Consider the following 57,671-nt stretch of genomic DNA (forward strand, 5'->3'; position numbering starts at 1 on the left):
CCGTAACTCAAAGGATGAAATTCGGTTTCAAAGGATGATCGAAGAGGTAGAGGACTACGCAATTATATTACTCGATACGGAAGGAAATATCCGTAATTGGAATAGGGGGGCCGAAAAAATCAAAGGCTTCAAAGAAGATGAAATTATCGGAAGAAACTTCAGTATATTCTATCCTGCGCAGGACAGAGAAGACGGCCTCCCATTTAAGCTGATAGCCGAGGCCAAGGACAATGGAAGGGCTTCGCATGAGGGATGGAGATTAAGAAGAGACGGCAGCACCTTTTGGGCATACGTAGTGATCACTGCACTGCACGATGAGTTGGGAGAAATAATAGGCTTTACCAAAGTTACCCGTGACCTTACTGAGAGAAGGTTAGCAGAAGAGCAAAAAGAGCGGGATGCTAGGAACATTGAGTTCAAAAATAAACAACTGGAAGAATTTGCGTATGTGACCTCCCATGATTTACAGGAACCGATCCGTAAGATACGCTCATTTCTAGATTTGGCAAGACAGGATCTGAATGATAAGGAGAGCCTTGAGTTTTACATGGAAAAAATTGATAGAAGTGCTGATAAAATGATCCAGCTGATAAAGGATATATTGACATTTTCAAAGCTTTCCCATGAACAGCAACCAGAATATTCCATAGTTGATCTCAACCAGATAATTCTTGATGTACTATCTGAATATGAGATACAGATAGTGGAAAAAGCTGTGGAGTTTCAGGTTGATAAGCTGCCGATAATTATGGGGATACCTTTTCAGATCCATCAAGTTTTTAGTAATCTGATCAGTAATTCAATTAAATTCAATCAAACTGTTCCAAAAATTAAAATTGCTTATAAGGATGAGTGGACTTCATCATCCGGTCAGTATAGAAATGGCTTCTTAATTACCGTTTCAGACAACGGAATAGGATTTGATCAAAAATATGCAGACAGGGCTTTCGAACCTTTTAAGCGGCTGAATGTTGGATTCAGCGGAACCGGTATTGGACTCGCTCTCTGCAAGAAAATCATGGAAAACCACAAGGGTACCATTACCGTCAATAGCGAAAAGGGAAAAGGCACGACGTTTACTTTGTATTTTTCGAATTTTGAAGAATTAAATACGACTTTGTAATTTTAGGTAATCCTACAACTGCTCACCTGATTGTATTGAAAAAACAAGATCTAAGTCTTTTGAATGTTATTGTTTTAAGATCATTAATTTAACATCCAATGCTTTTTCTAGACAATCCAAAAGAAAATTGTTAAAGATTAAATTACTTAATTTTTAGTTAAACTTAGAAATTTGCAAGGTGTAATCAGATTTTCTGAGTTACAGTTTTTACGGGGTGTGTAATTACGCTTTTCGAGAAACTTATCTCACTTACATGATTACCTCTATCACAATGGGCTATGAAAATCGTGTCGGGTTGCAGACTGTCAGTTTTTAAGTAACGTTACATCTAAGGATGGCTGGGCTGACGCCTTGTAGATTGGAAGAAGTTTTGCAGTTGTTGAATTCATACCTACCTGCCAGATGTACTTGTTGGGCGATGGAGTTTTAACTTCCATTTTTTTTCATCCTGCTGAGGTGCCTAGATAAGTTCCATATAATTAGCGGCAATATTAATTACTCTATCTATTTAGAAATTGATCAGGATAGGTTACTCTGGAACCTACTTTATATACTTGTATCACCCGATGGGAAGAATTGTAATGCCGAAGATGATTTCCTCAATTTATCAGAATCATTCTAAAAGCTAACATGATTTCCTATGTCCTGTGAAATCGGCAAGATGTACGGTTGTATCACAACCGGATCTTGAAACCCCTTACTCCGAAGTCGTGGGGTTTGAAATTGTAAAGATGTTGAACAGTGAAAATGAACTGCGAAGATGGAAGAGAGCAAGAGAAACAAATGGCTGCATATCCGATTGACAGACCGAGAATTGCTGAAGCTAAAGGCAAATTGTGATGAGACGGTGCATGATAATCTGAGTGAATATTCCAGAAGAATATTGCTCAAAAAGGTGGTGATCGGAAGGTATCGAGATACGGGTATCCAGGAACTTTTAAAGGAGTTGACAACACTGAAGCGGGATCTCCATGGCCTGGCGACCAATTACAACCAGTTAACTAAAAAGATGAATACGGCTACTGATGATGAAATTACTTCCAACCGTTTCCAGGTCGAGAAATTGGAGCAAAGTATCCAAGAAACACTGAGGCAAGTGAACCGATTTGTTGATCAAACAGTGGAGAAATGGTTGCAATCATAAAGACCAGCAAGTCTTTGAGACGACCGTTTCACTACAATGAAAATAAGGTGAATGTAGGAGTGGCTGAACTACTTTTAGCCCAGAATTATCCGATGAAAAATGCGGAACAGAGGGCTGATTTGCGGCTGAAATATTTACTGAAACTTGCTGGATTGAATTCCAGAACGTCGGTAAATGCAGTCCATATTTCTTTGAATTTTGCTCCCGGAGAAGACTTTGAAAAAGAGAAATTACAAGAGATTACCAAGGAATATATGCGTGGGATCGGCTTTGAAAACCAGCCTTACCTGGTGTATAAACATTCTGATGCAGGGCACCCGCACCTGCATATTGTGACGACGAATATTGAGCTTGACGGAAGGCGGATTCCCTTGCATAATATCGGCAAACTCAAATCTGAACTGATCCGAAAAGCTATCGAAGAACAGTTTGAGCTGGTACCAGCCGAGTCCCAGAAACAGGGACTTTTTATCACCAAACCAATTGCCATTTCCAGACTGGACTATGGTAAATCAGAGACCAAACGGGCAATAGGAAATGTGCTGCAGCATGTGCTCAAAAACTACAAATTCACTTCTCTCCCTGAGCTGAATGCAGTATTGAACCAATACCGGATAGTTGCCGATAGGGGAAGAGAAGAGTCACGGATTTTCAAAAACAGTGGGTTGGTTTACCGGGTGTTGGATGATCAGGGAGACAAGGTCGGGGTGCCTATCAAAGCGAGTAGTTTTTATTTTAAAGCGACGCTGAAATCCATAGAATCCAAATTCGAGTCCAATGAAATGGAGCGTAAAAAACATCTTAAATCCACCCGCTCAGCCATTGATTTAACGCTAATGAAGATGTCTGAAAAGAGTCTTGATGAGGTGATAAGAAGTCTGGAAAAGCAGGGTATAGCCACCATAAAAAGAGAGAACAAAGAGGGAAGACTGTATGGGGTCACCTTTGTAGATCACAGGACCAAATGTGTGTTTAATGGGAGTGCATTAGGTAAAAATTACAGCGCAAAAGGTTTGATGGATAGGATAGGTACTCAATCACAAATGTGTGGGCTTAGACCGGAATCACTGACAAACATGCGCAGTCAATTGGAGGATAAGCAAGTGGGCCAGACATCAATTACGACAAAGGAGATCGGACAAGCACGGCAAGATTTAAACGCTTCAAAAGGTCTGTTGGAATCAGTGGTGTCACCGGATGAAACCTATAGCTATCTGCCTTTCGAGTGGCGGAAAAAGAAGCGGAAGAGGAAGAAAAAAGTAACAAAGTAAGTACTTAAACCAAGGAAAGATGGGGATGCAGACAGGCGAAAACGAACAGGGATTGCGTAAGATTTTGGATATGACCAGACTGATGGGGATCGGGGTTTTGGGGCTGCATTTTTATTTTTTCTGCTATGCTACTTTTAAAGATTGGGGACTGGCATCGGATCTGACAGATGGAGTTTTAGACAATATTTATAATACAGGTCTGTTTAAGAATTTTTATACTTCCAAGCTTATTTCGATTGCCTTGCTTGCTATCTCTCTTTTGGGAATCAAGGGTAGGAAGAATGAAAAGATGAACGCAAAGACAGCTTTCGTTTATGGCTTTCTGGGTATGGGATTTTACTTCGGGAGTTACATGGTAATGCACTGGAAAGCTTCAATCGAATTGATTTCAATTGCCTATATAATAGTTACCTCCCTAGGTTATTTGCTAATACTTTCGGGTGGAACAAAGCTCTCGAGAATTATTCATGACCAGCTTAGTAGCGACGTATTCAACTCAGAAAATGAGACTTTTCCTCAGGAAGAACGGTTGATTGAGAATGAGTTTTCGGTAAATCTACCAGCGAAATATAAGCTAAAAGGAAGGATCAGAAACAGCTGGATCAATATCATCAACCCCTTTCGTGGCCTGATGGTATTGGGAACACCGGGATCGGGAAAGAGCTATTTTGTCATTCGTCACGTGATTACCCAGCATATCAAAAAAGGGTTTTCCATGTTTGTGTATGATTTCAAATTCGATGATCTATCGGCTATTGTTTACAATACCTGGCTTAAAAATAAGGCTAGTTATAATGTAGTTCCAGCTTTCTATGTGATCAACTTTGATGACCTCACCCGGAGTCACCGTTGCAACCCGCTTACACCGGAAACTATGCTGGATATTACCGATGCAGCAGAATCAGCACGGACTATTTTAATGGGATTGAATAGAGAATGGATCAAAAAGCAGGGAGACTTTTTTGTGGAATCACCGATCAATTTCCTGACAGCCATCATCTGGTTTCTCCGGAAATACAATGATGGTGAGTTCTGTACCTTGCCCCATGTCATCGAGTTGATGCAGGCTGATTACGATGAGTTGTTTACAGTTTTGAGGACCGAAAAAGATATTGATGTGCTGATCAATCCCTTTGTGAATGCCTACCTGAATGATGTGATGGAACAGCTGGAAGGACAGATCGCTTCAGCCAAAATATCCATGGCAAGGCTGTCCTCTGCACAGTTATACTACGTTCTTTCCGGCAATGATTTTACGCTGGATATCAATAATCCCGAGCAACCAAAACTGGTCTGCATGGGAAACAATCCTCAGAAAATCCAGATCTATGGAGCGGTACTTTCATTGTATGTTAATCGTTTGGTGAAGCTGGTAAACCAGAAAGGTAAGCTGAAAAGTAGTCTGATTTTCGATGAGTTTCCGACGATCTATTTGAATGGCATGGATAGTCTGATTGCCACAGCTCGGAGTAATAAAGTTGCTACTACTTTGGGAGTTCAGGATCTCAGCCAACTTAGAAAAGACTATGGGAGAGAGCTTGCTGATGTAATCATGGGCATCGTTGGGAACATTGTTTCAGGACAGGTAAATGGGGATTCAGCCAAGCAATTATCGGATCGGATAGGGAAGATTATGCAGGACAGACAAAGCCTTTCAATTAACAGTTCAGACACCTCGATAAGCAAATCAAAACAGCTGGAATCAGCCGTTCCTCCATCTACTATTTCCTCCCTTTCCTCCGGTGAATTTGTCGGTATGGTAGCTGATAATCCAGACTGTAAGCAGAGTCTAAAAGCTTTTCATTCAGAGATAATCAACGACCATAACGCCCTCAAAAAAGAGCAGGAAAACTATGTTTCCATACCTGAAATTCGCAAGTTAAATCATGCTATTGTTCAGCGAAACTACCTACAGATCAAGCAGGATGTGCAGGATATTATTCTTGCTGAAATGGATCGGCTAATCAATGATCCGGCGCAGAGGCATTTGGTGATTAGGAAGGGGTAGATGCTTGAAAAGTATAAATCGATAATAAATGGAATTAGCCTCACAGGGATACATCTTCGTTTTCAATTAAACATAATCAGATTAGCAGTATGCTAAAATATACTCATAAAGCGGCTTAATATTTAGTATTTATCTAGCTATCTGCTTATAGAATCTGCAGTAGATGAGGCAAGTCTAAAACTTAGATGCGTTCTTTGATTCCGTTCAAAAATGATTGTAATATAGAAAGGGTATAATCAATAGATTGATCTAATTTTGCAGCCCAATCTTTTGCAATAGCTGATTGATATTCGTCTTTTATATTTTGTTCAATTACACTAAGAATTCGTTCCTTAAGTTTGTTTGAAATTTTCAGAAATTTGGCTGCCTCTCTTCCCAATACTCTGGAAGCAACAATTCTTTGGCTGATTTCACCATCGTTTCCTAAGAGTTCCAACAGATCTGAGTGGTCATCAATTATTGAATCATTCATTAGCCAGAAAGCTTTCGAAATGATCCTAAGAATGTCATTTAAGTCATTTTCTCTTTCTTCCGGCCGATCTGACCAAGCAACTAATTTTAAAATTATCATACCCGGTAACGTTGGAATATTAACTAGGATGTTTTCTATTTCTACTTGTGTAGGCCTAGACATGACTTCTTTAAAACCAAGGACATGTAAGTCGGTATGCCTTTCGTTAAAATTTTCGGTGTAGTTTTCTTCAATTTCTCCAAATGGGAGAACATCTACGACAACATCATACTCAGGGTGTCTGAAGGTCCATGGAGCGGCTACTTTTACGAATCCTTTTCCTTCAAGCGCTCTGGTAAATGTTTCGTACTCAGCTATTGAGCTTATCATTATGGCGAAATCAATGTCCTTTGTCCCTCTTGAAGGCTTTATTCCATCTTTTAAAAGTTCTAAAGAAATAGCAGTGGCTCCAAGTAGGTAATATGGAATTCCTCTTGACTTGAATGTCTCATCAAGCAAATCAAACACTTCCTTGAAATGGGGAAGCCCCAATTCTTTATAGCTCTGTGAGATATTTTTCATAAATAAGTTTGGCAGTTTCAAGGCTTCTTTTGTCTCCATTGATGATCAGGTCGGCATAAACTAGAAGTGGGGGTACACACCCTTCTTTTTCGTTCCCTTTTTCCCAGAAGGTTTCATAAACTGCTATTTCTCCATTTGGATCTGGCATCAGGCGCGTTGCCTTAATAAATTCTGTTTTTTTGAGGTCAGTGAATAATGTGAATTTTTCCGGCCTTAGGTAATTAGTCAGAAGGTCTGCGCCAGGTTCACCACCCCAGCGTGTTTTTGGTGTTGGGAGATGGATTTGGGTCCAGAGTTTGTCTTTTGGAAGCCTATACCTGCCTTGGTAAAGGGCTGCCTTAAGAGTATCTCGGTATCCAGTAATCCAATGGTCCACAGCTTCATCTTTATTAGCCCATTCATATCCTAAGTCATTTTTTTTAAGTAAAAGCCCTATAGTCTTTAGACCTTTTAGAACCAAAGGAATATTTCCTAAAGCTACTACTGCTTGTTCGGCCAAATCTCTTTGGGTCTTAAATAGATTTTCGTTGCTTACCAAAAGTTGGAAAAACACCCTAAGTCCTGTTTTGGTAAATGCTCTATTGGCTTCTTTTTCCGGTTCTTTTAGCAGAGGGTATTGATTAATCAAGATAAAGATTCCTTGTTTTTTTATAAATACATTACCATTGGCTTCTAAATAGTTGATGCCCATTTCCTGGAGCAACTTCTTGTATTTAGGGTACAATCTATAGGCTATCAGTAAGAAATTAGAATTTTCTTCTTCCAAAAGTTTAAGGTTCCTGAGAATGCTTTCCCTTATTTCATATTTCACCTCTGCTTCGAACGTGATTGGGCTTTCAAGCAAGTTTAAGGTTATATAGGCGTCCAACTCTCGATGGTTTAATCCATCCCAGTGTGCTTGTATCGTCAGAGTCCTGTTTAGGTTTTCTAATGCTGTCTCTATAATTTCCCGCTCTTCCATGTTCACAAATATAGCTTGTTCATTTTTCGTGAACAAAATAAAATAATGAACAATATTCTTTTTTATTATTTCATTACAGAATTTTCCTTAATTAATTGTCTCTGGATGATTTCCTTGTTCTAGGATAGTCTTGCCCCATTGATTATAAAGCCATGAGCGAATAATTATTTTTGAGGTTTAGAGGTACTTATGGTCTCAATTTTCTACCTCTTTTGGAATTTACTCGATAACCAAGAGCAGTTATTACGTCCAGGTTATAATGTACTCTATCTCTTTCTACTGCTCTTTTGCCTTCCATTTGAACTGTACGGAAATCCCGAACAGTTAAGTCTTTCTCTAGTTCCTTAGATTCAAAAATATTCTTAATATGTTCACTAATATTTGCTTTACTCGATTTAAAAAGTTCTACTAACTGGCTGTTTGTTAACCAGATAGTATTGTCCTCAAATCTTACCTCAAATTGAGTTTCGCTATTTGGGGATTGGGGAATTTTGATTTTATTTTCCATTGTTATTTTCAGTTTAAAATTCATTTGTGGGTTTAGAGCTCTTCCTTAAAAAAGCGTCACTCTCGATCTATTTTAACTTATCTCGCAGAGCCTGCATATCAAAGCTTATTTTGGTGTCCAAAATCTTTGCATAATGCTGAGTCTGTTTTAACGATTTGTGCCCTAGCATTTTTGAAACGGTTTCAATAGGGACTCCATTGGCCAATGTGATGGTTGTAGCAAATGTGTGCCGGGCAATATGAAAGGTGAGCGGTTTATTGATCTCGCAAACATCCGCGATTTCTTTTAGATAGGAATTCATTTTTTGGTTGCTCAATACTGGCAAAACATGAGTCCCTTCCTTACATTGAGGGTGGTCTCTATACTTTTCAATAAGCTCCAAAGCTTTTGGCAATAAGGGCAAACGGGTAGGAGAGTCCGTTTTTTGTCGATGGGTATAGATCCACTGCTCTCCGTCAATTCCTGTGGATATCTGATTTCTGCTGAGGTTTTTGACATCTATGTAAGCAAGTCCGGTATAGCAGCTAAAGAGAAAAATATCCCTCACGTGATTGAGCCGGTCAGTTGCAAATCTTTTGTTAGTGATAGTTTGGATTTCATGCCAGGTTAAAAAAACGCGGTTAACTTCTTTTTTAACCATCTTGAACTGGATAAATGGGTTTCTTAAGAGCCAGCCATTCTTTATACAGATCAAGACGATTTTTTTAAAGTTGGCCAAGTATTTTACTGTGGTATTGTGACTGCAGTTTTGGATAGACCTTAGCCAAAAGGAATAGCCAGAGATGAAATCGTAATCAAGAGACTTGATATCCATATCCTCCATATTGTATTTCCAGCGAATAAAACTTCGGGTATGATCCAGGGATGTGCGGTAGCGCTGCAGTGTCCCATAGGCAAATTCTTTATCCAATAGGGCCTCTACCCGGTCGTTGTGTTCCTTGAATATTTCAAGAATCATCCTTTTCTTTTCTCCGATTCCAAGTAAGACGTTTTTTAATGCTTCGGAAGTCACCTCCTTATCTGAATCAATTAGCTGTTTTTTTGCCTGAAGTACTTTGTGGTGGAGAGAATCCAGATATGCGTTTAAAGTGCGGTCCTCTTCTTTATTACCGTTTGCCCTTCCAATGGTTGCATTCCAACGTTTTGGGCTCCATAATCTTTTTGTTGACAGGTCTTTCGGTATTCCGTCAACTGTAATTCGCAAGTACACATACTTGTCTCCTTTGGTGTTTTTTTTCGATTGTTTCAAGAAGAAGAGCAATCCGAAGCTTTTTTCTAACATGATTTGATTAGTTAGGTTGAACAAAACTCGGAATACAAGTTCTAAATCACAAGATGCTCATATATTGAACATGTTGTAAATCAGTAATCTATAAAGGTTTCAGTGCGTCTTTTTTTTCGACTAGGCGAACGCCACGAATGACGCACTGGAATTACAGGAAATTATGAAAATTATATGGGTATGACCGCGATTAAATGCAGCAAAGGCAGTTTTTCCGATTAGTCCTATCAGTAGTTTAGTTCCTGCTGAAAATTATATAACCATCTGGAAATTAGTTGGTTATATTTTAATGAGGAAATAAAAAAAGCGAGTTTACAATTTTTTGGATCGTAACTCACTCTTTTTCAGTGGCTTACTGGTAGAGGGTGGGGGATTCGAACCCCCGGTACGCTTTGACACGTACGACAGTTTAGCAAACTGCTGGTTTAAGCCACTCACCCAACCCTCTAGATATTTTTATTTGGCTTAATTTTTTGCTTGACCGAAACATCCGTTTAATGATTCCCGTATTGGTTGGATGTGTTATCCACCAGTCGTTAAGCGATGCAAATATAAGCCAATTGATCACATTTTAACAAATCATTAATAGATAGGATCTGAATGGCTAATTATTTTTATCTAAAATGCTGAAAATCAAATTAAATATTTTGACAACTATCTTCTGAAAATATAAAATTACCCTGTATAGGGTATAAAATTATTAGATATCAACCTTAAGTTTGCCAGCTTTTAAAATTGAATTGTATGAAAATCCAAACCTCTTCCGCTAGTTTTTTGATAGAGAAATGTGAATCTGAAAGTGGATGTATTATTGTTAGCTCTAACTCTAGAGAGGAACTTTACCGATTCTTTGGATCATTAGAGATTACTGAGACTAATGAGTCTTTTTACACTTATACCGTCAGTGTTTGCAAACAAGAATTTGCAAACGCCATGATCTTAATGGTAAAAGAAATCGATTATTCCGAGTTCTCGAGTTTTAGCCTCCAAACAGCTTAGGCAGCTTTCGAGGTAATTTAAAAATCGGGTTTTTAAAAAATCATCTTTGATTAATCCATAATAAACTGCTATCTCCATAGCTTAGGAATCTATAATCACTGGCCAAAGCTTCCCCATAAACTCGTTTCCAGTCCTCACCAAGTATTGTGGCGATAAGCAAAATCAATGTTGAGCCTGGCTGATGGAAATTTGTGATTAAGCCTTGGACAATTTTGAATTTATAACCGGGGAAAATAAAGATCTCTGTAGTTCCCATGATCGTTTGAAGACCATGTTTTTTCATATAATTAACAATAGCTTCGTAGGCTTCTTGAGCAGATGGGACGCTTTCTCTACTCACATAAGGAAACAGCTTTTCTATTTTCAAATCTTCGCCTTTTCCTTCAAGCAGTTTCACTCCGTACCAATACAAGCTTTCCAAGGTTCTGACGGAAGTAGTTCCTACTGCCACTACCTTTCCAAGGTGCGATAGAATTTTTTCTATAGTTTCCCGATTTACATGGATTTGCTCACTATGCATGGGGTGTTCTGTCACTTGGCTAGATTTGATCGGTTGAAACGTGCCGGCACTCACATGAAGTGTCACCTGAGCTTCTTTGATTCCTTTTGCTCTCAATTGTTCAAAAATCTCTGGAGTGAAATGCAGTCCTGCTGTAGGAGCGGCTACGGCCCCCTCTTTTTCAGAATAGACTGTTTGATATCTCGATTTATCCTCTTCAATTGGTTTGCGGTTCAAGTAGGGCGGAAGCGGTACTTCTCCACTAGCTTCTACCACATCTACAAAAGCTACCTCAGCATTATCCCAAGAAAATTCCACTTTTCGGGTCTCTCTATCAATCAATTTTGCATGAAGTATAATTGTATCTCCTTTAAAGGGAATCAGGCCTTTTAATACTTCACCATCCTTCCACTTTTTAGCGTTCCCTATCATGGTCTCCCAGATTACGGGATGCTTGGCAAGCATAATCTCAGGGATCACAGTTGTAGGAGAGGTTGGTTGTAGTAAAAATATTTCTATTCTCGCTCCAGTTTCCCGCTGAAAAATCAATCGGGCAGGAATTACCTTCGTGTCATTATACACCAGAAGTGTTTCAGCTGGAAGTAAATCAGGAATGTTGCTAAAGTTTAAATGAGAAATTTCCCCTTCCTTATACTGCAAAAGTTTAGATGCGTCACGCTTTGCTAAAGGATGTTTGGCGATTTTTTCCTGTGGTAATGTATATTCGTACTCTCGTAAATCAATTGCTGGAATCTGCATAGCGGCTTTAATTTCTGCCTGCAAATATAGCCCAACTCATTCAAGTACTTTCCTGAACTATCCAAAATCCATGTGCGAATCTTCCAAAATCACTTTTAAGTACCTTAAGCGAACATTGATTTTTAAGTTTGACGCTGGTACTTCCAGAGGGGTTTTGAAAACCAAAGAAGTATTTTGGATAAAGGCTTTTGACTCCGATCAACCGGATGTTGTAGGCTGGGGTGAAGCTGCGCCTTTGGTGAAATTGAGTTTGGATCACCGGGAGGATTTTGAGGAGATTCTAGGTAAAACCTTATCAGAGATGTCTAAGGTTTCTTTTAGAGAAGATGAGGCACAGGTTTTAAACCAATTGAAAGAATTGGTTCCTTTTGAATTACCAAGTATTCGATTTGCCTTGGAAACAGCCATTCTTGACTTGAGAAATGGAGGTAAGAAGAAGATTCTAGGCTATGATTTTTTTGAAGGGAAAAAAAATATCCCAATCAATGGATTGATATGGATGGGGGAAAAGGACTTTATGTTGTCCCAGATAAAAGAGAAACTCTCCGATGGATTTGACTGTATCAAAATGAAAATTGGTGCAATTAATTTACAGCAGGAATTGGATCTTCTCTCTTATATCAGGGAGCGCTTTTCAAAAGATCAGATCACTCTTCGGGTAGATGCTAATGGTGCTTTTTTTCCAAATGAGGCACTCAAAAAGCTTCAGAAATTATCCCATTATTATATACACAGCATAGAGCAGCCAATTGCCGCTGGAAATTGGGATGCGATGCAAAAGCTTTGCGCAGCTACTCCCATCCCAATTGCACTCGATGAGGAATTGATTGGTGTGAAAAATAAAGCTGAACTTTTAGATGCTATTCATCCACAGCATATTATTCTAAAACCGACTTTATTGGGGGGGATTTTAGAAACTAAAGAATGGGTACAGTTGGCTGAAGAGAGGAATATAGGCTGGTGGATGACCTCGGCTTTGGAAAGCAATGTTGGATTAAATGCTATAGCTCAGCTTGCAGATAGCTTAGAGTCCACTATTCCACAAGGTTTGGGTACGGGAAAACTGTATGAGAATAATCTAGAGTCTCCTCTGGAAATAGAGCGAGGACAGATTAAATACAATAACCAAATTAATTGGGAGCAACCTTCTTAATCTCCCAGCCTAAAGAGATAAACCGGACTATGTACACTCACTTTCCAATCTGTCTGCGTAAGTTTTCCTGTCTCTAAGTCCCGTTCAAAAACAACAATATCATTGCTTGCCTGATGTGCTGAAAGCAGGTATTTCCCGTCTGCCGTGAGATTGAAATTTCTAGGCATGATACCTCCGGACGAAATCTGCTGAGTAAATTCATATTCACCAGAATCTTTTTTGCTGATAACTGAGATTGTATTTGCATCCCCCCTGTTTGAGACATAAATGTTTTTTTCATCAGGAGAAAGCCGGACTTCTGCAGCTCCTACACTGCTTTCAAAGCCTTCTGATAGTAAGGAAATTCTTTGCTTTGGACTAATTTTCCCACTGTCAAAGCTTAGGATATCCAAGGCTGCGGTCATCTCCTGCACCAGCATTATTTCTTTTCCATCTGCCGCAAAAACTAAATGCCTTGGACCGTCTCCTGGAGTTACTTTATAGGCATTGTTTAAAGTTAGTGGCTCTGTAGAATTTGCATTAAAATCATACACGTATACCTCATCAGTTCCCAGATCGGCCACAAGAAGGTATTTTCCATCCGGACTAAAAACAGTGCTGTGAACATGAGGCGAGCTTTGCCTGCCTTTATTGACACTACTGCCTTCATGCTGTATAGTCTGAAGATGAGTTAAATCCCCATTTTCATTAATTTTATAAGCGCTGAAATTACCTCCGCTGTAGTTAGCAGCTGTCAGAAATTTTTCATCCGGAGATAGTGCCAAGTAGCACGGGTGACCTCCGAAGCTCGGTGCTTCACTTATTTTCGTCAGGTTTGGTTTGTCGTAGTCTCGATCAAAGCTGATAATATTTCCTCCCTGAACATTGTCTATTTCCTCTAAAGTAAAGACCTTGTCTCCTGCAGAATTTGCCAAAACAAATGAAGGTCCATTGATGCCAGGATAGATTGTTCTGATTTCTAATTTATTCTCTGAGGGAGTAAAATCGAGTTGATTGAGTCCCTGAGTGGAATCCTCAGTATAGGTACCTACCAGAAAAGAATACGTCATAGGTGTTTCTATTAGTTCAGTTTTTTTATCTGAAGTACAGGAAAAAAAGATAGCAAGCAGGCCTGCTGATAAAAGTGATCTTAGCATAATCGAAGATATCGAATAATTTGAAATGATGATTTTGCCTTTTTATCTAAAAATTACTCATTTGGTTAATAAAAAGGATGGGAAAAAGAATATTTATTAATGAAAATACAATAGTTATTTCAGTTTTTAGAATTTTTACTAATTTGCTTAACCATTAAAACGGAAGATGAATAATGTACAAAACTTATGATACCCAAGTAGCCAAGCGCTTCACCATTTACAACAGCTTATTTTTAGATCTTCCCTTCAATGACATCTACCGCACCGGAACTTTACTTCCGATTTTAGGGACAGCATGTCAGGATGGTTTCCAAAAAGGATTGACTCCAAAGGAAATTATTGCAGGGTTTTTCGATGAATTAATGCCGGAATCCACTCCGGAGCAGCAATCCGATTTGCTATTTCAGATGATTCAATACGTTGAAAGACAGGTTGTATTGTTTGATTCGATAGAAGATGCAGCCTATGAAAAAATCCATGATCTGAACGGAAAAGGTACAATCAAAGCACTGATTGACCGAACTGATAACGATAATAAGCGTGAGGCATTGATAGAAAAGTTAAAGACTTTCTCTGTGCGTCTTACCCTCACTGCTCACCCTACACAGTTTTATCCAGGAAATGTTCTGGCAATTATCACTGATCTCGAAAATGCAATCCGCACAGATGATATTGGCAAGATCAATTCCCTACTTCAGCAACTGGGAAAAACTGGCTTTACCAAACGGGAGAAACCGACTCCGTATGATGAAGCTATAAGTTTGATATGGTTTCTTGAAAACATATTTTATGAAAGTATTACGGATATTATGACCCGATTGCTGGGTTCATTAAATATCCCTCTACATGATTGGGATAATCCAGGCTTGTTGAAAGTTGGTTTTTGGCCAGGTGGAGATCGGGATGGCAACCCATTTGTCACCCATACGATCACAAAGCAAGTAGCGGCTCGTCTGAAAAAGTGGGTTTTAAAATGCTATTACAAAGACGTGCGTAAAGTGCGTAGAAGATTGACTTTCAAGCATGTCGAAGAAATACTGATCAACATTGAACGTGGCCTTTATGCAACTTTATTTGAAAATAATCCTGTTTACCAAACGAAAGAGCAGTTGCTTGGAGATTTGCTTTCTGCAAGAGAAGGATTGATCAAGTATCATGAAGGTCTTTTCTTGGATGTATTGGATCAGTTTATTCTTAAGGTTAAGATTTTTGGCTTCCACTTCGCATGCATGGACATGCGTCAGGATAGCCGTAAGCACGATACATTGATCGAGGAGATTTTTGAACTGCAAGGTAAAAAGCTAGAAGGAACAGAAGATGAGCAGATTGCCCAAATCATGAGCCTTACTGAACTTCCTGAAATAGATTCCTTTCAGGATCCTTTCAATCAAGAGATGCTTCAGTCTATGGGTGTGATTGATTCTATCCAGCAGGAAAGCGGAGAGGAGATTATGAACAGATACATTATTTCCAATTGTCAATCCAGAAAGCACCTTCTTGAAGTATTCAAGCTGAATTTATTGTCTTTGGGTAAAGACAAGGAAAATATGCCTTTGGATATTGTGCCACTTTTCGAGACGATCGATGATCTGGCAGAAGCTCCGGAAATCATGGCTAGTCTTTACAACATGCCTGAATACAAAAAGCATTTGGAGTTTAGAGGAAACAAGCAAACCATCATGCTGGGATTCTCTGACGGAACCAAAGATGGTGGGTATTTACAAGCCAACTGGTCTATTTTGAGAGCAAAAGAGGAAATGACCAGGGTTTCCAGAGAGAATGGCATTGAAGTCGTATTCTTCGACGGCAGAGGAGGACCTCCTGCACGTGGTGGAGGAAATATGCATAACTTCTATGCTTCTCTAGGTGAGAAAGTGGAGAATTCCGAGATCCAGGTTACGATCCAAGGTCAGACGATTTCTGCTAATTATGGAAAAGTAGCTTCATGTACCTATAACTTCGAGCAGCTTCTAAGTGCTGGCTTAGAAAATCATCTATATGTAGGAGCAGATAAAAACCTGAATACAGAACAACGCGCTTTGATCGACGAATTAGCGGGTGAGGCTTATGAATCTTATAAGAAATTCAAAAGTCATCCAATGTTTGTTCCATATCTGGAGCATGTCACGCCGCTTAAGTATTTTGGGATGACTAATATTGGATCCAGACCTTTGAAAAGAGGTAAAGGTGAAGGCTTGAAATTTGAAGATCTCCGTGCTATTCCTTTCGTAGGTTCTTGGGCACAGATGAAGCAGAATATTCCTGGTTTTTACGGAGTAGGAGCAGCCGTTGAAGTTTTGGAAAAGAAAGGTAAACTGGGCGAACTGCAAGAACTTTATAATAACTCTCTTTTCTTCAGAGCTCTACTTGGCAATTCGATGCAGTCTCTTACCAAGTGTTTTTACCCGGCCACGGCTTATTTGAAGCAGGATAAAAACTATGGGGAATTTTGGGAGATCATGCACAGTGAATACCTCAGGTCCATCGAGAAACTAAAACAAGTTTCTTCCATGGATGAGTTGATGGGAGATAATAAAGTGATCAAAAAGTCGATCGAAATTCGTGAGCGAATAGTATTGCCTTTGATTACGGTACAGCAATATGCGATTCAGCAAATCCTGGAAACAGGTAAGACCACTGAAGTGCTCCAGAGATTGATTTTGAGAAGTATGTTTGGAATCATCAATGCGGCGAGAAACGCAGCATAATTTTCAATAAGTAATGAATGTCAAAGCCCGGTTGAACTTAAATTCAACCGGGCTTTCTTATTTAAACCGTGAAGTTCAAAGAGCTTTTGTATTTGCTACACCTAATTGTGGTCAGGCTATCTGAAAAGCTGACCTTTACGGTAGATTTATCTGATTAACCCAGCTTAGTCAGACTCTCTTCCAAAGCTTTAATTTTAGCTTCTGCATCAGCTTGCTTCTTGCGCTCCATCTCAATTACTTGAGCAGGTGCTCCAGCTACAAATCGTTCGTTGCTGAGCTTCTTCATCACCGAGTTTAGAAAGCCTTTAGTGTAGTCGATTTCTTTCTGGATATTTTCCTTTTCCTCTTCCACATTGATTGAGTCACCCATTGGAATAAAGCACTCATCAGATTTTACCACAAAGCTGATTGCATTTTCTACCTTTTCCCCGAAGTTTAATGAGGACAGGTTTGCCAGTTTATTAAGTACCGCTGAGAATCTTCCATACAATGCTTCATTTTTAGAATTGATGGTCAGATCCAGCGATTCTTTAGGGGACATGCCTTTGGAAGCTCGTAGGTTTCTAACCTGGGAAACAACCTCAAACACCTGATTTGCTTCCTCAATGATATTGCTGTCATACCCTTTTTCTTTTGGCCAGGAAGCTAGTATCAATGATTCTTCTACAGACCTTTCTTTGATCTGGTGCCAAAGTTCCTCAGAGATAAATGGCATAAATGGATGTAAGATCTTTAGGATGTCTTCGAAAAGAGCAATTGTCTTGTCGTAAGTAGCCTTATCGATAGGATGCTGATATTCCGGCTTGATCATCTCAAGATACCAAGAGCAGAAATCGCCCCAAACCAATTTATAAGTAGTCATCAAGGCATCCGAAATTCTGAATTTCTCATAATGCTCATTGATTTCTATTAACGCTTGATTGAAACGGTTTTCAAACCATTCGATGCTGGAATTATTCTTCGATCCGTCCAAATTTGGATCGATTTCCCAGCCTTTTACCAGACGGAAAGCATTCCAGATTTTATTGGCAAAGTTTCTTCCTTGCTCCACTAATTTGTCATCGTAGGGCAAATCATTTCCGGCAGGAGAGGAGAAGAGCATTCCTGTTCTGACTCCATCAGCTCCATTTTGGGCAATCAAGTCCAGAGGATCAGGGGAGTTGCCAAGAGACTTGGACATCTTTCTACCTAGTTTATCTCGAACGATACCTGTCAGATATACATTTTTAAAGGGCTTTTCTCTCATGTATTCATAGCCAGCTATGATCATACGCGCTACCCAAAAGAATAAAATCTCAGGTGCAGTCACCAAATCGTTTGTGGGATAGTAATAGTTCAATTCCTCATTCGGCTTGCCCGTAGTGAAAACTTCCGGGTCAAATACTGAAATAGGCCAAAGCCAAGAGCTGAACCAGGTATCCAATACATCTTCGTCCTGCTGCAAATCAGATAAGGTAAACGTACCATCAAATTGCTCATTGGCAAGTTGCAAGGCTTCCTCGGCAGTTTTAGCTACAACAAATTCTCCGTTTGGAAGGTGATAGGCTGGAATTCTATGTCCCCACCAAAGTTGGCGGGAGATACACCAGTCACGTACATTATCCATCCAAGCACGATACATGTTCTTGAATTTTGGCGGATAAAGTTGAATTATATCTTCCATCACTGCCTTTTGAGCAGGCCTGGTGATCTCATCCATTTTCAAAAACCACTGTAAGGAAAGTTTCGGCTCAATGACCGCATCAGTTCTTTCAGAGTGACCTACATTAGATTTGTAATCTTCTATTTTCTCCAACTGATCTACTTCCTGCAGCTTTTTGCCAATCATCTTTCTTGCGACAAAACGATCTTCGCCAACTAGGATTTGAGCTTTTTCATTTAGAGTTCCATCATCATTTAAGATGTCGATTACTTCGAGTTTGTGCTTCAGTCCAAGTTCGTAATCATTGATGTCATGAGCCGGAGTAACTTTCAGACAGCCTGTTCCAAACTCCATGTCCACGTACTCATCTTCTATAATAGGGATGGCTTTATTGATCAAAGGGACGATGGCTTTCTTTCCTTTCAAGTGAGTGAATCTCGGATCATTTGGATTGACGCAGATTGCCACATCTGCCATGATTGTTTCAGGACGGGTGGTAGCGATGGTCAGAAATTCATTTTCTGTTCCTTCGATCTTATACTTTATATAGTAAAGTTTTGATGCGATTTCCTTAGTGATCACCTCGTCATCAGACAAGGCAGTTTTGCCTTTTGGATCCCAGTTTACCATACGGATACCACGGTAGATTTTTCCTTTTTTGTGCAAATCCACAAAAACAGAAATTACAGCATCACTCAAGCCTGCATCCATCGTGAAGGCGGTTCGATCCCAATCACAGGAAGCTCCCAATTTTTTCAATTGATCCAGGATAATCCCGCCGTATTTTTCCTTCCATTCCCAGGCATGCTCAAGGAATTTATCGCGGGAAAGGGATTTTTTGTCTATGCCTTGCTCTTTTAGCAGATTAACGACCTTGGTTTCTGTTGCGATCGAAGCGTGATCAGTGCCAGGAACCCAGCAAGCATTTTTGCCCTGCATTCTGGCACGTCGGATTAATACATCCTGAATGGTATTGTTCAGCATATGTCCCATGTGCAAGACTCCTGTGACATTAGGGGGAGGAATTACGATGGTGTAAGGCTCTTTATTCGGATCAACTTTCGACGAAAATAGCTTGTGTTCCATCCAGTAAGCGTACCACTTAGCTTCGGTAGATGCTGGATCGTATTTGCTGGCAATAGACATATTCAGATTAGTATTTAGAGGGGCAAAAATAGGGAAAAAGCCAATTTTGGAGGCATGATTGGAGGATCAATTATGGTTTGATTCTAATTTAACCACAAAGGTCACAAAGAATTCGCAAAGGGTGCGAAGGAATTGATCCTGCTTCTGCAGAGGCAGGATCAAAAATTTAGTCATGCTATTATGTGTTTCCAGTCCTGGATTTCACACTATCTATTGTATTTAACCTCCATGATCTCAAAAATCCTATCCTCTTTGGCCAACTTTAATATTGCTTTTTCCCCGACTTTCTTACCCATCAATACCTTGGCAATAGGAGAGATAAAGGAGATTTTATTTTTAGAAATATCTGCTTCATCCACACCTACAAGCTGGTAGGTTTGATGCTTAGGGCTGGTGCCGATTTTGAGCGTTACGGTTGCGCCAAAGCGTATTTCATCTTGTGGCTGCTCGTCTAAATTCACAATTTTAGCAACTGCTATTCGCTCATCAAGCAAACGCATTTTTGCATTGATGTAATTTGAAGCAACACGTTTTTCCTGCTCTGTGGAGGCTTCAATAGCAGATTTTTCATCGATCAGCGCTTGCTTTTCTGCAAGTAGTTCCGACATTCCGTTTTCTGTGACGAAATTTGTAACACCCTCTGGTAAATCCGCTCTTGGCGGCACAAGTGGTGTTTCTTCCTGATCATCTTCTTTTACAAATCCTCTGCTCATGGGTTGGTTGCGATTGTCTAACCTACATAAGGAATAGAGGTGCGATTAAGTTTCATGAGGCTTAATTGAACGAATCGAATTTTGGAATACTAATCCTGATTAAGGTTCAAAGCTTCTCAATTGCGCTTAATATTCCCAATTTCTCCAAGATGTGTATGATTAAAACTATCATTGAATTTTAATCCATAGCCCATGATTCTGTCGAAGGAAATGTGAGCAAATAGTATAATCCCGGCAAACATCCAATACTCGTTTTCAAATGCTAGACCATAAAATGCAACAGCCGCTGCGACCAATCGGTGATGGAATAAATTATATAGAAAAGCTCCAACTTTTGGATTGATTAAATATCCGACCATACCAATATCAGGGACCAACAAGAGTGTTGGAAACCACCACCAGACAAAATCTAATGTGCTGAATAAATATAGGGATAACAGAAATATTGCTGCTTCTTCCAATTTTAATAAGTTCCTCATTTCTAACTGAATTAGTGTTGAGGCAAAATTGGGAAGTAGTAGGGAGAGCGCTCTTGATAAATATCAAGAAGTTGAACTGAGCTGTTTATTTCTGATTCTGCTGAATGTCTCTGGTGTCATTCCAAGCATAGAGGCGATGTACTGGAGTGGAACCTGGTTGAATAGTTCTTTATTGTACTCGAAGAAATGAATGTAGCGTTCTTCGGCAGTCATGGATAAGTGGGTGAAAACCCGGTCTTCCAAAAAGGTAAAGCATTTACCAATAAACAATTTCTCAAGTTCGTGCCAATTCGCAACGACATTTCCGATGGATTTGTAATCCTCTCCACTGATAGTGAAAAGCTCTGCATCAGTCAAAGATTCTATATTCCATCGTGCAGGAGTGCCAAAAAGTAAACTGGAAAGATCTGCTACGAAATAGCCAGGCGTAGAAATCCACTGGGTGACTTCTTTGCCGTCAGTTTGCTTATAAACTCTCAGCAATCCTGATTTTATAAAACTTAGCTTGTTACAGGGCTTTCCTGTTTTCAAAAAGTAGTCACCCTTTTTCAGCGTTTCCTGATGAAATCTCGAGCTTATGGATTTCAAACTATCTTCACGCATGACTCCGAAATAGGTGGTTATATTTTGTTCGAGGGCTGTCATAGTGAGGGTGAAAATAGTGAATTTTTTACACAAAGGTCGAGAAGATTACTTGGAGGTACGCTGTTTTGGAGTTGTACTGGCTTATTAGAAATTGGTTTTCTCAAACAAAGCCAAACAATAAAAGGAAGCATTTCTGCTTCCTTTTAAGTATCAATATAGATATATATGTACATCCACTTTTCTACCAGGTAAATGAAAAAAACAATTCGGGATTTGTTAATCTTAAGAATAAAATCCACTTAGCTCATCCTGCCTAATAAGCAAAGTATCAAATTTGGCTGGTATCATTACAGATAATCAAATTGATAAAATTTACTTTTTCACTATCGGCAGCACAATTCTGCTTAGACTTTTTGCCCCATGATGAATGGAGTTTGTGGCTATCACGCCTTCAGTCTCGTCATAGGTATTTCCTCCGGTATTCATATTTCTATCGAAGCGAGGGAAATTAGAACTACTCAATTCGATGCGGATTCTATGTCCTTTGCCGAAGTAGTTTGAAGTACTCATGGGGGTCATTTTCACTTCATAAACTTCTCCATCTTCCATCCAAACTTCTTTATCATAACCTTCTCTATATCGAACACGCTGAATAGTTTCATCCAGATTGTAAGCTTTTCCGTCAGGGTATACATCGATCAGCTTGATCGTGACATCAGTGTCTTTAGCATCTGAGGATAGATAGAGGTAGGATTCAATAAATCCCGAAACCTCAATTCCCTCTTCCAGCACATCTGAAGTATAAACCAAGATATCTTCACGCTTTTCCATCTCAGATTGATCTTTGGAGCCGCCATTACCATCAATAGCATTTCCTGTGCAGCAGACATTTCCGCCATAGGAAGTGACCGGGTTCATCGGGTCGTAGGTAAACGTATCAGGATTGTCTTTTCTAGGTTTTTTTGAAGTAAGCTTTCCGTTTCCATTAAGTGTATTTGCTTTGCCTTCTGAGTCCAAATACATGGTACTCATCTCAGCATCTGCAGGAGGCCACACATCTGAAGTTTGCCATTTGTTTGAGCCCATAGTATAATACTGTACTCTTGGCATTTCTTCCATGACCTCAGATTTTTCGCCTTTCAGCCACACATCAAACCAAGCTGTAATAATCTCGTCGTAATTTAATCGGGCATCACCCACATTAAGATCACCCACCATGGTGTTTTCAGTAGCACGAGTGTAAGAGCAGTGCAATACTGGAGCAATCACCAAGTATTGATTATTCCTAGCCATTTCAGAAACAGCATTCTCTCTAGCGTGATTGAACAAGGCGATATTCGGCCCGGCTGATACATCAAACCAAGACACAAACCAGAAGCTTGGCTTATCAAAAGGCATATCATCATGATACAATCCACCTTCAAACCACTTTGGATCATTAGGTTTGCGGGTAATCATCTCTTCATAGATTCCCATAGGACCATTTTGATTTTTAATAATATCCTGAATAGGAAGGTGGCTTAATGCCTCTTTGGAATCGATTTTAGGATATTCAGGAGACATATCATAAAAGCGCTGTAGCCTTAGCAAATCTTTTTGGCTGATACCTTTTGGCAATCTAGGAGCCAAAGGATCCTGCTGAACTCCATAAAGCCAGTTGGTGAAAAGCATCTGTCCGGCACCACCTCTGTACCAATTTCCCTGCTCATTAAATTCACCTACCCGGCCAACACCTGCTCCATAGCCTTGTGGAACAAGAGCGGCCAATGCTGGATGATCTAAGGAAGCCACAGCCATTTGCCATTCCGCAGTGGACGAGCAACCCAAAGTTCCTATTTTCCCATTACTCCAATCTTGCTTGGACATCCAATCAAAAGCGTCATATCCGTCAGTCAAAGGAACGCCTAGGATATCCCAATCTCCCTCTGAAAAATACCTTCCACGCTCATTTTGAACTACGTATGCATAACCTTTCTCCACCCAGGAAAGGGCAGTTTGCATAGTGCGGGTATTCATTTCTCCATTTCCCCAGGTGTTGAAGTTGTAGGGAGTTCTTGAAAATACAATAGGGTACTTCCCTTCTCCTTTGGGACGGTAAATATCTGTAGCCAAACGAACGCCATCCCGCATGGGCATCATGACTTTCTGGTCTACAATAGCTACTTCTTCAAGTTGGTCGATTATGCTTTTCTCCTGTGCAGAAGCAGCAAAGGCGGCCATGACAAGCAGAAAAGTGAGAATGATGTTGTAAAAGTTTTTCATGCGTTAATGATTTTTTTCATATCCCGATTTTTTGTTTTATCCAATTAGTATGGGGTCTTTAACTGGTGACAGACCTTCAGATTCAATCTAAGTTAGCGAAGAGACAGGAATAGAACTGCATAAAATGATGATTGGTCATTATTTATGGTGGCGAATTAATTGAAGTTTTGATAATTTCCACTAAAGGTCAAGTTTCCAAATACTTACGAGCTTTAAGAGATGATGAATCGTATAATCTTCCTTTTTAAAACTTTTCATTTCATACATAAAGGCTAAATTTGCGGTCACAACGATTTTTACCAATGAGCGACAGCCCAACCAACCCCCTGAGTACCTGGGTGGAAGTATCAAAGATTTCTGATTTCACAATTTACAATCTTCCTTTCGGAGTATTTCAGAATAAAAGACTTAGCGCACGTATCGGAATAGCTATCGGTGACAAGATTGTCGATTTGAGTGTGCTGGATCAGGAAGGATTCTTTTCCGACATGTTTTTACCTGAAGGAGTATTCTTAAGTGATTCCCTTAATGAGTTGATTAGCTTAGGAAAGGTGATTACAAAAAAAATTAGAGAGCGTGTACAGGACCTGTTGCTAGCAGATAATGAAAAGCTTAGAGATCATTCTGCACGTGGAAAAGTAATGGTGAATAGGAAGGAGGCAGAAATGCTTCTTCCTGTCAAAATCGGTGATTACACAGATTTTTATAGCAGTATGGAGCATGCCTCGAACGTAGGTAAAATGTTCCGTGATCCTGAGAATGCTCTATTGCCAAACTGGAAACATCTGCCTGTCGGATATCATGGTCGTGCCTCCTCCATTATTCCTTCAGGAGTGCCGGTAATCAGGCCAAAAGGACAAACAAAAGATCCTGGATCAGATTCTCCCGTTTTTGGACCTAGCAAAAAGCTGGATTTTGAGTTGGAACTTGCATTTATAACCGGCAAATCAACCAAGCTTGGTGACTCTGTATCAACAGCAGATGCTGAGGATTATATTTTCGGTTTTGTATTGTTTAACGATTGGTCAGCACGCGATATTCAGGCATGGGAATATGTGCCTTTAGGTCCATTTTTAGGAAAAAGCTTTGCTTCTTCCATCTCTCCGTGGGTAGTAACCTTGGAAGCCTTGGAGCAATTCAAAGTGGAAAGTCCCGTGCAGGAACCAGAGGTGCTTGATTATTTGAAATGTGACAAATCACATAGTTTTGATATTCAATTAGAAACCTACATTCAGCCGGAAGATGAAAAGAGTACAAAAGTTTGTACTTCCAATTTCAAAAATATTTACTGGAATGTGGCTCAGCAACTCGCTCATCACACAGTAAATGGCTGCAATATCAATGTTGGCGATATGATGGCATCGGGAACAATTTCTGGTCAGGAGCCCGATTCCTTTGGTTCCATGCTGGAATTGTCATGGAATGGAGAAAAAAAGATCAAACTTGAATCCGGAGCTGAGCGAACTTTTATCGAGGACGGAGATACCGTAATTATGAAAGGATTTGCGGAGAAAGATGGAATCAGAGTTGGCTTTGGAGAAGTGAAAACCAAGGTAGTTCCAGCCAAGTAATTTGCAAAAAACAATTATTTAAAACCCTGACTTAGTACAAGTCAGGGTTTTTTTGTGAAGATTTTCCAACTGATTTACTATCCAAGCTTTAAGTTTGTTAAGCGTTTGAACATCAGTTTATGAAGGGATTTCTATTCACTGATATTCTTTGGTTTCCGTTTAATGCATGATTTTTTTCACATGATAGCGGGATTATATTTTCAGATCTGTCTCAACTTTTTAAGAGGCAACTTTTCTTTTCAAATTCATAATTATTTAAAAAAATGGCTAAGCTTAAAAATTTATCTATTACAACCCCTATTCTTTTTGCGTTGCCACTTCGAAGCGAGTGGGCAGTAAATCCAGTTGATATCAATAAACCCATAATGGCTGGAGACTGGGATGGTGCCGGCACTCTCAAATTTTCAAGAGGCTTTGTGATGGCAAAGAATGATGCTAATTTCCTTTACCTGACACTGGATGTGGTGTCTGATACTGGAAATGACCCAAGTACGAACGATTACTTTTGGCTGTCTTTTGACAACAACCGTGATCGTAATATCACTTCTGGTGTGGATGTGAACTATGGCTTATACCCTGGACAACCAAACAAGCTGGGAAAACAAAAATATCTAGGTCCTGGTCAATGGACTGGATTACTTTCTGATCCATCTAATTCGGCAGTGGTGCAGGAATTTGGGGCTAGTCCAAACTCAAGTGAGTCTCATAGAATCTGGAAATTCAAAATTCAACTCAGTGAGATTAATGTGGCGCTGTCTTGGCCACTTAGTACCCCATATACGTATTTTGGATTTAGAGTAAAGTCCAGTAACCCTGGATTTACAACAGATTTTCCAACAAACTTCTATAAGGATTTCACCAAGCTAAGACAACTAATCCTTAGCAGAAAACCATCCATTCCTTCCAAGGATTTGGGACCATTGGTAGGCAGCGTAGGATTAATTCCTACCACGAAAATCTCTCCAACCACCGGTAGGGCAACAACGGGCTCGGGATATTATCACTTTGTGGAGAATGCGGCCTTTGGTGGTACGCTGAATCTTATCGGGAATAGAACCAAGATGCAAAGCCTGTATAGCGCAAACAACAGAAAGTATAAGGTGGAAATAGCAGGTCCCAGTGGAGGTTCCTATACAAATCTGATTAGCAATTGGTCGAATTATCGTTGGACAGGGTCAACTTATGTGCTGGAGTCATTTGCTCCGAATTCATTTGGCTATTATCAGCTGGCAAATCCTGGTATAGATTACTCCATTGATGATCTGCTCCTTCAGTTCCCAACTACAGGACTTCTGCCAGGTTTATACAGTGTGAAAGTTACTTTTTACGTAGGTACTAGTAATACTGAATTGGATTCTCAAGTGTTGAGGTTGAATATAGACAATCATGTTCCAGACGTTGTGATCCAAAGTGTGAAGCATGGCAGCAGCGAAGTGTCTGCCTGTGCGATCGAAACAATAGGCGCAGCTCCGGATGGCTTAAATTTTCGGATTACTGCCAATGATCCCGAAGGAAATCTCAGAGGAGTAAGTTTTTATGCCACCTATGGAGATGGGCTTTCTACCAGTATTTATAGTGAAAACTATACCCCTGCAAAAGGAAATTGGGCAGGCTTTGTAAACAAGCTAATTCCTGAATCCGGAAATTGGAGACCACCTCAATCCTGTGCTTACAGCTTTGTACTGGCAGCAAGTGCGAGGACTACAAATGGTTATTCTTGGGTCGGTTATAACAATACCCATCGGAATTTGACACTATTACTTGGGTAAAGATTGAAAATGGTTTAATCTCGAAAACCACTTCTACTAAGAAGTGGTTTTTTTCATGAAAACACCAGATCATATCTCTAATCTTCTAAAGGAATCACTTTTTGTTGTTTTGGTTTTTGGGGGATAGTTTGAAAACCAAATAGCCGATCCCAACTACAAAATGTAGAATCAGGATTCCGAAAATCAGGATTATTGTGGTGTTTCCGCTCATTGAATATCTAAGACAAGTGGTTTGTTACCTTCTAACTGAGTTTAGACTTAATCAAAGACTAACTCTGGTTTTCCAGTTTTGAAATTCAATTTCGAGTTCCTTAGCAATTTCGGGTTGCAGAATAATTAAATTATTGATCTCTGTTGGATCGCTTTTAAGATTATACAATTCCCAGGGAGCATTTTCTCCATGAGTGACAAGTTTCCAGTCGCCTTTTCTCACGGCTTTGCCCACAGACCATTCCCAGAAAATTGCTTCTTCCCGTTGTGATTTTTCACCCCGGATAGCTGGCAAAAGGCTTTGGCCTTCAGCAGGAAAAATAGGATTTCCCTTATATTCAGTTGGGTAATTAGCACCTGCGATTTCGGCAAGTGTTGGAAGAATATCTATAAGGTGGGCTGGGAAAGCACTTACCTCATTCTCATGTCCCAGGCCTTTCGGCCACGAGATGATCAAAGGTGTTTTGATGCCGCCTTCGAAGGAGTAGTTTTTGTAAAAGCGATGTGGAGTGTTACCTACGTTTGCCCAATCTGGTCCCAGGGAAGTCCACTGTCCAACAGATCCGATTTCGCCGTTTCCAGGGATAGTTACTACTTCGGCTGAAGCACCGTTGTCCGAAAGGAAAAGAAAAACAGTATTATCTAGCTTGCCTTGTTTTCTTAGCTTCTGGATTATTTCTCCGATTTTTTGATCCATTCGATCAATCATTGCTGCATATACTTCCATTTTCAGCTCTTCAACTTTTCGGACAGAATCTGAAAGAGATTCCCACGGCGCATAAGTTGGCTCGCTTAGAGAATAGCTTTCATCTATGATTCCTAGCTTTTTCTGCTTTTCAAATCGCTTTTTACGGATAGCCTCATAGCCTTCGGAATATTTACCTTTGTATTTCTTGATGTCTTCAGGCCAAGCCATTAATGGGTCATGAGGAGCTGTATAAGACAAGTAAAGAAAAAATGGTTTTTTATCTTCTTTGTACTCATCCAACCACTGCAAAGCATATTTGGTGAAATAGTCAGTGGAGTAATAGTCTTGCGGCACTGTATAAGGCTGCATCAATTTTCTGTCTTCGTAAAATGGCCGATCAGGTCTTTTTTGGGCAGGTTCTGGTTCATTATCTCGACGAGGACCGGGGTTGAAGTGATTTGAAGCGCCTTCTTTTAATCCATAATACCTATCAAACCCGCGGTCCATAGGATGATCGAAACCATGATGCTTGCCTGCCCACAATGTTATATATCCAGCTGATTTAAGAAGCTCTCCGACCGTGATTCCATTTTTCAAAGGCTGAAGGTAAGTGGCGCCATAGCCAACCTGCTGAGCATACATGCCCGTAATCAATGCTGCCCTCGAAGGATTGCACTTTGATGTATTATACATTTGAGTGAATCGGACGCCTCTCTCTGCAAGCCAGTCTAAATTCGGAGTTTCTACCTCACTTCCATAGCTACCAATATCTGACCAGCCCAGGTCGTCAGCCAGAATTAGAACTATATTGGGTTTTTCTTCAGCTAGTCGGAGCTGATATGGAAGGAAAAGTAGAAGAAGGAATAAATTTATTGGGTTTATCATAATCAGAAAACAGTTCAGGGCTGACTGTTTAATATACCTATTACCATCGAAATTAGCAGAACAAAGCTGGTGAGTTCAAACAAATGAATTCCCAAAACGAAAAAAGCCACTCCGAAGAGATCGGAATGGCTTTTCTTTTAAAGAAGAAAATACACTTTACTTGAAGCCTATCTCTTCCAATCCGCCATGGCTGATTTTGATGGCTTCCATAGGATCCAAACCAAAAGTTTGGTCTTGTTCTACTAAGTAAAACTCCATTCCGGACTTGTCTTTTTCTGCCAATATTCTTTTGAAATCAATATTACCTGTGCCGACAGGAGCAAAATTTCCTTCAGCATTCATGTCTTTTACGTGCCAAGCTTTAAATCTTCCCGGGTACTTTTCGAAGTAAGTCAAAGGATCAACTTCAGCTTTAGCCACCCAAAAAAGGTCCATCTGGAAGTTTACAAATTCAGGATTACATTTTTCTAATAGAAGATCTTCTATGACAGTACCGTCAGCCATCTTTTTAAATTCAAAATCATGGTTGTGGTAAAGAAGTTTGATTCCCGCTTGATTACATTTTTCTCCCAAGCTATTCATGATATTCACCAATTCATCTGGGGTTCCTTTCATCCCCATAGATCGGGTGGCTTGATCAAAAGTAAACATGCCCATAGGAGGGACAGGTATAACAAAGTATTCTATCCCAGCTGCCTTCACATCAGCGATCAATTGCTCAGCGTTCTCCATATTCAACATACCCATGTGGGCACTTTTAGCAGTCAGGCCAAGTGATTCCAGGTAAGATTTGAATTCAGAAGGAGTCATGCCATAGAATTTGCCATCTTCATAATTTGCTGCTTCTACATAAGCATAGCCTGCATCCGCTACTGCTTGAAGTGTGCTTTTGGGATTACTAGCCATGGAATCTCTTACTGTATAAAGTGCAAGTCCGCCGAAGCTTTCAGGTTCTTCTTGAACAACTTCTTGGGTCTCAGAAGCTACTTCAGTGTTTTTCTCAGTACTACACGCTGTAAAGCCAAGAGTCAAGGCCAGGAGTAATGAAAAGGTCAAATTAGAATTATGTTTCATAGGTTATCGTTTTTGATGCGTTCAAGATAGCTAAATCATAGAAATAATTCCCCCCTCGTTAAAGTTACTCTTAAAATGAGGGCAGAGAAAATTTGGTCACAGACAAACAAATAAGCTCAAATACGTTTGAAAGACTAAACCAACCCTACATTTACCATGACACATGTATTGAAAATATTAGACATACAACCAGTAACACACGATGTAAACCAATACACTTTGGAGAAACCTGAAGGATATGTTTTTATTCCTGGCCAAGCAACTGAAGTGGCAATTAATAAGGAGGAATGGAAAGAAGAGAAGCGACCATTTTCTTTCACTTCTTTGCCAGAAGAGGAACACTTACAATTCGTGATCAAATCCTACGCTGATCATGATGGCGTGACCAATGAATTACGCAAGATGGAAGTGGGTGACGAGTTAATTGTGGATGATGCTTGGGGAGCAATTCAATATCAGGGTAAAGGCGTATTTATTGCTGGTGGAGCTGGTATTACACCTTTTATCGGGATTTTCCGGGATTTAGAAATTAAAGATGAATTGCAGGGCAATGCCTTGATTTTTGCGAATAAAACGGCTAAAGATGTAATTCTTGAATCCTATTTCCGAAAAGCCCTCGGCAATAATTTTATCTCAATTTTAGATAAAGAACAGGCTGGCGGACATCAAAATGGAAGGATAGATAAGGATTTTCTCAAGACTCATGTAAAAGATTTTACACAGGAATTCTATATCTGTGGACCAGATCAGATGGTCCAGAATATCAGTAAAATTTTGGAAGAACTTGGTGCTAAGCCTGAAGCTATCACTTTTGAAAAGTAAAGCTTAATCTGATATTATGCTTTATAGAGACTTGTTGCCAAAACCTTTTTCACCAAAGGACCAATGGTCAGCCCCTGTCCAATAATCGAGAAAACTACAATTACATAAGTAACGGTGAGAAATAATTCCCGCTCCATTTGAGGTTCCAAGGATAGCGCCAAAGCAATTGAGATGCCGCCACGGATCCCTCCCCAAGTCATCATTAAACCGGTTTTAGGAATGAAATCCAATTTCTTTCTAAAGATTGCCACCGGTCCTGCAAGAGATAAATATCGGGCAAGCAATGCAATTGGTATAGCTATCAAGCCAAAAATCAAATATTCTCCAGTGGCTGTGATAACTAATAATTCGAGACCAATTAGTACGAACAATACTGCATTTAGTAGCACATCGATCAGCTCCCAAAATTTATCCACATAATTATGTGTGGTCTCTGACCATGCGATTTTTGGTGATTTATTTCCAATAAATATGCCGGCAACTACCACCGCCAATGGACCTGAAACGTGTAAATAATGAGCCAATCCTGAAAGACCCATTACCAGGGCCAGGGTGATGATTACTTCAGTTTCGTAATTGTCAATGACTTTCATTAGTCTAAAGGTCGCCCAACCTGTAATCAAGCCCAGGACGATCCCGCCTACCACTTCTTCCAGAAATAATAATCCTATTTCACTGGCATCTATCGAGCTGAGTCCTTTTTGGGCGATCTTAAAAATAACAAGGAAAACTACCACGCCCACACCGTCATTGAAAAGGGATTCACCCACAATTTTGACTTCCAGTTTTTTGGGAGCATTGGCATCTTTGAGAATCCCTAAAACAGCTATAGGGTCAGTAGGGGAGATTAACGCGCCGAAAAGAAGACAGTAGATGTAGTTTATTTCATGCCCGAAAAGAATGAAAATGTAGTACATCATGGTTCCCACTAAAAAAGTTGAAAGTACTACCCCGATCGTTGCAAAGGCAGCTATTGGTGCTTTCATAGCTTTCAGGGAATCTAATTTGGTATGAAGAGCTCCGGCAAAAAGGAGGAAGCTCAACATTACATCTAACAGTGCCGTTTCGAAGTCAATTGAGCCGATAAGCAACTCCGCTTCGTCTATAAAAAAATGATTGATTTTCCCTAAGAGCGTGATACCTACGGTAAATGCAATAGCAATAATCATCAGACCGATGGTAAAAGGTAGCTTCAGAAATTTGGTGTTGATAAAAGCAAAAGCTGCGGAAAGAACAATAAGTATAGTAATGATGGTAAAAATGTCCATAGGGAGTCGCTTGATAGATTGGTTTTTTCAAAGTACAATCATTTCATCTATTGACCAATTAAGGCTTTTATAAAAACCTAGCTCAAAAAGGTCAAAATCATTAAATTGGAAGTGATAAAATTTCCAATGGCTATGAAAATCAATAATTTATTAATCTTAGTTTTTTGTGTTTTAATGTCCTGCAACCAAAAAAGTGCGGAAGTAGAGAGTTCTGAAATAAAAAGTTCTACTATCCCAGAAGTAAATTATGATGAGCAGACAACACAACAGGTGGTAGACCATCACTTAGAGGCATTTATTGGAAATGATCTCGAAGAAGTGATGGCCGATTATATTGAAGAGTCTATTTTGGTCACACCTGACCGTACATATAGAGGTTTGGCAGAAATCCGTGAGAATTTCATAAATGCTTATGCTGCCTTACCCACAGATTCTACGTTGGTAACTGTATCCAAAAACATGGCTGTTAAAGATGTAGGGTATATCATTTGGAATGCAGATGCCCCCAAATTTGAATTTGAGCACTGTTCTGATTCATTTATCATTCATGATGGCAAAATTATCCGCCAAACTTTTATGGGAGTTGTCACTCCAAAATAACTAAACCTGATTATTCAAAGCCAAAAATCAGAGGAAAGATGAACAGAACAAACGCAGCCCAAATGAAGTAGATGGGGATGTATCGCACGATAGCTTTCCCTACTTCAATACTTTCATTAGCATTCTTTACTGTCTTGTAAAGTTTTGCAGCAATCATCAATAAGTGAATCAGCATCAACATATTACTTCCCAATACGGCCATTCTGTTTGGCGTAAAGCCCCATTCTGCTATTCTGAATAAGATTGCAGAAAGAGCGACTCCATTGACAATGATGGTGACGATGGACAGAAGAAATAAAATCCAGAAGCCAGTGCTATTCTTTTTCTTTTCAGCACTTTCAGCCACTGAGAAAAAGATCAGTGCCATTACTCCAATCAGTAGAGCATTGAAAATCAAAAGGAAATCCCGATCGGTGTAAGGGTTTTTTCCGGAAAAGACTATTGCTCCTAGGTAAATTACCAGCATTATTAATACTGCCGGGCTAAAGAGCTTAGCAATGATAGGGGAAACTTTATTTACCAACTGAGGATTGGTTTGAGTTAGCAACGTAGCCAAAATAGGGATGGCTGGAAGTCCAAAAACCACTAGATTTTCCTGGAAGAACTTTTCGATATTGATGTCTATCAAAGCAAAAAGTCCAAAGGTAATTCCCGATAAAATTCCTGCTGCTATTCCTAACAAGACAGACATCACGATCACATCTCCATTAAACCGGAGGAAATCCAGCCTCTTGGTCAGATTGTTTGGTTCATTTCCTGTAAATGCCACACCGATGAGAATCCAGAGCATTACTGGAAGGTGTAGACAGGCTAGAATGAGTATATCCGTTTCTTTATCCGGAAGTGAATTGATATAAATCAGACAGGCTACAGAGATAGCAGTTATGATTGCAATTGTCTTTGGGGCTAATTGGTTTCTCCAGGCAAAAAAGGCCGTCAGAAAGGGGAAGACTATGAATGCTATATTTCTCGGATAAAAGAAGTCTTCCGAAACAGAAAATGTAAAAGGAATCCTTGCGATCATTCCAGCGAGAAATGCCGAAATGGCAACAAAAAGGAAGTCATTTTTAGATCCCCATGAAATGGAATTGGATTCATAGGTTAGTCGTTCATGCCAGATTTTGGCAGTGATGCTATCAGTCATTTCGGGATAGACAGCTGTAAATGCGGTTTTAAAGCCCGATTTGTTTTTTCTGTAAAGATTTTCCAGATAGGCTGGATCATCGATGTGGTTTTTAATTCCTTGCTGCATGGTATGGATGGATAAGGTGTTTTTAAATGATAAGAGCTATTTCTTGGTGTAGGGGACTCCTGCTTAAATAGTGAATGCTAGTTTTTAATTGATCAAATCTCTCCAGACAAGTGTCGAGTGGATTTCCAATTGTATGGACGCATTCACAAAATTCAGATCCTGCTTCTCGGTTTTCAGTATTTTCAAATTGAGCATTACATGATTTTAATGAATTCTGTGGCATAACCTCATGTCCAAAAAAGGAATACAATACAGTAAAAACCATGGTTGAAGCAACACCTGCAAAAAACAGAAAGGGAAACTTTTTGTCGTATTTCACGGGCTTTGCGAAGCTTACCTCCTTCGAATATTGATTAAAAGGCAAGATGTATCTCAGTTTATCGTAGTGCCATGCTAGAATGTAGAGGTTGGCCAACACCATCAATGGAGACGTGACATAGGAGCCCACAAATCGAACTGCAAATGATAAAATCCAAATATTTACAATGATGGGCAGGTATAGTAAAGCCCCCATTAATACAGTGCGAGAAATAAGAAGTAGGATGGCAGCTAGCACCTGGGCCACTCCAATGAACGTGTAGTAATAGCCAGTGTGATGCAGGGCTTCCAGATAGGAGCCCATGGGATGTATCACAGATAAACCGCTGGCAAATCTTTCGCCTAGGATTTTCACCATACCCGCAACTATAAATGCATAGGCTAGCAGGATTCTGCATCCGAGTTGAAACAACCAGTGCCATCTGTTTTTCTTAATGCTGAAGTAATAGGATTCTAACTTTTCTGGTAAACTCGCTAGTGTCATTTTCTATTGAATTTATGGGTGTTCAAATTAATTTAGAAGAGAATGATTAGTCCCAAAGTCCAACCAGGCTAAAAGAAAAAACAGCACTTAGCCAGATTCCAATAAAATAGAAGAGTGTACTGAAAATGATTGCTCCCAGCTTTCGGGGACCAAAAGGGAACCAAACAAATCCCATGAGGTAGAAAAACAATCCACCGAATACGCCTCCCAGTGGAATAAATGTGAGGGGGACAAACATCCAGTTTTCGAATTCCGAACTCTTGACCAGAATGAGAAACATGAGCCATGAAAATGGAATACTAGCACCAATTAATCCGGCGATTATTGCAGATTTAGCTTGGATACCTTTTAGAAGTTTAATTTTAGTGTCCATGATTTTGAAAATTGAAAGCACTTTGTAATTCAAAGTGAAGTGTTAAATTTTTTTAGGTTTTGTTTTCGTTAATTAAATTTTCGAGGAATAACAGATGCTCCTCAAATGCTGTTTTACCCTGCGAAGTCGCCTCGTAGGTGGTCATTGTTTTTCTTCCTACAAAGCTCTTGTTTACAGAGATGTATTCTGCTTTCTCCAGGTTTTTCAGGTGAGAGGCGAGATTCCCGTCAGTCACCTCCAATAGTTCCTTAAATGAATTGAAATCATAATTTTCATTCACCATCAGGATGGACATGACCCGTAGCCGAACCACATTTTCAAATGCTTTGTCGTAATTCCCCTTCACCTTATCTGTCGTATTTGTAATACATCATCGCGCCATAGATGACATGCAAAACTCCAAAACCAACTGCCCAAAGAATCAAACCATAGCCGGGTAAGAAAGCGGCTATTAGGCCGAGAACAACCTGGCAATAACCTAGATATTTAATGTCATTGAGTGTGAAAGTGGAAGCATTCAGCAGGCCAAGTCCATAGAAAATCAATGTGGCTGGAGCGACTACTCCATAATGTTCTTTTAATAATAATGCCAGACAGAATATACCGCCGACTACAACCGGAATAAATAAGGCTTGAATAAATCGTTTACTTGCTGGCGTCCAGAACTTGTGAGCTTTTTTTCTGCTTTTGCTTTGACTCATGAGCCAGGCCGTACCAATGGAAAGAAGTAGGACAACTGCACCCGTCGCAAGTAATTTTCCTAAGATATCTTCTTGTTTGATTTCACTGATATTGCTTCCAAAGGGCATTTCTGGATAATAAACCCAAATATATGCCATTCCTGCGGCTATCAGGGCGTAAGTTCCAGCTAGTATCCCAGAAAGTCCACTTAGAGATAGGAAGCGGGTACTTCGCTCCATCATGGATTTGATTTCGGCTAACTCTTGTTCGGGTTTTCTCATGTTTAAAAGTACTTTGAGTTACAAAGTAAAATGAAAAATTCTAAATTTTATCAGAGTATTGAAATATATTTAGAAATTATTCTTCCTCTGGAACTGCCATGGTGTGATTTCCTGCAAGGAGGCATTTACCATCTACTTCTATATAAGTCCTCATAAAATGATATCGCGTAGGACTAGGATCTCTATCGACTAGGGTAAATCCCGTAACCACCGCCATATTGTCTGTGATGGCAACTTTGACATCGCTTTGTACTCTAGATCTGGTATTGCTTGTTCCATTTTTGGCTTGCTTCTCAGCTCGTTGCACTACATCTTTCTTGGTGTCAACCATTGATGCGTGGTTATGAACCCACACAAAATTCTCTGCGAGCGTGATTTTGAAAAATTCAGGGTCTGGTTTCAAGTTCATGGCTTCCCATTGAGCATCCAGAGTCAAAATAGTTTGTTCAGTCATGCAGGATTGCTGTGCCGAAGTAGAAAAATAAATAAAAAAGGAAAAGAATACGGATAAGATGAAGGTTTTCATGATGCTTAGCGAAATTTTAAAGTATTGTAAGTTTAGAAATTAACTCAGTAAATAAATCATTCCTATAAGAATACTCATCGCTCCAGTCAGCCAAAAAAGCCAATAGGTCTTTCTCCTGAGTGGATTCTTACCCCAAAAAGCAAGCGTAATTTTCATCATTAGCGGTCGATTTTTTGCCATCCAATTATAGCCGTGATCAGTGAGCTTTTGGAAGATTGAAGAATTCTCATACCACTTATGCCAGTGTTTATTGGGTTTATGGAAATAATAGAAAGTCCGGAATGCCGAATCAGGGCCACTAAAAACTGATCCATCCGGCTCTATGAGTCTGGAAGCTTTTTTAAATTCTTTGAGTGGGATGTCCGGAAAATCTCTCGCTACCTCTTGAAAAGTTCGGTAAGTCAACCCTTTCGTATTACTCTGCCATACCATGATCCAATATTTGCAAAAGCCGCATTCCCCGTCCCAAACAAATAAAGGATGAGTGGGTGGTTTTGAGGTTTTTAAATATTTGGTAAACATAGTTGGGTAATTAGCTGCCGTATAAGGTAGATTAAATAGTTTATTTTCAATCAGTAGGATTCCTTCTTAGAGACTAGAAATAGTTATTACAACTATACAAAGGGAATACGTTAGTGAATCATTTTTATTCTCCTTCCGTTATCAGACTCCTTGACTGCTAAATTAACGAAATGTGAATTTCAAAATCTCGATTTGTGAATGGCGGCAGGCAAAAGTATCTTTGTAACCTTAATCTTTAAAACCGATCTATAGTGGCAAATAAAACTGTTAAAGTTGGCTTGGTCCAGTTAAGTTGTTCTGCAGATGTGGCAGATAATCTTGAAAAAACCATCTCTGGTGTACGTGAGGCTGCGGCCCAAGGCGCTCAGGTGGTTGTACTTCAGGAGCTGTTCCGTTCCCTTTATTTTTGTGATGTAGAAGACTACGAAAACTTCAAGTTGGCTGAAGCCATCCCAGGCCCTTCTACGGATACCTTTGGTGCCTTGGCAAAAGAACTTGGCGTGGTCATCGTTGCATCCCTTTTTGAGAAAAGGGCAGAAGGCTTGTACCACAATACTACAGCAGTCTTAGATGCGGACGGTTCTTACCTTGGCAAGTACCGTAAAATGCATATTCCGGATGATCCAGGCTATTTTGAGAAGTTTTACTTCACTCCAGGAGATCTGGGCTACAAAGTTTTCCCAACGCGATTCGGGAATATTGGTGTCTTGATCTGTTGGGATCAGTGGTATCCGGAAGCAGCGAGAATCACGGCTTTGAAAGGAGCGGATTTTTTGGTGTATCCTACAGCTATCGGCTGGCACAAGGATCAAGATGGTCTGACTAATGACGAGCAATACGGCGCTTGGCAGACAATCCAGCGTTCGCATGCGGTAGCCAATGGTATTCCCGTGGTTTCCGTGAACCGTTGCGGAATCGAGGGGGATATGAAATTCTGGGGAGGATCTTTTGTTTCCAATCCTTTTGGAAGAGTATTATTTAAAGCTTCCCACGAAGAAGAGCAAATCCACGTGGAAGAGCTTGATTTTGCAGGTTCTGATAGATACAGAACTCACTGGCCTTTCTTGAGAGACCGTAGAATTGATTCCTATCAGCCAATCACCAAGCGATACTTGGACGAAGAATAGACATTCATGACAGATATCTTTGCACTTGCCAATTCGGGAGCCAAAACTCCCGCAGAATTGGGATATTATTTTCCTGCGGAATTTGCCCCTCATACAGCTACATGGTTGAGTTGGCCACATAAGGAGGAATCCTGGCCTGGAAAAATCGACACCGTTTACGCACCCTATTCCGAGTTTATCAAATACGTAGCGCTTGGCGAAATCGTCAATATCAACGTGGCAGATGAAGCCATGAAGGCTTTTGCTTTGTCCCATCTTGAAAAAGCAGGAGTAAACTTGGCAAATCTCCGTTTTCACTTTTTCCCAACGAATGATGCATGGTGCAGAGATCACGGACCTGCTTTCCTGGTTAATCCTGAAGCGGATGTAAAAAAGGTTTTGGTGAAATGGGATTACAATGCATGGGGAAATAAATATCCTCCTCATGATCTGGACAACCAGATTCCGATCAAAATCGCTGCTGAATTGGGGATTCCTTGTTTCAAACCAGGAATTGTTATGGAAGGTGGTTCGGTGGAGTTCAACGGAAAAGGGACGCTTTTGACCTCAGAGGCTTGCCTATTGAATGAAAATAGAAACCCACATTTGAACCAAGCTCAGATCGAACGCTACCTTCAGGATTATTACGGAGTAAACCATATTCTTTGGGTAGGAGATGGGATCATTGGTGACGATACCGATGGGCATATTGATGACATTACCCGCTTTGTCAATGAGGATACTGTGTTGACGGTGGTGGAGGAGAATAAGTCAGACGAAAATCATCAATTGCTACAAGAGAATTTGGAGAGATTACATAAGATGCGTTTGGAAAACGGTAAGCAACTGAATGTAATTGAGCTTCCAATGCCGGATCCAGTGGTTTGGGAAGATCAAAGACTGCCTGCTTCCTATGCGAATTTCTACATTGCTAATCATGCTGTTGTCGTTCCGACTTTCAGAGATAAAAAAGATCAGCAAGCGTTGGATATTATTTCAGATTGTTTCCCAGATCGAAAAGTAGTAGGAGTAGATTCCAAAGATATTATTTGGGGATTAGGTAGTTTCCATTGCTTGAGTCAGCAGGAACCGGCTGTATAGTTTGCAGTAGGCAGTCGCCGTCTTTAGTCTGCTTGGTAATTATTTCCGTCATTGCGAGCGGAGAGTGGCAATCCAGTTAAATAACATAAGATTGCTTCGTTCCCGAAAATTCGGGAATAACTGCCTCTTCGCAATGACGATGGCTTAAAACGATCTTAATGCTTGCGTATGTTCGTTTATAAGGAAAATCACCAATTATGCTTCGAATATTTCCTGTGCTATTTTTAACATTTTTGATTAGCTCTTGTGCTTTTCAAACTTTAAAAAGAACTAAAGATATCAACTACATTTCAGCCAATACCCAAGAGGATTTACCAAACAAGAGTTTGGATATTTATGCGGCAAAAAAGGCTGAGAAACTTCCTGTATTGGTGTTTTTTTACGGTGGAAGTTGGAAGTCTGGGAATAAGGAGATGTATCACTTTCTTGGAAATAGGCTAGCTAGGAGGGATGTGATCGTAGTGATTGCTGATTATCCTTTGTCTCCGGATTATGAGATTCCTGCTATGCAGAATGCGGCTTTGGCGGCTGTAAATTGGACTAAGGATAATATCGAAGGTTATGGTGGAAATCCAAACCAAATTTTTGTATCTGGGCATTCTGCAGGCGGGCACCTGGCCTCATTAATTGCTGTCAAAGAAGGTGGATTAGAGCCTTCAGAAAATGGAAAGAAATTGGCAGGTTCTATTTTGATTGATGCTGCGGGATTGGATATGTATGGTTATTTGGAGGAAACGAGCGAAGGAGAAGGTAAGAAGTACCTGAATGCATTTACAGATGATCCTGCGGTTTGGAAGGAATATTCTTCGATGTACTATTTGAAGGAAGATTTAGGGCCTATGTTGATTTTGGAAGGAGAAAGGACTTATCCAAGTATTCAAGCTAGTCGCATACGTTTTATGAAGCGGGTAGAAGAAAAAGTAATCGAAAATGTAACAGTGAAGATCTACCCTAAGAAAAAGCATATCCCTATGATCACACAGTTTTTATGGACTGGAAGTAGGGTCTATAAAGATGTCCTTGGGTTTATTGAGGAGAATTGATCTTTAAAAATTACTTTGTTAAGCTGTCGATCAACTCCTCAGGAGTAATTACTTGGAGGTAAGGCTTCGAGAGTTTGAGGAAATCTTTGTCAGAAGTGACAATGGCGTCCATGTGGTGATCAAGCGCAATTTGATAGAAAATAGCATCTTCTATATCAGCAAACTTCATTTCCAAAGCATTTTGAACATGGCTTTTTTTACCCTCTAAAAAGTCAAAATTAGGAATCAGGTTAGTTAATATTTCAGCAGTTTTTTCATAATCTAAAAGCTTCAGCAAAATGTAAGCACAGGTTTGAACCACTCCAGTAGTAATGAATCCTTGAATCTTTCCAGTTGACAAGTGATTTAATATTACTGAAAATTTTTCAGGGTCGGATGTTCTTTTAATACTGATATCGAGGAGTACATTTACATCAAAAAAGATCTTCATAGCCCATTTTTTTTGCTTTGGCTTTGTAATATTCTTCTTTGTAATCGTAATCGTCTGGAATATCAAATTTTGGTAAAGATTTCATGTATTCCACCAAACTCATTCCGTTTTTCAATTTTGGCTTTGGTTTGATTAGCGCTTCGAAATGCTCTTCCACAAGACTTGAAATACTCGTCTCATTCTGATCCGCGTAAGCCTTGATCTTATCCAGCAGATTTTCTTCTATGGTGATATTGAGTCTCTTCTTCATGTGGGTAGAATTATTTTAAAGGTCACATGGAATTTCGCATACTGGATAATCATCCAACCATATGACGATTTTGTTATGCTCGATTTCATAATTTATGCGCATGATCCTGTAATTATGCGCATGAATATATCAAATAGTTTTTAACTATTTGATAAACAGTAGTTAAAATTGTATGTAATCTTCCAGTTTTTCAATCTTCCAATCAATTAATCTATGAAGGATCCACATCCACCACAAATCTCACAGAGCGAAACTCAGGTCTTGATTTAAGCTCTTCGGTTATTTTCCAGAGGTGCTCTTTGAAAGTGACTGGAGTATTTCCTGAGCGATCCAATTTGATCAAACTCTCAAACTGATATTGATTTTTAATCCGTGCGATGATGCCTTTCTCCGGGCCGAGGACAATTTTCTTTATAGGAATTTCAGCCATCCCATGATGAAGATTTAGTGCAGCTTTTTCTGCTACTTTGAAGTCGGTGTGTCGTGTAGTGATCTTTACCAGTTTTACAAAAGGCGGATAATAAAACTTTTTACGGTCATGAATTTCATGATTGAAAAATTCAAAGTAATCGCCCTTAATCACCTGAGTATAAATCTGTGTTTCAGGATCTCTGGTTTGCAGGATTACTTGTCCCTGTACTTCCCTTCGTCCAGCTCTACCAGCCACTTGTGTGATTTGCTGAAAAGCTCTTTCTCCAGCCCGGAAATCAGGAAAGTTTAAAATTCGATCTCCATCCCAAATCCCGACTACTGTCACACGCCCAAAATCCAAGCCTTTGGTAATCATCTGAGTTCCCACCAAAATATCCAGATTTCCAGATCCAAATTCATCCAATAAGCGCTGGTATCCATGTTTGTTTCTGGTCGTGTCCAGATCCATTCTGCCAATTCTAGCTTCAGGGAAAAGCAAACTCAAAGATTCTTCGATCCTTTCTGTGCCCATACCCATCGTGGTCAATTGCGTACTTCCGCAGGCAGGGCAGGAGCTAGGTGTTTTTTCCTTGTATCCACAATAGTGGCAGCGAAGTTCTTCGGAAAACTGATGATACGTTAAACTCACGTCGCACTGCACACATTGGCCAGTCCAGCCGCAATCTTCGCATTGAATATAAGGTGAGTAGCCTCTACGGTTTTGGAAGATTAAAACTTGTTCTTGCCGCGCTAGAGCATCTTGTATTTTTTCCCTAAGTATTCTTGTAGTGTCTAGCTTGAGTAAGTTTTTGCGCTTATCCGCAGCCAAATCTGCCAGATGAAAGTTAGGCATGGTAGCATCACCGAATCGATGTGTTAATTCCACATAGCCGAATTTACCTTGGCTTGCATTGAAGTAAGATTCAAAAGAAGGAGTAGCGGATCCCAAAAGCGTCCTGGCCTGATGAAAATGGGCCAACATAATGGCAGAATCCCTTGCCTGAAACCGTGGCGCAGGATCAAATTGCTTATAGCTTGATTCATGTTCTTCATCGACGATAATCAATCCTAAACTATCGAAAGGCAGAAAAATCGATGAGCGAACCCCGACTACGAAAGAGAATCTCCCGCTTAATACGCCATTCCAAACTTCCACCCGCTCGTTATCAGAATACTTCGAATGGTACACGCCCATCTGACTGCCAAATACCTTTTTTAGACGCGTTACAATCTGAGTAGTAAGTGCAATTTCAGGTAATAGCAATAATACCTGAGAGCCGGAATCCAGCACTTCACGTATCATCTGAATGTATATCTCCGTCTTACCACTTCCTGTCACTCCATGAAGCAGGACGGATTGCTTACTTTCAAATTGATGCTTGATTTCTTCGAAAGCTGCTTGCTGGCTGGTAGAAAGTACGGCTGGTTCGGATTCAGGTTCTTCTTCGGCAAGCCTGTTTACTACGACTTTGAAGGATTCGAAAATCCCGTTTTTGATTAGCGTCTTAAGAGAACTTTCAGAATCACCTTCCTCTAAGAGTGTTGCTTTATCAAGTCCAGTTGAATTTGACTTTGGTTTTTGAAGGACCGGGACATCTCGTAGGTATTTTAATAGAATTGATTCCTGTTTTGCCTTTCCAGCTAAGGCTTCAAAAACTTCCTGTAGTGCGTTTTTGCTAGCTAACAGATCCGGCGTTAATCGAATCCTCGTCTCAACCTTTGGAGTATATTTTTCCTGTATTTTTTCAAAAATCAGAATTGCTTCCTTTTTAACAAGACTCTTTAAGATAGGATGGATACTCTTGATGGAAAGCACTTTTTCGCAGTCATCATAAGAAAGCTCAGGCTGATTTTCCAAAGCATCCAAAATCAGAATTTCACGGGCATCCAATGGATATTTGCTTTCCTCCCTATCGAAGTTTGGATTGAGTTGAACTTTGCTTTCGCTACTTAATCGTAAGCCAGAAGGCAACGCTGCATGCATTACTTCACCGATATGGCAGAAATAGTACTCGGCCATCCAAACCCAAAATCGAATCTGAAGCGGATTTACGCTGGGTGTATCATCCAAAACTTCCAAAATTGGCTTAGCTTGATAAGCTTGCGGGGGTTTATTGTGGACTTTTCCAATGATTCCCGTGAGGACTTTTTTCTTTCCAAACTGTACAATCACGCGAGCCCCCAGATTGATCTCTGGCTGCATTGAATGCGGAATGCTGTAAGTGAACATCCTTGGAATTGGAACGGGCAGGATGATATCTGCGAAATTATTTCCGCTTCCTGAAGGATATAAATCTTGATCTGAACAAAGGCTTTCCAAGGACTAAGCTAAATAGGGAAGTTGTGAAATCGCTTCTTCATACGCACTAACTGGCTTGCGACAGGCGTGATCAAAGCAAACATAAATTAAGGCATTTCCTTCCTGATCGGGTGTTTTGTCGGCAAGAATAGCGGCATTTTGTGTCAAACTACCTGAAAAAGCTAAAATCATATTAGGCGAATAGTTTTGCTGAAATTCCTTAGCCTTCTCGGATGCTCCCTTTCCGACAATAGCGATTTCAGCAGTTGGGACAAGCTTTTCCAAAAATAGACTTGCCCAATTACAGAGGAATCCAGGTTCCTTTAGGGTCAAATCTTTCATGCCTCCAAGCATTTTTGAAGCTATTTCCGAGTATTTCTCTTCATATGTGAAAAGTGAAAGTCTATGAAGATTCCCTGCCATTATTGAATTGGAAGCAGGGATTACGTTGTCAAATAGCTCTTTTTTATTAGCGATCAGTTTTTCTGCTTTGGGATTATTGAAGAAGAAAAAGCCATCGCTTTCATCGTAAAACTGAGCGATACAAAAATCGGTCATCGATCTCGCAAAATCCAACCATCTAGCATTTCCGGTTGCTTCAAAAGCCATCATGGAGGCTCTAATCACAGCTGCATAATCTTCCAAAAAGCCGGGAGTATAAGCACTTCCGTTTTTGTAGGCACGATGTAAAACTCCATCAATTAATAGTTTTTCCTGAAGGAATTCAAGATTCCTGATTGCCAAATCAAGCATGCTTTTTTTGCCCGTAGCATAATAGGATTGGATTAGTCCAGCGCTCATCAGGCCATTCCAGCCGCTGAGGATTTTATCATCTTTCCCAGGATATATCCGTTGATTTCTGACTTCCAGAAGTTTGGTTTTTAATGTCTTTAGTTTGGTCTGAAATTCTTCTAAACTTATTCCAAACTCTTCGGCAATTGTTTTTTCGGCTTCTGTTTGGAAAAGAATATTCACGCCTTCTTCCCAGTTTCCTCCTGGTTTGAGGTTGTAGAGTTTGCTAAACCATGGTAATTCCTCGGGAATGATTTGTTGGAGTTCCTGATAAGTCCAAACATAGAATTTGCCTTCCACGCCTTCCGAATCAGCATCTTGTGCAGCATGAAATCCACCTTCTCCATTCTGCATTTCTGCATCTAACCAAGCGACTGTTTCATTGACTTTTTCTTTGAAGAAATCATCTTTGCTTACTTGATATGCTTTTGCATACAATTCCAGCAGTTGCCCATTGTCGTATAGCATCTTTTCGAAGTGGGGAGCAAACCATTCTCCGTCCACAGAATAGCGGGCAAATCCACCTCTCAGTTGGTCATAGATTCCACCCATTCCTATCTTTTTCAACGTGAAAAAGACCTTTTCCAACATTTGATCATTCTTGCTGAGCACAGCATAATCTAAGATGAAATGCCAAATTGTCGGCATTGGGAATTTCGGTACGCGATTCATTCCCCCCCATTCTGAATCAAATTGAGCAATTATCTTGGTTGCAATCTCTGCGAGTTCATCGGGGTCCAACTCCTGATTTCCTGCAGTAATTCCGTATTTCTCGGTTTCTTTTCTATTAAGACTGTTGCCAAATCCTTCTGCACTTTCAGCCAGTTGATCTTCATGTTTTTCAAAGGCATTGGCGATGTTTGATAACAGCTCTTTCCATTGCTGATTTGGGAAATAAGTCCCACCATAAAAAGGCTTTTGATTCGGCATCAAAAAAACATTCAGTGGCCAGCCACCTTGCAATCCCATGGCCTGTACAGCATCCATATAAATATTATCGATATCAGGTCGCTCTTCCCGATCGATTTTGATGCATACGAAATGCGCATTCATGATCTCAGCAGTAGCCTCATCCTCGAAACTTTCACGCTCCATCACATGACACCAGTGGCACGCCGAATAGCCGATTGAAACCAAAATCGGTTTGTTTTCGCTTTTCGCTTTTTCCAAAGCTTCTGGGCCCCAAGGCATCCAGTCAACAGGATTGTGCGCGTGTTGGAGTAGGTAGGGGGATTGGGAATGAATTAGGAGGTTGGACATTTGAGATTGGAGAATTTAGTTGAATTAACCCACCAAGGGTTTCAAACCCTTCTTGGGTTCAGAGATTTAATCTCTTTTGAAAAATCAAATTCCCTATTCAATCGTTCCAGCTTTTGGAGAAGATTGTTAAGAAATTTATGATGACCTTCACTTTTTGGGTTGAGTGCTCGATGGGCAAGTTCTAGCTTGATTTTTTGGAGTTCAAGCACTTTTGCTTGGGTTTCATTGCTGAAGTATGAATTACTCCACTTTTCCCAGATGTAATCTTCGGCTTCTTCAGATGGGTGGATCAGATCTTTTTTATAAAATCGATAATCACGCAATTCGTCCATCATCACCTCATAGGCTGGGTAGTAAGAGACAAAGGAAAATTTGTTTTCCAACTGCGAACAAAGGACACGAAGCAGGCTTTTACTTAACTGATTTTCTGGTATTCCGTCTTTGATGTGACGAACAGGGCTGACGGTGAGGATAATTTTTAGGTTCGGAAATGCTCTGGAAATATTCCCGAAAATGTGGTTAAAATGGAATTCCATTTCGTCCAGCGGCACCAGTTTTTTGCTGAACTGCTTTTGGGGAAGTTTATGACAATTGGCTACTCTGCCAAAGTCTTCGGTTTCATATATCCAGGCTGTACCAAAGGTCAATATTAGATGTGAGCCAGTTTCCAGGTATTGCCTGACCGAGGAAAGTTGATGAGCATATTTCTGCTTAAGTTCTTCGGGCGATTCAGCATGGAGGTCAGAGTGCACTCCAAGATAGAAGTACAGCCCTTCTCGCTCCAAAATCCCATTTTCTTCCAGCTTGTCCTGAAATATTGCATGATCCAGTAGATCACCCAGAATCATCGGATGGAAAATCGTCCCGAAAGGATTGACTAGACAATCCATTTTAGCATCAATCATTTTTTGCCCAATCGTCTGAGCAAAGCAGGAACCCATACTAAGGATTTTGCTCTGATGGGAAATAGGAAATTGTGATTCAGGAATAGTGAATTCGGTGGACCATTGCATACCCGAAATTAAGGATTTGTGACGGATTGTTTTAACCGCGGAGAGCACAAAGGTTTCACTGAGAGCTAATAGGTCAATAGTCATTGTCCTGCTTCTCCAGAAGCTGGATGTTTTTATTTGCTGTCATTCGTCGCTCCACAAATGGCTTTTCTTTAAGTATTTTGCTTCTTTCTAAAAATTTTACAGCAATTCTGTGATTTTTCTCAAAGATTATAGACTAATGGAGTAAATGAAATCAAATGAGTAAAGAGGAAGAGTTCGTCAATCTAATCCATGAAAATCAGGGGCTGATCTATAAGATCACCTCGATTTATGCGAAGGAAAAAGCTGAACAGGATGATTTGTATCAAGAGATTGTGTACCAGACGTGGAAATCTTTTGATCATTTCAAAAAGGCTTCCAAACCGAGCACTTGGCTTTATAGGGTAGGGATGAACACCGCGATTACTCATTTGAATAAGTCAAAAAAGCAATTAAATACCTTGCCTTTTGAGCAGATTACGCTTCAATTTTCCGAACCTCAGGATTCGGAGAAAGAGGAGAGAATTCAAATGCTCTATGCACAAATTCGAAAATTGAACCTGCTAGACCGTGGTATTATCTTTCTCTTTTTGGAAGAAAAAACCTACGAGGAAATTGCCGAGATATCCGGAATCTCAGTCAGTAATGTAGGGACAAGAATGTCTAGAATCAGACAAAAACTTAAATCAGAAATGAATCCTAAATCAGTAGAATATGGAACTCGATGAAATGAAATCCCTTTGGGCTGACCTTAGTCTGCAAGTGGAAAAACAAGACAAAATTCAAAAAGAACTCTTAATGCAAATCACCAAACAAAAATTCAGAAGTAAACTCAATGGGATTCGAATTCCCGAGCTCATCGGCTCATTTATATGTGTGTTTTATGCGATGTATTTACTTTCATATTTTGGAGAGTTTGAGATGTGGTACAACCAGATTTTTGCTTTGATCACTATTCTAATTCTAATTGTGTTACCTACAGCTAGTCTGACTGCAATAAAGGCTATGCGTAATGTGAGAATAGATTTAGATGCACCGGCAACAATTCTGGAAAAGTTTAGAAAAAGTAAGGATAGATTCTGGAAGGTGCAGCGCTATGGGATGATTTTGGGAGGAGTTTTAATGATCACGATTTTGCCTCCTTTGACAGAGTTGAACGGTTCTGTAGATAAGATAATGAATCCCGTGTTTTGGATGATCTATATTCCAGGCGGCTTTATATTTATGTATTTAATCACCCAATGGGCCTATAAAAAATACAACGGAACGATTGATTCCTCTGAGAAAATGCTTCGTGAATTAGATTGAAAAATGGCTTAGAAGTTATAATGAGCAAAGTCGAAATTAATTATGTTATACTAAACGCATTTCGGCTTTGCTTCATGTGACTGATTGCTAATTACTTATTTTCTTGCTTCTTCCTTTTTCACTTCTTCCCAAAGACTTTTGACTTTCAAATCTCCATATCCATAGATTGGGAATTTAATATGAAATGCTCTGAAAATTTTTCCGAAATCATCAGTACCCAATTGAGCAGAGATTTCTTTCAATGCGGCCTTAGGTTTACCCGGATAATCTCCATGGGGAATCGACTCCTTCCATGCTAATACGGCTGGATATAGAAATGGAAGTTCCGGACTTGTCTGCTTAGAAAGGGTAATCGCCTCAGAAACATCCGGTCTCTCATACAACTCCCACATGTGACTTAAGATATGTCTTTCGTTTGTGGTAAGTAATTTAGCATCTCTAAATGCCTGCTCCAATTGCAGCTGATTCATTCCACCAAAGCCTTCAATTAAATCCGTAGTAGGGGAAACCAAGTAAACTGAGCCTTTGTGCTTTTTTAGCAAATGCATTACAAACCATAAATTCACCTGACAAAACAGATCGTTCTCAAACCAGAGATAGACTTGTGTTTCAGATGAAGCAGTCATGATTTTTTCAAACTCAGGAACTACTTTGGTGAAATAATCTTCCTTTGCTGCCCCTTCATAATTTTTGGAAAGATACTTATCTCGAATCACCCAAAGCTCTTCTATAGAATGGGCTTTTACAGGTCCGTCAACTAAGCATTCCCTCGCCACTGCAATTTCTCCAGGGAGGCTGGCTGGGAATGAAGATGCTAAAGAATCACCATTTAATACATGTAGCATATGAGTGTTTTTGGTTTTTTGTGAAGATTAAATTTATTGAAGTACGGATCATTTCCCTAAAAATTCTCCCCATTTATATGAGGCCTGTATATAATGTAAAGGCATCCATTTAATTTTTATGTTTACCTAATTTTGGACTAAAAGGTTCCAAACTGTAGCTATTGGATAGCTTTGATTTGCTTCTTGAAGAAGAAAGAGGTTGGAAATCAATTAATTTATTTATAGAGAAATATTCTAAAAAGTAACTCTTACAAAATACCTCAAGGGTGTTATGTTTGGAACGTTTATCTTAAAAGATTCCATGTTTTATTCTACCTAGAGTGAGATTGGAATTGCTGAAGTTTTGATTAAAAGGTTGTTGATAGTTCTTATTTAAAGATTGCTAAATTTTACTTTTTTTTAATTAAGTGGGTTAAATATGGATGAATAGTTTTCGAAAATCTGAGAATTTTATATTAGCCAGTTAAAAATCTCCAATGATTTCATTAAAAATGTGTTTTAAACTGTTTTTTAGCCTTCTGTCTTAATATAAGTGCGTCTCTGGGTTGTTTGTAGTATTTTTCATTGACCAAAAATATAATACAATGAAATTAAGAGCTACTACGATCTTTGCTTTTATTATTTTACTCGGATTTTTCGAGTCAGATGTATTGGCACAGAGTACTTATCAAACCCCTCCTAAATCAATAGCTGATTTGGTGAATGCACCAAATACGCCTTTTGTAAGATTCAATAAAAATGGTGAGTGGATGTTGCTCATGGAGAGATCGGACAATCCCACCATTGAGGTATTGTCCCAGCCAGAGTTGAAGATTGCAGGAATGAGAATCAATCCTGCTACCTCCGGACCAAGCCGACAAATCGGTGTAGAGAATATAAAAATCAAAAAAACTCAATCGGGTGAAGAATTTCAGATCACAGGATTGCCTGCTAATCCTAACATGGGTGATTTCAGATTTTCCCATGACGAGAAGTATATGTCTTTTACCCAAACCGAGGTAGATGGAATAAGTCTCTGGGTAGTGGATTTGACTACAAATGCTGCAAAAAAACTTACGGAGAAGATCGTTAATGACGTTTACGGGAATTCTGTCATATGGACTCCGGAGAATAATTTATTGGTGAAAGCTGTGAATCCTTCCCGCGGCTCTATTCCTGAAAAACCTTCAGCTCCGGTAGGACCGATCATTCAGGAAACTTCCGGAGATGCTGCTCCAAGTAGAACTTACCAAGACTTACTCGAGAACCCTTACGATGAGACTCTTTTCGCATACTTTATGGATTCTCAGTTGATGGAAATTGATTTGGACGGAAACAAAAAACCAATTGGATCAACAGGTATGATTAAGTCTATGGATTTGTCACCTGACGGTTCGTATTTAATGGTTGAGTTGATTAAAAAGCCATTTTCTTATTTGGTTCCAGCAAATAGATTTCCTTATGATGTAGAAATATGGGCAAAAGATGGTAAGAAATTAAAAACATTGGCGCAAATCCCATTGGATGAGAATAGGCCTACAGGATTTGATGCGACTGTGACTGGTCCGAGAAATATCAGCTGGAGAGCGGACAAGCCTGCTATGCTTTATTGGGTGGAAGCTCAGGATGGTGGAGATGCCCGTGTTGATATGGAGGAACGGGAGATCGTGTATACGTTGGCTTCTCCATTTACAGGGTCCAAGCAGAAACTTGCAACTTCAGCATACAGATTTGCAGGAATAGATTGGTCAGACGATTCTTTCGCCATTATGAATGAGCGATGGTCTAGAACAAGAAAAGATATGCGCTCAATAATTAACCCTTCTGATCCATCACAGGCTAAGGAGGTTATTATTGATCGATCATCTGATGACTTATATAATGATCCAGGGGATCCAGTGATGGTGGAGAATGAGTATGGTAGAAATATAATGTTGAGAAAAGGGGATTTGGTATACATGACAAGCCCAGGTGGTTCACCGGAAGGAGATATGCCGTACCTATCAACTTTTGATACAGAAACCAAGGAAGAGAAAATCTTATGGAGATCCCAAGCTCCTTATTATGAACGAGTTTCTAAAGTCTTGAATGACGATGCCTCAGAATTTATCACAATAAAAGAGAGTACGGATATACAGCCTAACTATTGGTTGGTAAACACCAAAAAGAGAGTTGCTCCAAGACAAATAACCAATTTTGACAATCCATATGAGTCTATTAAAGGTATTCAGAAACAACTGGTTACCTATGAAAGGAAAGATGGTTTGAATTTATCAGCAGTGATTTACACCCCTGAGGGTTTTGAGCCAGGGAAGGATGCTCCACTACCGGTTTTGATGTGGGCCTATCCACGAGAATATAAATCAAAAGAGGTAGCAGCTCAGGTGAGAGGGTCACAATATGCCTTTACTAGAGTTAGTTCAGGTTCACCACTATTCTGGGTCACACGTGGCTATGCCATCATGGATAGAACAGAAATGCCTATCGTCGGGGAAGGAGACAAAGAACCGAATGATTACTTCATAGATCAGCTGGTAGCAAATGCGGAAGCTGCTATTGATGAGATAGTAGATTTAGGGATAGGTGATAGAAATAGAATTGCTGTAGGTGGACACTCATATGGAGCATTTATGACTGCAAATTTACTGTCACATACGAATCTCTTTGCTGCGGGTATAGCCCGAAGTGGCGCTTATAATAGAACATTGACTCCTTTTGGATTCCAATATGAGCAGAGAACTTATTGGGAAGCTCCGGAAGTCTATTTCAATATGTCTCCATTCTCATTTGCTCATAAAGTAGAAACACCAATACTTCTGATTCACGGTCAGGCGGATAATAACTCCGGAACTTTTCCAATTCAATCTGAGAGGTATTATAATGCTTTAAAAGGACATGGTGCCACGGCAAGATTAGTCTTTCTGCCTAATGAAAGCCATGGATATGCTGCTAAAGAGTCGATCAACCATATGCTATGGGAAATGGATAACTGGTTGGAAGAATATGTTAAGAATAAAAACGTAATAGAAAAGACAAAATAAATGCCTGTAAGTCCAAAAAACACCCTTTCTGGTAATATATCAGAAAGGGTGTTTTTTTATTTCCCTTTCAAGATTTATACTCCGGCTAAGAGGCTGAAAGGTAAACGAGATACATTTTATATTCAATTTATTTTTTAAACGGAAAGCAGGTTTTAATTTTTTTGGTTCATATTTGACATATAAATCAAAATAATTTTGATAATTATTGAAAATATGGTTTAAAAATTATTAAAAAATTACATTTTTAATGTGATTTTAGTTAAAAATGGTTTTTAGTACTTCTGAATCCTAAAGGATATTACACCCAACTAAAGCCATACCCAGAGTAATCTCTCAAAAATATCGAAGGTAAAACTTAAGACACTGCAAGCTCATAGTGAGTTTGTTGATTACTAACTATTTATAAATACTTATGAAAAAAACATTACTCAGTTTGCTCCTTGGGCTGCTAGTGATTGTTACAGGTTTTGCGCAGAGCAAAACTGTGACAGGGAAATTGATTTCGGCTGAGGACCCGGAAGGACTCATAGGAGTCAGCGTTTTAGTAAAAGGTACTACTATAGGAGTAGTTTCTGACATTGATGGTACTTACAGTATCGAAGTACCTGAAGGATCGCAGACATTAGTATTCAGCTACATTGGATACAGCTCTGTGGAAGAAGTGATTGGCAACAGATCCGTGATTAATATCACTATGGAGTCTGATCTTCAAAATTTGGATGAAGTAATCATTACTGCCTACGGAACAGCGGACAAGGGAAATTTTACAGGGTCTGCCATTTCCTTGAAAGGTGATCAGATTGCCAATCGTCCTATTAATAACGTTGCGAATGCTATAGAGGGTCAATCACCAGGTGTAATAACAACATCTGCATCTGGCCAACCAGGGTCTACTCCAGATATTAGAATCAGAGGTATAGGATCTGTAAATTCTGACAGCGACCCTTTGTATGTAGTGGATGGGGTACCGTATGATGCCAATATTTCAAACTTGAATCCTGAGGATATAGAAGATATGACTATCCTTAAAGACGCATCTTCTGCAGCGTTATATGGATCAAGGGCTGCAAACGGTGTGATAATGATTACTACCAAAAGAGGAAAGAAAAATACTTCAAATTTCTCATTTAGAGTTCAGCAAGGTACTGCAAGTAGGGCTTTACCGGAATACGATAAAGTAAGTGCTGGACAGTATTATCCTCTAGTTTGGGAGTCTTTGAGAAACAGCCAGCTTACAGGAGGCAAAGATGAAGCGACTGCCGCTACTTATGCATCCGAAAACTTGATAACAGTACTAGGATATAATGTTTACAATGTTCCTGATAATCAAATTGTGGGCAGCGATGGTATGTTGAATTCTTCTGCAGTTAACAATTTCCAAAGTCTTGACTGGTTCGATGATATTGTAAGCACAGGAGGCAGATCTGAATATACCATGTCTTACAGTGGAGGTTCTGGAAACACGGATTACCTAGCTTCTGTAGGCTATCTGAACGAAAAAGGATTTATTGTAAACTCTGATTTTGAAAGATTCACCGGTCGATTAAACATTAATACTTCACCTACAAAATGGTTTAAGACTGGTGTGAACCTTTCGGCCACTATGAGTGATGGCAATAATGCGAGAACAGGAGGAAGTACCAGTTATGTGAATCCAATGTTCTTCGCCAGAAACATGGGTCCTATCTATCCTGTATATGCACAGACACCCATGACTGGAGGTTATGTTTTGGATGAATTTGGAAACAGAGTTTTTGATACGGGGGATTTAATTGCCTTAGGCTTGCCGAGAAGAGGTACTGGCGGATCCCCTGGTCGTCATGCCTATCAAGAGGCGCTATTAAATGTAGATCAAATTGATAGAGACGTGATTTCTGCCCGTGCTTACGCAGAAGTTACTTTTCTAAAACACTTTGCTTTAAGAACTAATATTGCGACCGATGTGACGTCACTATTAGACATAGGTTATGATAACCCAATCGTGGGCGATGGTGCGCCTGCGGGACGTACTAATCGCGCTAACTCTCGGACAAATTCATATACGTTCAATCAATTGTTGACCTATACAAATACCTTCAGCGATAAGCATTTTGTGGAAGTATTAGTAGGTCATGAGAATTATGACTACAAATACAACTATCAGTATCTGGCTAAGCAGGATCAGATATTGGAAGGTAACATTGAGCCAGGAAACTTTGTAACTATTAGCTCTGCAAATGGTCGTGTGGATAGACATAGAATTGAGTCAGTGTTCTCTCGAGTGAATTATGTATTTGATGACAAGTATTCTTTGTCAGGCTCATTCCGAATGGATGCTTCTTCTAAGTTTTACGAGGACGTAAGAAGAGGTGATTTCTATTCTATCGGGGCTGCCTGGAATATTGATAAAGAATCCTTTTTTGATGTGGATTTCTTCGATATGTTGAAGCTTAGGGCTTCTTATGGTGAAGTAGGTAATGATGCTATTGGTGGTTATTATCCATGGCAGGCACTTTACGACCTAGGTTATAACAACGCTTCAGAACCTGGTATTCTTCAAGCTAGTCTTGCAGCGGAAGATTTGCTATGGGAGTCTAACAATACATTTGATGTAGGTATTGACTTTGCTTTTGCACGGAGATTTTCCGGAACATTGGAATACTACAACAGACAGTCTGAGAATTTGCTATTTGAGGTTCCTTTGTCTCTGACTACAGGTCTGGAAGAGAAACTTCAAAACATAGGCACACTTGCCAATACAGGTATAGAATTTAGTATCCAAGGTGATATCATCAGAAACAATGATTTCACATGGACAGCAAGTGCCAATATTTCAACCTTCAAAAATGAGTTCAAGAAACTTCCATTTGATGAGCAAATTGATGGCACTAAAAAACTTATGGTTGGTAGATCGATTTACGATTACTGGTTAAGAGATTGGTATGGCGTAGACCCAGAAACAGGCGAAGGGCTATTCAGAGCTGAAGAATATGCGGAGGATGATCCCACTACTAAAATTGTTGGTCAGGATACATTAACTACTCGTTCCAATAATGCTAAGTATCACTTCGCAGGAACTTCTATCCCTGATTTCTTTGGTGGGTTAACGAACACTTTCACATACAAAGGTTTTTCTTTGAATATCCTGCTCTCTTATTCCGTTGGCGGAAAAATGTATGATGGCATATATGCTGGTTTGATGAGTGCAGACCCAGATGGCAACGCACTTCATGTAGATGCATTAGATAGATGGACTCAGCCTGGTGACATAACAGACGTACCTAGAATGGATGTGACTACAGCTGCCCAATCAAACGCTGCCTCCGACAGATGGCTAATAGATGGATCTTATCTGAATTTACGGTCAATCAATCTAAGTTATAATTTGCCAAAAACTCTTCTGCAGCGAATAAGTGTTGGCGGTGCTTCAGTGTACGTGGCAGGTGAAAATTTAGGATGGTTGTCCAATAGAAAAGGAATGTATGTTTCAGGTGAATTTGACGGAACTACATCAAACGCTTACACTCCTGCAAGAACCTTTACGGTTGGTCTTAATGTCAACCTTTAATCAGAGATAATTATGAAGAAGATATTTAAATCAATTGTTGTAGTTGCACTTCTAATGAATTTTAGCTGTGCAGACGATTATTTGGACACCATACCAACAGATGCGGTGTCGGCATCATCGGTATTCACGTCTACCCAAAATGCCATGACGGCGTTGAATGGAATTCATAGAATGTTACTTCTGAGATTCGATAGTCAAGGGCAAGCAGCCGAAGGAGCTGTGATGATAATGCGCGATGTAATGTCTGAAGATCTGGTGATGACTACTCAGGGAAATGGTTGGTATGTGTCGTTTTCAAGGTGGCAAAACCACAATTTGGAAACAAGTGGGGACAGCCGCTTTGTATGGAGATATTATTACCGAGTAATTGGTAATGCCAATATGATTTTGGCGGGAATAGATGCTGCTGAAGGTCCACAGGAAGAAAAGGACGAAATCACAGGTCAGGCCCTAGCGTATAGAGCATGGGCTCATTTCAATCTAGTGCAGCTGTATGGAGAGCGCTACGATGCAGCAGGAGGAAATACTCAGCTTGGTGTCCCGATTGTGTTAGAACCAATCACTGAAGGCGGCGCCAGAAATACTGTAGAGGAAGTTTATGCCCAAATCAATGCTGATTTAGATGCTGCTATTGGCCTACTCGATGAAAGCAGGAATGCCAAATCCCACTTGAATATCAATGTGGCTAAGGGTATCAAAGCAAGAGTTGCAGCTACTCAGGGCAACTATTCTCTTGCTGCTACTTTGGCTAATGAAGCAAGAGAGGGCTATTCTTTAATGTCTCAGGATGCCCTTTATGACGGTTTCAATAATGTAGATAATGAAGAGTGGATATGGGGGAGTCATCAGGTAGATGATCAGCAGACATACTTTGCTTCATACTTTGCTTACATGTCTCTGAATTTCAGCTCTACAAACATTAGAAACAATCCTAAGGCAATCAGCAGTAAACTTTACGACATGATTTCGGACACAGATGCTAGAAAGGGCCTTTGGGATCCAAATGCTTCTGACCCCGATTTGAGAGATCCTTACATCGATGAGATGACCTTATCTAGCTTTGCAAAAATCGATTATATGAACCGCAAATTTATAGCTCAAGGAAATGCATCGTCTGTGGGTGATGTTCCATACATGAGAACTGCAGAAATGATTTTGCTTGAAGCAGAGTCTTTGGCAAGGTCAGGAAATGATGCCGCTGCTGCTGACGTTTTGTTTGAACTAGCATCAGCTAGAGATGACGCTTACACAAAAACGACAAATACTGGTGCAGCTTTAATTGAAGAAATCATGGTTCAGCGTAGAATAGAATTGTGGGGTGAAGGCTTCAGATTCTATGATTTAAAACGCTTGAATCTTCCATTGGATAGAACTGGATCGAACCATGTGGAATCAGTAATCAATGGAAAATTCACAGAGCCTGCCGGAACTAACAACTGGCAGTGGCAAATTCCTATTGATGAATTGAATGCCAATGAAAATATGGTACAAAATCCATCGTAAAATTTAGAATATAAATAAAATGCCCGAGGGATTTTCCTTCGGGCATTTTTACATTTATGAGATTTTCACTTCGTAAAACTCAATGGGCAAATCATCAGGATCAGCGATAAACGTAAAACGTTTTCCCGTATGTTCATCAACACGAATTGGTTCAGCAGTTATTTGATTCATGGCTAACTCCGCTACAATGGCATCAAGATCTGATACTGTAAATGCTAGATGTCTCAAACCGGCAGCTTCCGGTCTGGAAGGACGATCAGGTGGTGATGGAAAAGAAAAAAGCTCGATGATATATTGACCATTAAGACTTAGGTCAAGCTTGTATGAATCTCTTTCTTCCCGGTAAACTTCCCGAATTATCTCAAGACCAAGAACCTCAGTGTAGAATTTTTTAGAACCTTCATAATCGCTGCAGATAACAGCGATGTGATGGACAGCTTCTAGATGTAGCATGATTAATCCTTTAAATGTTTTACCAAGAAGTCAGCTGTGGCTTGATCCACACGGATCATATTTGACCACTTCATCCAGTGATGCGTGTCTCCTGGAATTAGAATCGATTCATACGATTTACCCATTTCTTCAAATCTTCTGATCAAGTCGGCCGTTTGGCTTACAGATACATTTCTATCATCATCTGCATGAATAAATAATACTGGTGAAGTCCACGTTTTTAGGTCAGCCATCGGTGAGGACTTCCAAGCTATTTTCTTTGCTTCTTCGTAATCAGCCGCAACTTCATATGTTTCCGGTAAGTCATAGCGTCCATCTAAATCATGTACTCCATGGATGTCTACACCAACCTTGAATAAATCCGAATCTCTGGCAAGCGCCAAAGCAGTCAGATATCCCCCGTAGCTGCCACCATATATTCCGATTTTGTCTCCGTCGACTTGAGATAAATCCGCCAAAAATTCTCCTCCAGCTTTGATGTCCTGATATTCTACAGCGCCTTGATAATATCCATAGGCTGGCCTATGAAACTCA

General features: G+C 39.9%; 48 protein-coding genes and 1 tRNA gene (2 of these 49 cut by a window edge). 19 read left to right on the forward strand and 30 right to left on the reverse strand.

All coding sequences use genetic code 11. The features are described from left to right. The 4 genes from AACZ73_RS14260 to mobC all read left to right on the forward strand — a co-directional run. A protein-coding gene (locus AACZ73_RS14260) for an ATP-binding protein (RefSeq protein ID WP_339878835.1) crosses the window boundary here: on the forward strand, window positions 1–1,123 show its 3' portion. The gene continues 20 nt to the left of window position 1, outside the view; the window shows 1,123 of its 1,143 coding nt (coding positions 21–1,143); its start codon lies beyond the left edge, outside the window; its stop codon occupies window positions 1,121–1,123. 760 nt (window positions 1,124–1,883) lie between these two features. After that, complete coding sequence (locus AACZ73_RS14265; RefSeq protein WP_339878837.1) at window positions 1,884–2,267, forward strand: hypothetical protein; 384 nt, start codon at window positions 1,884–1,886, stop codon at window positions 2,265–2,267. After that, on the forward strand, window positions 2,252–3,538 hold the full coding sequence (locus AACZ73_RS14270; RefSeq protein ID WP_339878839.1) for a relaxase/mobilization nuclease domain-containing protein: 1,287 nt from the start codon (window positions 2,252–2,254) through the stop codon (window positions 3,536–3,538). The genes AACZ73_RS14265 and AACZ73_RS14270 overlap by 16 nt, the downstream gene beginning before the upstream one ends. A gap of 19 nt (window positions 3,539–3,557) precedes the next feature. Further along, window positions 3,558–5,546, forward strand: coding sequence for a conjugal transfer protein MobC (mobC, locus tag AACZ73_RS14275; protein ID WP_339878841.1), 1,989 nt, complete (start codon window positions 3,558–3,560; stop codon window positions 5,544–5,546). A 181-nt stretch (window positions 5,547–5,727) separates the two neighbouring features. Here mobC and AACZ73_RS14280 read toward each other — a convergent pair whose 3' ends face one another. The 5 genes from AACZ73_RS14280 to AACZ73_RS14300 all read right to left on the reverse strand — a co-directional run bounded on the left by AACZ73_RS14280 (window position 5,728) and on the right by AACZ73_RS14300 (window position 9,778). Beyond that, window positions 5,728–6,579: a hypothetical protein gene (locus AACZ73_RS14280; protein WP_339878843.1), complete on the reverse strand. Its 852-nt coding sequence runs from the start codon at window positions 6,577–6,579 to the stop codon at window positions 5,728–5,730. After that, window positions 6,554–7,540 (reverse strand): type IV toxin-antitoxin system AbiEi family antitoxin, encoded by a 987-nt coding sequence (locus tag AACZ73_RS14285; RefSeq protein ID WP_339878845.1) that lies wholly within the window; start codon window positions 7,538–7,540, stop codon window positions 6,554–6,556. Before AACZ73_RS14285 ends, AACZ73_RS14280 begins: the two co-directional genes overlap by 26 nt. A gap of 187 nt (window positions 7,541–7,727) precedes the next feature. Continuing rightward, the gene (rhuM, locus tag AACZ73_RS14290) at window positions 7,728–8,048 is read right to left on the reverse strand and encodes a RhuM family protein (RefSeq protein WP_339878846.1); all 321 of its coding nucleotides are present in this window, start codon (window positions 8,046–8,048) and stop codon (window positions 7,728–7,730) included. A 67-nt stretch (window positions 8,049–8,115) separates the two neighbouring features. After that, complete coding sequence (locus tag AACZ73_RS14295) at window positions 8,116–9,330, reverse strand: site-specific integrase (protein ID WP_339878848.1); 1,215 nt, start codon at window positions 9,328–9,330, stop codon at window positions 8,116–8,118. Between the two features lie 356 nt (window positions 9,331–9,686). After that, window positions 9,687–9,778 (reverse strand) — tRNA-Ser (locus AACZ73_RS14300). Between the two features lie 296 nt (window positions 9,779–10,074). Between AACZ73_RS14300 and AACZ73_RS14305 the strand changes: the two genes are divergently transcribed. After that, window positions 10,075–10,329, forward strand: coding sequence for a hypothetical protein (locus AACZ73_RS14305; protein ID WP_339878849.1), 255 nt, complete (start codon window positions 10,075–10,077; stop codon window positions 10,327–10,329). Between the two features lie 40 nt (window positions 10,330–10,369). Here AACZ73_RS14305 and AACZ73_RS14310 read toward each other — a convergent pair whose 3' ends face one another. Further along, a complete protein-coding gene (locus tag AACZ73_RS14310) occupies window positions 10,370–11,587 on the reverse strand; it encodes an S-adenosylmethionine:tRNA ribosyltransferase-isomerase (protein ID WP_339878851.1) in 1,218 nt (405 codons plus the stop codon). Between the two features lie 70 nt (window positions 11,588–11,657). On the opposite strand from AACZ73_RS14310, the gene AACZ73_RS14315 reads away from it, so the two are divergent. Further along, window positions 11,658–12,740, forward strand: a complete 1,083-nt coding sequence (locus AACZ73_RS14315) for an o-succinylbenzoate synthase (RefSeq protein ID WP_339878853.1) — start codon at window positions 11,658–11,660, stop codon at window positions 12,738–12,740. Here AACZ73_RS14315 and AACZ73_RS14320 read toward each other — a convergent pair. Continuing rightward, complete coding sequence (locus AACZ73_RS14320; RefSeq protein ID WP_339878854.1) at window positions 12,737–13,789, reverse strand: lactonase family protein; 1,053 nt, start codon at window positions 13,787–13,789, stop codon at window positions 12,737–12,739. The two genes, AACZ73_RS14315 and AACZ73_RS14320, sit on opposite strands and share 4 nt — an antisense overlap. Before the next feature lie 260 nt (window positions 13,790–14,049). Between AACZ73_RS14320 and AACZ73_RS14325 the strand changes: the two genes are divergently transcribed. Further along, a complete protein-coding gene (locus AACZ73_RS14325; RefSeq protein WP_339878856.1) occupies window positions 14,050–16,584 on the forward strand; it encodes a phosphoenolpyruvate carboxylase in 2,535 nt (844 codons plus the stop codon). Window positions 16,585–16,738: 154 nt separating this feature from the next. Here AACZ73_RS14325 and AACZ73_RS14330 read toward each other — a convergent pair whose 3' ends face one another. The 5 genes from AACZ73_RS14330 to AACZ73_RS14350 all read right to left on the reverse strand — a co-directional run bounded on the left by AACZ73_RS14330 (window position 16,739) and on the right by AACZ73_RS14350 (window position 23,411). After that, a complete protein-coding gene (locus AACZ73_RS14330; protein WP_339878858.1) occupies window positions 16,739–19,372 on the reverse strand; it encodes a valine--tRNA ligase in 2,634 nt (877 codons plus the stop codon). A 206-nt stretch (window positions 19,373–19,578) separates the two neighbouring features. Then, on the reverse strand, window positions 19,579–20,085 hold the full coding sequence (locus tag AACZ73_RS14335; protein WP_339878860.1) for a GreA/GreB family elongation factor: 507 nt from the start codon (window positions 20,083–20,085) through the stop codon (window positions 19,579–19,581). A 116-nt stretch (window positions 20,086–20,201) separates the two neighbouring features. Beyond that, on the reverse strand, window positions 20,202–20,564 hold the full coding sequence (locus AACZ73_RS14340; RefSeq protein WP_339878862.1) for a DUF4260 domain-containing protein: 363 nt from the start codon (window positions 20,562–20,564) through the stop codon (window positions 20,202–20,204). Window positions 20,565–20,627: 63 nt separating this feature from the next. Then, the gene (locus AACZ73_RS14345) at window positions 20,628–21,209 is read right to left on the reverse strand and encodes a Crp/Fnr family transcriptional regulator (RefSeq protein ID WP_339878864.1); all 582 of its coding nucleotides are present in this window, start codon (window positions 21,207–21,209) and stop codon (window positions 20,628–20,630) included. 312 nt (window positions 21,210–21,521) lie between these two features. Next, window positions 21,522–23,411, reverse strand: a complete 1,890-nt coding sequence (locus AACZ73_RS14350; protein ID WP_339878866.1) for a CocE/NonD family hydrolase — start codon at window positions 23,409–23,411, stop codon at window positions 21,522–21,524. A 302-nt stretch (window positions 23,412–23,713) separates the two neighbouring features. On the opposite strand from AACZ73_RS14350, the gene fahA reads away from it, so the two are divergent. Both fahA and AACZ73_RS14360 read left to right on the forward strand, forming a co-directional pair. After that, entirely contained in the window at window positions 23,714–24,982 is a 1,269-nt protein-coding gene (gene fahA / locus AACZ73_RS14355; RefSeq protein WP_339878868.1) for a fumarylacetoacetase, read from the forward strand. Between the two features lie 263 nt (window positions 24,983–25,245). Continuing rightward, window positions 25,246–26,751 (forward strand): hypothetical protein, encoded by a 1,506-nt coding sequence (locus tag AACZ73_RS14360; protein WP_339878870.1) that lies wholly within the window; start codon window positions 25,246–25,248, stop codon window positions 26,749–26,751. A gap of 262 nt (window positions 26,752–27,013) precedes the next feature. Here the strand turns inward: AACZ73_RS14360 and AACZ73_RS14365 are convergent, their stop codons facing one another. Beyond that, entirely contained in the window at window positions 27,014–28,534 is a 1,521-nt protein-coding gene (locus AACZ73_RS14365) for an arylsulfatase (protein ID WP_339878871.1), read from the reverse strand. Window positions 28,535–28,690: 156 nt separating this feature from the next. Beyond that, a complete protein-coding gene (locus tag AACZ73_RS14370; protein ID WP_339878873.1) occupies window positions 28,691–29,608 on the reverse strand; it encodes a sugar phosphate isomerase/epimerase in 918 nt (305 codons plus the stop codon). 156 nt (window positions 29,609–29,764) lie between these two features. Between AACZ73_RS14370 and AACZ73_RS14375 the strand changes: the two genes are divergently transcribed. After that, window positions 29,765–30,430, forward strand: coding sequence for an FAD-binding oxidoreductase (locus tag AACZ73_RS14375; RefSeq protein ID WP_339878875.1), 666 nt, complete (start codon window positions 29,765–29,767; stop codon window positions 30,428–30,430). Window positions 30,431–30,444: 14 nt separating this feature from the next. Here AACZ73_RS14375 and AACZ73_RS14380 read toward each other — a convergent pair whose 3' ends face one another. Beyond that, window positions 30,445–31,698: a sodium:proton antiporter gene (locus AACZ73_RS14380; RefSeq protein WP_339878876.1), complete on the reverse strand. Its 1,254-nt coding sequence runs from the start codon at window positions 31,696–31,698 to the stop codon at window positions 30,445–30,447. A gap of 132 nt (window positions 31,699–31,830) precedes the next feature. On the opposite strand from AACZ73_RS14380, the gene AACZ73_RS14385 reads away from it, so the two are divergent. Then, a complete protein-coding gene (locus tag AACZ73_RS14385) occupies window positions 31,831–32,298 on the forward strand; it encodes a nuclear transport factor 2 family protein (protein WP_339878878.1) in 468 nt (155 codons plus the stop codon). Window positions 32,299–32,308: 10 nt separating this feature from the next. Here the strand turns inward: AACZ73_RS14385 and AACZ73_RS14390 are convergent, their stop codons facing one another. The 7 genes from AACZ73_RS14390 to AACZ73_RS14420 all read right to left on the reverse strand — a co-directional run bounded on the left by AACZ73_RS14390 (window position 32,309) and on the right by AACZ73_RS14420 (window position 36,735). Next, window positions 32,309–33,550 (reverse strand): hypothetical protein, encoded by a 1,242-nt coding sequence (locus AACZ73_RS14390; RefSeq protein WP_339878879.1) that lies wholly within the window; start codon window positions 33,548–33,550, stop codon window positions 32,309–32,311. Between the two features lie 22 nt (window positions 33,551–33,572). Further along, on the reverse strand, window positions 33,573–34,352 hold the full coding sequence (locus tag AACZ73_RS14395; RefSeq protein WP_339878880.1) for a DoxX family protein: 780 nt from the start codon (window positions 34,350–34,352) through the stop codon (window positions 33,573–33,575). Window positions 34,353–34,398: 46 nt separating this feature from the next. Beyond that, window positions 34,399–34,725, reverse strand: a complete 327-nt coding sequence (locus AACZ73_RS14400) for a hypothetical protein (RefSeq protein WP_339878881.1) — start codon at window positions 34,723–34,725, stop codon at window positions 34,399–34,401. Between the two features lie 52 nt (window positions 34,726–34,777). Further along, window positions 34,778–35,071 (reverse strand): transcriptional regulator, encoded by a 294-nt coding sequence (locus AACZ73_RS14405; protein WP_339878882.1) that lies wholly within the window; start codon window positions 35,069–35,071, stop codon window positions 34,778–34,780. A gap of 1 nt (window position 35,072) precedes the next feature. Next, window positions 35,073–35,687 (reverse strand): hypothetical protein, encoded by a 615-nt coding sequence (locus tag AACZ73_RS14410; RefSeq protein WP_339878883.1) that lies wholly within the window; start codon window positions 35,685–35,687, stop codon window positions 35,073–35,075. Window positions 35,688–35,763: 76 nt separating this feature from the next. Beyond that, the gene (locus AACZ73_RS14415) at window positions 35,764–36,213 is read right to left on the reverse strand and encodes a nuclear transport factor 2 family protein (protein ID WP_339878884.1); all 450 of its coding nucleotides are present in this window, start codon (window positions 36,211–36,213) and stop codon (window positions 35,764–35,766) included. A 39-nt stretch (window positions 36,214–36,252) separates the two neighbouring features. Then, complete coding sequence (locus tag AACZ73_RS14420; protein ID WP_339878886.1) at window positions 36,253–36,735, reverse strand: hypothetical protein; 483 nt, start codon at window positions 36,733–36,735, stop codon at window positions 36,253–36,255. 251 nt (window positions 36,736–36,986) lie between these two features. Between AACZ73_RS14420 and AACZ73_RS14425 the strand changes: the two genes are divergently transcribed. From AACZ73_RS14425 to AACZ73_RS14435, 3 genes are all read left to right on the forward strand, one after another. Beyond that, window positions 36,987–37,862: a carbon-nitrogen hydrolase gene (locus AACZ73_RS14425; RefSeq protein ID WP_339878887.1), complete on the forward strand. Its 876-nt coding sequence runs from the start codon at window positions 36,987–36,989 to the stop codon at window positions 37,860–37,862. Between the two features lie 6 nt (window positions 37,863–37,868). Next, a complete protein-coding gene (locus AACZ73_RS14430; protein ID WP_339878889.1) occupies window positions 37,869–38,942 on the forward strand; it encodes an agmatine deiminase family protein in 1,074 nt (357 codons plus the stop codon). Between the two features lie 197 nt (window positions 38,943–39,139). Next, entirely contained in the window at window positions 39,140–39,985 is an 846-nt protein-coding gene (locus AACZ73_RS14435; RefSeq protein WP_339878890.1) for an alpha/beta hydrolase, read from the forward strand. Between the two features lie 10 nt (window positions 39,986–39,995). Here AACZ73_RS14435 and AACZ73_RS14440 read toward each other — a convergent pair whose 3' ends face one another. The 5 genes from AACZ73_RS14440 to AACZ73_RS14460 form a co-directional block, all read right to left on the reverse strand. Then, complete coding sequence (locus AACZ73_RS14440; protein ID WP_339878891.1) at window positions 39,996–40,415, reverse strand: PIN domain-containing protein; 420 nt, start codon at window positions 40,413–40,415, stop codon at window positions 39,996–39,998. Beyond that, window positions 40,399–40,665 carry a DUF6364 family protein gene (locus tag AACZ73_RS14445; RefSeq protein ID WP_339868159.1) on the reverse strand — a complete coding sequence of 89 codons (267 nt, stop codon included), beginning with the start codon at window positions 40,663–40,665 and terminating at the stop codon, window positions 40,399–40,401. The genes AACZ73_RS14440 and AACZ73_RS14445 overlap by 17 nt, the downstream gene beginning before the upstream one ends. Window positions 40,666–40,876: 211 nt before the next feature. Further along, window positions 40,877–43,396 (reverse strand): primosomal protein N', encoded by a 2,520-nt coding sequence (priA, locus tag AACZ73_RS14450; RefSeq protein WP_339878892.1) that lies wholly within the window; start codon window positions 43,394–43,396, stop codon window positions 40,877–40,879. Window positions 43,397–43,399: 3 nt separating this feature from the next. After that, window positions 43,400–45,427, reverse strand: a complete 2,028-nt coding sequence (locus AACZ73_RS14455; protein ID WP_339878893.1) for a thioredoxin domain-containing protein — start codon at window positions 45,425–45,427, stop codon at window positions 43,400–43,402. Window positions 45,428–45,468: 41 nt separating this feature from the next. Next, complete coding sequence (locus AACZ73_RS14460; RefSeq protein WP_339878894.1) at window positions 45,469–46,440, reverse strand: GSCFA domain-containing protein; 972 nt, start codon at window positions 46,438–46,440, stop codon at window positions 45,469–45,471. Window positions 46,441–46,679: 239 nt separating this feature from the next. On the opposite strand from AACZ73_RS14460, the gene AACZ73_RS14465 reads away from it, so the two are divergent. Both AACZ73_RS14465 and AACZ73_RS14470 read left to right on the forward strand, forming a co-directional pair. Then, a complete protein-coding gene (locus AACZ73_RS14465; RefSeq protein WP_339878895.1) occupies window positions 46,680–47,189 on the forward strand; it encodes a sigma-70 family RNA polymerase sigma factor in 510 nt (169 codons plus the stop codon). Beyond that, window positions 47,176–47,769: a hypothetical protein gene (locus AACZ73_RS14470; RefSeq protein WP_339878897.1), complete on the forward strand. Its 594-nt coding sequence runs from the start codon at window positions 47,176–47,178 to the stop codon at window positions 47,767–47,769. The genes AACZ73_RS14465 and AACZ73_RS14470 overlap by 14 nt, the downstream gene beginning before the upstream one ends. 95 nt (window positions 47,770–47,864) lie before the next feature. Here AACZ73_RS14470 and AACZ73_RS14475 read toward each other — a convergent pair whose 3' ends face one another. Next, entirely contained in the window at window positions 47,865–48,614 is a 750-nt protein-coding gene (locus AACZ73_RS14475) for a DUF1835 domain-containing protein (protein ID WP_339878899.1), read from the reverse strand. Window positions 48,615–49,198: 584 nt separating this feature from the next. Here AACZ73_RS14475 and AACZ73_RS14480 point away from each other — a divergent pair. From AACZ73_RS14480 to AACZ73_RS14490, 3 genes are all read left to right on the forward strand, one after another. Then, window positions 49,199–51,634: a prolyl oligopeptidase family serine peptidase gene (locus AACZ73_RS14480; protein ID WP_339878900.1), complete on the forward strand. Its 2,436-nt coding sequence runs from the start codon at window positions 49,199–49,201 to the stop codon at window positions 51,632–51,634. Between the two features lie 412 nt (window positions 51,635–52,046). Beyond that, complete coding sequence (locus tag AACZ73_RS14485; protein ID WP_339878901.1) at window positions 52,047–55,181, forward strand: TonB-dependent receptor; 3,135 nt, start codon at window positions 52,047–52,049, stop codon at window positions 55,179–55,181. A gap of 12 nt (window positions 55,182–55,193) precedes the next feature. Next, complete coding sequence (locus AACZ73_RS14490; RefSeq protein WP_339878903.1) at window positions 55,194–56,684, forward strand: RagB/SusD family nutrient uptake outer membrane protein; 1,491 nt, start codon at window positions 55,194–55,196, stop codon at window positions 56,682–56,684. A 54-nt stretch (window positions 56,685–56,738) separates the two neighbouring features. Here AACZ73_RS14490 and AACZ73_RS14495 read toward each other — a convergent pair whose 3' ends face one another. Together AACZ73_RS14495 and AACZ73_RS14500 are read right to left on the reverse strand one after the other, a co-directional pair. Next, window positions 56,739–57,137, reverse strand: coding sequence for a VOC family protein (locus AACZ73_RS14495; protein WP_339878904.1), 399 nt, complete (start codon window positions 57,135–57,137; stop codon window positions 56,739–56,741). A 2-nt stretch (window positions 57,138–57,139) separates the two neighbouring features. Beyond that, window positions 57,140–57,671, reverse strand: partial view of a prolyl oligopeptidase family serine peptidase gene (locus AACZ73_RS14500; RefSeq protein WP_339878906.1) — the final stretch only. 1,541 nt of this gene lie beyond the right edge of the window; 532 of the gene's 2,073 nt are visible here — the last part of the coding sequence; its start codon lies beyond the right edge, outside the window; it ends in the stop codon at window positions 57,140–57,142.

The organism is uncultured Algoriphagus sp. (genome assembly GCF_963974835.1).
Classification (GTDB): Bacteria; Bacteroidota; Bacteroidia; order Cytophagales; family Cyclobacteriaceae; genus Algoriphagus.

Excerpts from the sequence above, each read along its gene's own strand:
- AACZ73_RS14345 (WP_339878864.1), bottom strand. The coding sequence starts at position 21,209 with ATGACAGCCCTCGAACAAAATATAACCACCTATTTCGGAGTCATGCGT.
- AACZ73_RS14370 (WP_339878873.1), bottom strand. The coding sequence starts at position 29,608 with ATGAAACATAATTCTAATTTGACCTTTTCATTACTCCTGGCCTTGACT.
- AACZ73_RS14285 (WP_339878845.1), bottom strand. The coding sequence starts at position 7,540 with ATGGAAGAGCGGGAAATTATAGAGACAGCATTAGAAAACCTAAACAGG.
- AACZ73_RS14475 (WP_339878899.1), bottom strand. The coding sequence starts at position 48,614 with ATGCTACATGTATTAAATGGTGATTCTTTAGCATCTTCATTCCCAGCC.
- AACZ73_RS14265 (WP_339878837.1), top strand. The coding sequence starts at position 1,884 with ATGGAAGAGAGCAAGAGAAACAAATGGCTGCATATCCGATTGACAGAC.
- AACZ73_RS14280 (WP_339878843.1), bottom strand. The coding sequence starts at position 6,579 with ATGAAAAATATCTCACAGAGCTATAAAGAATTGGGGCTTCCCCATTTC.
- AACZ73_RS14390 (WP_339878879.1), bottom strand. The coding sequence starts at position 33,550 with ATGCAGCAAGGAATTAAAAACCACATCGATGATCCAGCCTATCTGGAA.
- fahA (WP_339878868.1), top strand. The coding sequence starts at position 23,714 with ATGAGCGACAGCCCAACCAACCCCCTGAGTACCTGGGTGGAAGTATCA.
- AACZ73_RS14460 (WP_339878894.1), bottom strand. The coding sequence starts at position 46,440 with ATGCAATGGTCCACCGAATTCACTATTCCTGAATCACAATTTCCTATT.
- AACZ73_RS14445 (WP_339868159.1), bottom strand. The coding sequence starts at position 40,665 with ATGAAGAAGAGACTCAATATCACCATAGAAGAAAATCTGCTGGATAAG.
- AACZ73_RS14330 (WP_339878858.1), bottom strand. The coding sequence starts at position 19,372 with ATGTCTATTGCCAGCAAATACGATCCAGCATCTACCGAAGCTAAGTGG.
- AACZ73_RS14360 (WP_339878870.1), top strand. The coding sequence starts at position 25,246 with ATGGCTAAGCTTAAAAATTTATCTATTACAACCCCTATTCTTTTTGCG.
- AACZ73_RS14495 (WP_339878904.1), bottom strand. The coding sequence starts at position 57,137 with ATGCTACATCTAGAAGCTGTCCATCACATCGCTGTTATCTGCAGCGAT.
- AACZ73_RS14315 (WP_339878853.1), top strand. The coding sequence starts at position 11,658 with ATGTGCGAATCTTCCAAAATCACTTTTAAGTACCTTAAGCGAACATTG.
- AACZ73_RS14340 (WP_339878862.1), bottom strand. The coding sequence starts at position 20,564 with ATGAGGAACTTATTAAAATTGGAAGAAGCAGCAATATTTCTGTTATCC.
- AACZ73_RS14455 (WP_339878893.1), bottom strand. The coding sequence starts at position 45,427 with ATGTCCAACCTCCTAATTCATTCCCAATCCCCCTACCTACTCCAACAC.
- mobC (WP_339878841.1), top strand. The coding sequence starts at position 3,558 with ATGGGGATGCAGACAGGCGAAAACGAACAGGGATTGCGTAAGATTTTG.
- rhuM (WP_339878846.1), bottom strand. The coding sequence starts at position 8,048 with ATGGAAAATAAAATCAAAATTCCCCAATCCCCAAATAGCGAAACTCAA.
- AACZ73_RS14380 (WP_339878876.1), bottom strand. The coding sequence starts at position 31,698 with ATGGACATTTTTACCATCATTACTATACTTATTGTTCTTTCCGCAGCT.
- AACZ73_RS14305 (WP_339878849.1), top strand. The coding sequence starts at position 10,075 with ATGAAAATCCAAACCTCTTCCGCTAGTTTTTTGATAGAGAAATGTGAA.
- AACZ73_RS14350 (WP_339878866.1), bottom strand. The coding sequence starts at position 23,411 with ATGAAAAACTTTTACAACATCATTCTCACTTTTCTGCTTGTCATGGCC.
- AACZ73_RS14490 (WP_339878903.1), top strand. The coding sequence starts at position 55,194 with ATGAAGAAGATATTTAAATCAATTGTTGTAGTTGCACTTCTAATGAAT.
- AACZ73_RS14465 (WP_339878895.1), top strand. The coding sequence starts at position 46,680 with ATGAGTAAAGAGGAAGAGTTCGTCAATCTAATCCATGAAAATCAGGGG.
- AACZ73_RS14295 (WP_339878848.1), bottom strand. The coding sequence starts at position 9,330 with ATGTTAGAAAAAAGCTTCGGATTGCTCTTCTTCTTGAAACAATCGAAA.
- AACZ73_RS14415 (WP_339878884.1), bottom strand. The coding sequence starts at position 36,213 with ATGAAAACCTTCATCTTATCCGTATTCTTTTCCTTTTTTATTTATTTT.
- AACZ73_RS14375 (WP_339878875.1), top strand. The coding sequence starts at position 29,765 with ATGACACATGTATTGAAAATATTAGACATACAACCAGTAACACACGAT.
- AACZ73_RS14365 (WP_339878871.1), bottom strand. The coding sequence starts at position 28,534 with ATGATAAACCCAATAAATTTATTCCTTCTTCTACTTTTCCTTCCATAT.
- AACZ73_RS14395 (WP_339878880.1), bottom strand. The coding sequence starts at position 34,352 with ATGACACTAGCGAGTTTACCAGAAAAGTTAGAATCCTATTACTTCAGC.
- AACZ73_RS14335 (WP_339878860.1), bottom strand. The coding sequence starts at position 20,085 with ATGAGCAGAGGATTTGTAAAAGAAGATGATCAGGAAGAAACACCACTT.
- AACZ73_RS14270 (WP_339878839.1), top strand. The coding sequence starts at position 2,252 with ATGGTTGCAATCATAAAGACCAGCAAGTCTTTGAGACGACCGTTTCAC.
- AACZ73_RS14385 (WP_339878878.1), top strand. The coding sequence starts at position 31,831 with ATGAAAATCAATAATTTATTAATCTTAGTTTTTTGTGTTTTAATGTCC.
- AACZ73_RS14470 (WP_339878897.1), top strand. The coding sequence starts at position 47,176 with ATGGAACTCGATGAAATGAAATCCCTTTGGGCTGACCTTAGTCTGCAA.
- AACZ73_RS14310 (WP_339878851.1), bottom strand. The coding sequence starts at position 11,587 with ATGCAGATTCCAGCAATTGATTTACGAGAGTACGAATATACATTACCA.
- AACZ73_RS14400 (WP_339878881.1), bottom strand. The coding sequence starts at position 34,725 with ATGGACACTAAAATTAAACTTCTAAAAGGTATCCAAGCTAAATCTGCA.
- AACZ73_RS14430 (WP_339878889.1), top strand. The coding sequence starts at position 37,869 with ATGACAGATATCTTTGCACTTGCCAATTCGGGAGCCAAAACTCCCGCA.
- AACZ73_RS14325 (WP_339878856.1), top strand. The coding sequence starts at position 14,050 with ATGTACAAAACTTATGATACCCAAGTAGCCAAGCGCTTCACCATTTAC.
- AACZ73_RS14480 (WP_339878900.1), top strand. The coding sequence starts at position 49,199 with ATGAAATTAAGAGCTACTACGATCTTTGCTTTTATTATTTTACTCGGA.
- AACZ73_RS14320 (WP_339878854.1), bottom strand. The coding sequence starts at position 13,789 with ATGACGTATTCTTTTCTGGTAGGTACCTATACTGAGGATTCCACTCAG.
- AACZ73_RS14420 (WP_339878886.1), bottom strand. The coding sequence starts at position 36,735 with ATGTTTACCAAATATTTAAAAACCTCAAAACCACCCACTCATCCTTTA.
- AACZ73_RS14440 (WP_339878891.1), bottom strand. The coding sequence starts at position 40,415 with ATGAAGATCTTTTTTGATGTAAATGTACTCCTCGATATCAGTATTAAA.
- AACZ73_RS14410 (WP_339878883.1), bottom strand. The coding sequence starts at position 35,687 with ATGAGAAAACCCGAACAAGAGTTAGCCGAAATCAAATCCATGATGGAG.
- AACZ73_RS14435 (WP_339878890.1), top strand. The coding sequence starts at position 39,140 with ATGCTTCGAATATTTCCTGTGCTATTTTTAACATTTTTGATTAGCTCT.
- AACZ73_RS14485 (WP_339878901.1), top strand. The coding sequence starts at position 52,047 with ATGAAAAAAACATTACTCAGTTTGCTCCTTGGGCTGCTAGTGATTGTT.